At 70.8% G+C, this 51874-nt stretch carries 48 protein-coding genes, 1 other RNA gene and 5 pseudogenes; 20 read left to right on the top strand and 34 right to left on the bottom strand.

Annotated features, from left to right (window positions below; translation table 11 throughout):
* The 9 genes from C1J01_RS09570 to ftsE form a co-directional block, all read right to left on the bottom strand.
* On the bottom strand, positions 1–1393 hold a 1393-nt coding region (locus C1J01_RS09570; protein ID WP_220039814.1), incomplete at its 3' end, for a hypothetical protein.
* Positions 1394–1500: 107 nt separating this feature from the next.
* Positions 1501–2349, bottom strand: coding sequence for a phosphatidylinositol-specific phospholipase C/glycerophosphodiester phosphodiesterase family protein (locus C1J01_RS09575; RefSeq protein ID WP_111178225.1), 849 nt, complete (start codon positions 2347–2349; stop codon positions 1501–1503).
* A gap of 74 nt (positions 2350–2423) precedes the next feature.
* Positions 2424–3053, bottom strand: a complete 630-nt coding sequence (locus C1J01_RS09580; RefSeq protein WP_111178227.1) for a hypothetical protein — start codon at positions 3051–3053, stop codon at positions 2424–2426.
* Positions 3050–3913: a hypothetical protein gene (locus C1J01_RS09585; protein WP_146615527.1), complete on the bottom strand. Its 864-nt coding sequence runs from the start codon at positions 3911–3913 to the stop codon at positions 3050–3052. The genes C1J01_RS09580 and C1J01_RS09585 overlap by 4 nt, the downstream gene beginning before the upstream one ends.
* A gap of 584 nt (positions 3914–4497) precedes the next feature.
* Positions 4498–4881, bottom strand: a transfer-messenger RNA (tmRNA) gene (gene ssrA, locus C1J01_RS09590).
* A gap of 295 nt (positions 4882–5176) precedes the next feature.
* A complete protein-coding gene (locus tag C1J01_RS09595) occupies positions 5177–7033 on the bottom strand; it encodes a penicillin-binding transpeptidase domain-containing protein (protein ID WP_111178231.1) in 1857 nt (618 codons plus the stop codon).
* A gap of 20 nt (positions 7034–7053) precedes the next feature.
* Positions 7054–7521, bottom strand: coding sequence for an SsrA-binding protein SmpB (smpB, locus tag C1J01_RS09600; protein ID WP_111178233.1), 468 nt, complete (start codon positions 7519–7521; stop codon positions 7054–7056).
* 47 nt (positions 7522–7568) lie between these two features.
* Positions 7569–8477 carry a permease-like cell division protein FtsX gene (ftsX, locus tag C1J01_RS09605; RefSeq protein WP_111178235.1) on the bottom strand — a complete coding sequence of 303 codons (909 nt, stop codon included), beginning with the start codon at positions 8475–8477 and terminating at the stop codon, positions 7569–7571.
* Positions 8478–8497: 20 nt separating this feature from the next.
* The gene (gene ftsE / locus C1J01_RS09610) at positions 8498–9187 is read right to left on the bottom strand and encodes a cell division ATP-binding protein FtsE (protein ID WP_049564761.1); all 690 of its coding nucleotides are present in this window, start codon (positions 9185–9187) and stop codon (positions 8498–8500) included.
* Positions 9188–9390: 203 nt separating this feature from the next.
* On the opposite strand from ftsE, the gene C1J01_RS09615 reads away from it, so the two are divergent.
* A complete protein-coding gene (locus C1J01_RS09615; protein ID WP_111178237.1) occupies positions 9391–9582 on the top strand; it encodes a hypothetical protein in 192 nt (63 codons plus the stop codon).
* On the opposite strand, the gene prfB is transcribed toward C1J01_RS09615, so the two are convergent.
* Positions 9568–10683, bottom strand: a complete 1116-nt coding sequence (gene prfB, locus C1J01_RS09620; protein ID WP_111178239.1) for a peptide chain release factor 2 — start codon at positions 10681–10683, stop codon at positions 9568–9570. The genes C1J01_RS09615 and prfB overlap by 15 nt on opposite strands.
* Before the next feature lie 47 nt (positions 10684–10730).
* On the opposite strand from prfB, the gene C1J01_RS09625 reads away from it, so the two are divergent.
* Entirely contained in the window at positions 10731–11747 is a 1017-nt protein-coding gene (locus C1J01_RS09625; protein ID WP_146615528.1) for a DUF8094 domain-containing protein, read from the top strand.
* A gap of 15 nt (positions 11748–11762) precedes the next feature.
* On the opposite strand, the gene C1J01_RS09630 is transcribed toward C1J01_RS09625, so the two are convergent.
* Positions 11763–12704, bottom strand: a complete 942-nt coding sequence (locus C1J01_RS09630; RefSeq protein ID WP_181448665.1) for a serine/threonine-protein kinase — start codon at positions 12702–12704, stop codon at positions 11763–11765.
* Between the two features lie 75 nt (positions 12705–12779).
* Between C1J01_RS09630 and C1J01_RS09635 the strand changes: the two genes are divergently transcribed.
* From C1J01_RS09635 to C1J01_RS09650, 4 genes are read left to right on the top strand one after another with little or no spacing between them, the layout of a single operon-like run.
* Positions 12780–13013 carry a hypothetical protein gene (locus C1J01_RS09635; RefSeq protein ID WP_111178245.1) on the top strand — a complete coding sequence of 78 codons (234 nt, stop codon included), beginning with the start codon at positions 12780–12782 and terminating at the stop codon, positions 13011–13013.
* A complete protein-coding gene (locus C1J01_RS09640; RefSeq protein ID WP_111178247.1) occupies positions 13010–13492 on the top strand; it encodes a Clp protease N-terminal domain-containing protein in 483 nt (160 codons plus the stop codon). The genes C1J01_RS09635 and C1J01_RS09640 overlap by 4 nt, the downstream gene beginning before the upstream one ends.
* Before the next feature lie 5 nt (positions 13493–13497).
* Positions 13498–14367 (top strand): ABC transporter ATP-binding protein, encoded by an 870-nt coding sequence (locus C1J01_RS09645; protein ID WP_438943109.1) that lies wholly within the window; start codon positions 13498–13500, stop codon positions 14365–14367.
* Positions 14364–15191 carry an ABC transporter permease gene (locus tag C1J01_RS09650; protein ID WP_111178249.1) on the top strand — a complete coding sequence of 276 codons (828 nt, stop codon included), beginning with the start codon at positions 14364–14366 and terminating at the stop codon, positions 15189–15191. Before C1J01_RS09645 ends, C1J01_RS09650 begins: the two co-directional genes overlap by 4 nt.
* Before the next feature lie 57 nt (positions 15192–15248).
* Here C1J01_RS09650 and C1J01_RS09655 read toward each other — a convergent pair whose 3' ends face one another.
* From C1J01_RS09655 to C1J01_RS09670, 4 genes are all read right to left on the bottom strand, one after another.
* Positions 15249–20123, bottom strand: coding sequence for an NAD-glutamate dehydrogenase (locus C1J01_RS09655; RefSeq protein WP_111178251.1), 4875 nt, complete (start codon positions 20121–20123; stop codon positions 15249–15251).
* Positions 20124–20161: 38 nt separating this feature from the next.
* Complete coding sequence (locus tag C1J01_RS09660) at positions 20162–20962, bottom strand: tryptophan 2,3-dioxygenase (RefSeq protein ID WP_111178253.1); 801 nt, start codon at positions 20960–20962, stop codon at positions 20162–20164.
* A gap of 85 nt (positions 20963–21047) precedes the next feature.
* Positions 21048–21245, bottom strand: coding sequence for a zf-HC2 domain-containing protein (locus C1J01_RS09665; RefSeq protein WP_111178255.1), 198 nt, complete (start codon positions 21243–21245; stop codon positions 21048–21050).
* On the bottom strand, positions 21245–21790 hold the full coding sequence (locus tag C1J01_RS09670; RefSeq protein ID WP_111178308.1) for a sigma-70 family RNA polymerase sigma factor: 546 nt from the start codon (positions 21788–21790) through the stop codon (positions 21245–21247). The genes C1J01_RS09665 and C1J01_RS09670 overlap by 1 nt, the downstream gene beginning before the upstream one ends.
* Before the next feature lie 117 nt (positions 21791–21907).
* Between C1J01_RS09670 and C1J01_RS09675 the strand changes: the two genes are divergently transcribed.
* From C1J01_RS09675 to C1J01_RS09690, 4 genes are read left to right on the top strand one after another with little or no spacing between them, the layout of a single operon-like run.
* The gene (locus C1J01_RS09675) at positions 21908–22552 is read left to right on the top strand and encodes a DUF4142 domain-containing protein (RefSeq protein ID WP_111178257.1); all 645 of its coding nucleotides are present in this window, start codon (positions 21908–21910) and stop codon (positions 22550–22552) included.
* Positions 22549–24135 carry a DUF1996 domain-containing protein gene (locus C1J01_RS09680; RefSeq protein ID WP_235854347.1) on the top strand — a complete coding sequence of 529 codons (1587 nt, stop codon included), beginning with the start codon at positions 22549–22551 and terminating at the stop codon, positions 24133–24135. The genes C1J01_RS09675 and C1J01_RS09680 overlap by 4 nt, the downstream gene beginning before the upstream one ends.
* A gap of 59 nt (positions 24136–24194) precedes the next feature.
* The gene (locus C1J01_RS09685; protein ID WP_146615529.1) at positions 24195–25004 is read left to right on the top strand and encodes a hypothetical protein; all 810 of its coding nucleotides are present in this window, start codon (positions 24195–24197) and stop codon (positions 25002–25004) included.
* 55 nt (positions 25005–25059) lie between these two features.
* The gene (locus C1J01_RS09690) at positions 25060–26664 is read left to right on the top strand and encodes an NADH-quinone oxidoreductase subunit NuoF family protein (protein WP_235854348.1); all 1605 of its coding nucleotides are present in this window, start codon (positions 25060–25062) and stop codon (positions 26662–26664) included.
* Positions 26665–26680: 16 nt separating this feature from the next.
* Here C1J01_RS09690 and C1J01_RS09695 read toward each other — a convergent pair whose 3' ends face one another.
* Positions 26681–27385: a L,D-transpeptidase family protein gene (locus tag C1J01_RS09695; RefSeq protein ID WP_181448666.1), complete on the bottom strand. Its 705-nt coding sequence runs from the start codon at positions 27383–27385 to the stop codon at positions 26681–26683.
* 525 nt (positions 27386–27910) lie between these two features.
* Between C1J01_RS09695 and C1J01_RS09700 the strand changes: the two genes are divergently transcribed.
* Entirely contained in the window at positions 27911–28564 is a 654-nt protein-coding gene (locus C1J01_RS09700) for a GNAT family N-acetyltransferase (RefSeq protein ID WP_111178265.1), read from the top strand.
* Between the two features lie 471 nt (positions 28565–29035).
* Here the strand turns inward: C1J01_RS09700 and rhaS are convergent, their stop codons facing one another.
* The 5 genes from rhaS to C1J01_RS09735 form a co-directional block, all read right to left on the bottom strand.
* Positions 29036–30118, bottom strand: a complete 1083-nt coding sequence (rhaS, locus tag C1J01_RS09715; protein WP_111178267.1) for a rhamnose ABC transporter substrate-binding protein — start codon at positions 30116–30118, stop codon at positions 29036–29038.
* Entirely contained in the window at positions 30115–31083 is a 969-nt protein-coding gene (locus tag C1J01_RS09720; protein WP_111178269.1) for an ABC transporter permease, read from the bottom strand. Before C1J01_RS09720 ends, rhaS begins: the two co-directional genes overlap by 4 nt.
* Before the next feature lie 226 nt (positions 31084–31309).
* Positions 31310–32383 (bottom strand): ABC transporter permease, encoded by a 1074-nt coding sequence (locus C1J01_RS09725; RefSeq protein ID WP_111178271.1) that lies wholly within the window; start codon positions 32381–32383, stop codon positions 31310–31312.
* Between the two features lie 154 nt (positions 32384–32537).
* Positions 32538–34034: a sugar ABC transporter ATP-binding protein gene (locus tag C1J01_RS09730; protein ID WP_111178273.1), complete on the bottom strand. Its 1497-nt coding sequence runs from the start codon at positions 34032–34034 to the stop codon at positions 32538–32540.
* A gap of 131 nt (positions 34035–34165) precedes the next feature.
* Positions 34166–35128 (bottom strand): AraC family transcriptional regulator, encoded by a 963-nt coding sequence (locus tag C1J01_RS09735; RefSeq protein ID WP_111178275.1) that lies wholly within the window; start codon positions 35126–35128, stop codon positions 34166–34168.
* A 106-nt stretch (positions 35129–35234) separates the two neighbouring features.
* Here C1J01_RS09735 and C1J01_RS51990 point away from each other — a divergent pair, with 106 nt between their 5' ends.
* The gene (locus C1J01_RS51990; protein WP_235854349.1) at positions 35235–36881 is read left to right on the top strand and encodes a zinc-binding dehydrogenase; all 1647 of its coding nucleotides are present in this window, start codon (positions 35235–35237) and stop codon (positions 36879–36881) included.
* On the opposite strand, the gene C1J01_RS09745 is transcribed toward C1J01_RS51990, so the two are convergent.
* Entirely contained in the window at positions 36871–38829 is a 1959-nt protein-coding gene (locus tag C1J01_RS09745; protein WP_111178277.1) for an acetoacetate--CoA ligase, read from the bottom strand. The genes C1J01_RS51990 and C1J01_RS09745 overlap by 11 nt on opposite strands.
* 58 nt (positions 38830–38887) lie before the next feature.
* The gene (locus C1J01_RS09750) at positions 38888–39763 is read right to left on the bottom strand and encodes a serine hydrolase (RefSeq protein ID WP_111178279.1); all 876 of its coding nucleotides are present in this window, start codon (positions 39761–39763) and stop codon (positions 38888–38890) included.
* A 101-nt stretch (positions 39764–39864) separates the two neighbouring features.
* On the opposite strand from C1J01_RS09750, the gene C1J01_RS53685 reads away from it, so the two are divergent.
* The gene (locus C1J01_RS53685) at positions 39865–39945 is read left to right on the top strand and encodes a helix-turn-helix domain-containing protein (RefSeq protein WP_369122752.1); all 81 of its coding nucleotides are present in this window, start codon (positions 39865–39867) and stop codon (positions 39943–39945) included.
* A gap of 9 nt (positions 39946–39954) precedes the next feature.
* Entirely contained in the window at positions 39955–41115 is a 1161-nt protein-coding gene (locus C1J01_RS09755) for an RNA-guided endonuclease InsQ/TnpB family protein (RefSeq protein WP_235854350.1), read from the top strand.
* On the opposite strand, the gene C1J01_RS09760 is transcribed toward C1J01_RS09755, so the two are convergent.
* Together C1J01_RS09760 and C1J01_RS09765 are read right to left on the bottom strand one after the other, a co-directional pair.
* Positions 41102–41812, bottom strand: a complete 711-nt coding sequence (locus C1J01_RS09760) for a class I SAM-dependent methyltransferase (RefSeq protein WP_181448667.1) — start codon at positions 41810–41812, stop codon at positions 41102–41104. The genes C1J01_RS09755 and C1J01_RS09760 overlap by 14 nt on opposite strands.
* A gap of 32 nt (positions 41813–41844) precedes the next feature.
* Positions 41845–43089: a glycosyltransferase family 4 protein gene (locus C1J01_RS09765; protein WP_111178282.1), complete on the bottom strand. Its 1245-nt coding sequence runs from the start codon at positions 43087–43089 to the stop codon at positions 41845–41847.
* A 249-nt stretch (positions 43090–43338) separates the two neighbouring features.
* Here C1J01_RS09765 and C1J01_RS09770 point away from each other — a divergent pair, with 249 nt between their 5' ends.
* A complete protein-coding gene (locus C1J01_RS09770; protein WP_111178285.1) occupies positions 43339–44364 on the top strand; it encodes a GDP-mannose 4,6-dehydratase in 1026 nt (341 codons plus the stop codon).
* 6 nt (positions 44365–44370) lie between these two features.
* Here C1J01_RS09770 and C1J01_RS09775 read toward each other — a convergent pair whose 3' ends face one another.
* Positions 44371–45195 carry an AraC family transcriptional regulator gene (locus C1J01_RS09775; protein WP_235854351.1) on the bottom strand — a complete coding sequence of 275 codons (825 nt, stop codon included), beginning with the start codon at positions 45193–45195 and terminating at the stop codon, positions 44371–44373.
* 61 nt (positions 45196–45256) lie between these two features.
* On the opposite strand from C1J01_RS09775, the gene C1J01_RS09780 reads away from it, so the two are divergent.
* The 3 genes from C1J01_RS09780 to C1J01_RS09790 are packed head-to-tail and all read left to right on the top strand — an operon-like array spanning position 45257 to position 47138.
* A complete protein-coding gene (locus C1J01_RS09780; protein WP_111178290.1) occupies positions 45257–45835 on the top strand; it encodes a winged helix-turn-helix domain-containing protein in 579 nt (192 codons plus the stop codon).
* Complete coding sequence (locus C1J01_RS09785) at positions 45828–46667, top strand: SRPBCC family protein (RefSeq protein WP_111178293.1); 840 nt, start codon at positions 45828–45830, stop codon at positions 46665–46667. Before C1J01_RS09780 ends, C1J01_RS09785 begins: the two co-directional genes overlap by 8 nt.
* Positions 46668–46727: 60 nt before the next feature.
* Positions 46728–47138: a DUF2000 domain-containing protein gene (locus tag C1J01_RS09790; protein ID WP_111178296.1), complete on the top strand. Its 411-nt coding sequence runs from the start codon at positions 46728–46730 to the stop codon at positions 47136–47138.
* Between the two features lie 12 nt (positions 47139–47150).
* Here C1J01_RS09790 and C1J01_RS49700 read toward each other — a convergent pair whose 3' ends face one another.
* The 8 genes and pseudogenes from C1J01_RS49700 to C1J01_RS09810 form a co-directional block, all read right to left on the bottom strand.
* Positions 47151–47303, bottom strand: a complete 153-nt coding sequence (locus C1J01_RS49700) for a hypothetical protein (RefSeq protein WP_181448668.1) — start codon at positions 47301–47303, stop codon at positions 47151–47153.
* Between the two features lie 18 nt (positions 47304–47321).
* On the bottom strand, positions 47322–47558 hold the full coding sequence (locus C1J01_RS09795; protein WP_220039818.1) for a formate dehydrogenase subunit delta: 237 nt from the start codon (positions 47556–47558) through the stop codon (positions 47322–47324).
* Positions 47555–48259: pseudogene (locus tag C1J01_RS54085) on the bottom strand (molybdopterin-dependent oxidoreductase); the annotation flags it as partial. The pseudogene C1J01_RS54085 and the gene C1J01_RS09795, both read right to left, overlap by 4 nt.
* A 103-nt stretch (positions 48260–48362) precedes the next feature.
* A pseudogene (locus C1J01_RS53700) lies at positions 48363–48524 on the bottom strand (hypothetical protein); the annotation flags it as partial.
* 197 nt (positions 48525–48721) lie between these two features.
* Positions 48722–48826 (bottom strand): annotated as a pseudogene (locus C1J01_RS53705) (hypothetical protein); the annotation flags it as partial.
* Positions 48827–49121: 295 nt separating this feature from the next.
* Positions 49122–49529, bottom strand: a pseudogene (locus C1J01_RS53710) (2Fe-2S iron-sulfur cluster-binding protein); the annotation flags it as partial.
* The gene (locus C1J01_RS09805; RefSeq protein ID WP_220039822.1) at positions 49526–50248 is read right to left on the bottom strand and encodes an NADH-ubiquinone oxidoreductase-F iron-sulfur binding region domain-containing protein; all 723 of its coding nucleotides are present in this window, start codon (positions 50246–50248) and stop codon (positions 49526–49528) included. The pseudogene C1J01_RS53710 and the gene C1J01_RS09805, both read right to left, overlap by 4 nt.
* A gap of 70 nt (positions 50249–50318) precedes the next feature.
* Positions 50319–50966: a TetR/AcrR family transcriptional regulator gene (locus C1J01_RS09810; protein ID WP_111178299.1), complete on the bottom strand. Its 648-nt coding sequence runs from the start codon at positions 50964–50966 to the stop codon at positions 50319–50321.
* Between the two features lie 316 nt (positions 50967–51282).
* On the opposite strand from C1J01_RS09810, the gene C1J01_RS09815 reads away from it, so the two are divergent.
* Together C1J01_RS09815 and C1J01_RS09820 are read left to right on the top strand one after the other, a co-directional pair.
* Entirely contained in the window at positions 51283–51660 is a 378-nt protein-coding gene (locus tag C1J01_RS09815) for a VOC family protein (RefSeq protein WP_111178302.1), read from the top strand.
* A pseudogene (locus C1J01_RS09820) lies at positions 51648–51874 on the top strand (hypothetical protein); the annotation flags it as partial. The gene C1J01_RS09815 and the pseudogene C1J01_RS09820, both read left to right, overlap by 13 nt.

The raw sequence follows: 51874 nt of genomic DNA on the forward strand, positions 1-51874 counted from the left end.
CCACCCCCGTCCGCCCCTCCGCGAACCTGGCCAGCTCGACGAGCGCCGGCAGGTCCTCGGCGTCACGGATCCCGGCGGTCGGGACCGTCGGCGACAACCGCCGCACGTCGAACTCGTCGGCGTCGTACACCGGGTTCAGGTGCACGACGCCGACCTCCCGTGCGGGGTCGAGCCGGCGCCGCCACACCCGCAGCACCTCGCCGGCCAGCCCGGGGGGCGCGTTGTCCCACCCGTCGGAGACGATGACGACCAGGCCGGGCCGTGTCTCCATGGTCTCCAGCGCGTCGATGATCCGCCGCCCGAGCGGCGTGGGCCCGGACGGCCGCGCCATGAGCGGGTCGGTCCCGCCCGACACCCACAGCCCCCGGTAGGTCCCGGCCAGCGCCTCCAGCAGGTAGTGGCAGGCCAGGGCGACCGCCAGCGGCCGGCGGCGCTTCACCGCGGAGCCGTAGGAGGAGAAGCTGTCGTCCAGCACCGCCGTGACGCTCCCCCAGGTGCCGGCCCGCGCGCCGGCCGCCCGCGCCGCCGACGCCCGCAGCGCGCCCACCAGCTCGGCCCGCCGTTCCGCCCGCGCCCGGTGGTCCAGCGACAACACGTACGAGGCCACCCTGACCAGCGGCAGCGCGGCCAGGTCGGCGGCGGTGCGCACGCCGTCGCGCTCCGCAGCGCCCGTCAGCCGCAGCCGTTCCAGCCGGGTGAGGCGTGGCGCGATGCGTTCGAGGAAGACCGCCCGGCTGATGCCGTGCCGGGCCGCGAAGCCCTCGGCGACCGTGTACGGCAGGTCGTACAGGGCGGACTTGTCGTAGTGGGCCCGCCGCCACGCCTCCAGGACGGTCGTCTCGTAGCGGGCCCGGCTGAACGGCGCGAACAGGAAGTCGCCCAGCTCGCCGGCCGGCCGCAGGTGCGCGTGGCGCACGGCCGACTTCACCGCCGCACGGTACTTCACCGCGTCGAAGGCCAGGTCGGGGCGGCCGGCGAGCCAGTCGCGGACGATCGCCCTGGTGCGCCGGTTGTTGACGCCCTCGCGGCGCAGCCGCCCGAAGAGCCGGTAGACCCGGGGCGGGCTCATCCGGCTCAGCCGCCACGCGATCAGCCGCGCGTCCCCGGCCCCGCCCTTCCGCCGCAGCAGGTTGGCGATGATCAGGGCGGCGTTGTGCTCGTTGACGTCGAGCGCCAGGGTGAGGGCGTACAGGTCGGGATAATTGCCCTGGATGTAGTCGTGCAGGAAGCCGAGGGAGATCCGCTGGTCGCCGGCCTGGCTGTGGAACTCACGCTGCCCGGTCGAGGTGATCGCCGCGTTGGCGAAGAGCAGCAGGTCTTCGCACTCGATCAGGTCGGCGTACGTCTCCATCGGCTCCCCCCGGGTCGTGGACTGGCCGGGGAATGGGGGCACGAGCTGCGAAGCATCGCTTCAGAGGCGGGTTCCGGAAGTCGTACCGAAGTCCCGCGGCCAGTCCGGTTCCGGACGTTACCGGCGAAGCTGAGCGGAAGCGAGGTGTTTTACGCCGCCGCCTGCCCCGCGTCGACGGCCCGCAGGTACTGCTCCAGCCCCGCGAGGTCGTCGGTGTTGATGTGGTCGACGTCGGCCGCCACGAGCTCCCGCCAGAGCGCCTCCCTGGCCGGGCCGGCCGCGTCGGGGGTGGCCCAGAAGCGTACGCGCTGGCCGTCGCGGTGCGCGGTGGCCACGATCTGGTGCAGCTTCTCGCGCTCGGCGGCCGGCATCTCGCCCTCGCCGGTCCAGGAGAAGTGGTTCGTCCAGTTGTCGCTGATCAACGGGATCAGTCCGGGGTCGCCCTGGCCCAGGTCGGACAGACGGCCGTCGTAGAAGGCGAACCGGCGTTCCTGCGCGGCCATGAGGTCGCGCGGCCGGTCGCCGCTGATGACCACGGTCACCGCGCCGGGCTTCACCTTGCCCTTGTGGTACGTGGTGAGCATCGTGCGGTAGCCGCGCAGCACCTCGCCGAGCGCCGTGTAGGTGGCGGCGCCGTTGTTCTTGATGTCCACCAGCAGCTGGAGCCCCTGCCGGGTGCCCGGGTAGACGCTGCCCGCCCGTACCCGCTCGGCCAGCGGGTCCAGGTAGAGCGCCTGCAGCGTACGGCCCGGGCGCAGGTCCTCGGGGTCGTGGCCGACCAGCAGCTCGCCGTCCACCAGGTAGATGTCCGCCTCGACGCTGGTGAAGCCGTGGTCGAGGGCGTCAAGGAGCGGGCGTTCGTGCTCGTAGTCGTTGTGCGCGTGGGCGCGGGCGAGCGGCTGCACGCCGCCGGCGGCCGACGCGGGCAGGACTGTCAGCGGGGCCGCCAGCAGCATGGCGCCGGCGGCGACCAGCACGCCGAATGCTCGACGTAACATCGCATCTCCTTCGTCGTGAGGGATGCACGCCACGCTAACCGGCAAAAGTGTGACATAAGTGGCTATTGGTGGAACTACGGGAGATCGCGTACCGCCCGCGCCCGGATCTGCCCGAGCGTCTCATGGCTCGCCTTGATCACCGACACCAGCACGTACGCGACCAGCAGCAGCCCCAGGCAGAGCGCGTCGGCCGCCCACCACGGGATCGCGGCGAGCAGCAGCTGCCCGTCGCCCCCGGTCAGCGACCTGATCCCGACCGTGACCAGCACCACCACCAGCCCGACGAGCACCCAGCTCCGAGCCCGCGGCAGCCCGCCCTTCGTCCACAAGCGGATCCGCCACCCCATGAACACGGCCAGCACGCCCAGCAGCGCGCAGGCCCCGATCAGCCACCACGGCAGCGTGAACGCCGGCTGCTGCGGCGGCGGCCCGGCCGCGGGCGGCGCGGCGATCTGCGCCCGCGCCGTACGCAGCTCCGCCTCCGCCTGCTCCTTGGCCTGCACGGCCGCGTCGAGCTGCTTGCGCAGCTGGGCCACGCTCTTCTCGTGCCGCGTCGGCGGCGGCGCGGCCTCGGTCGGCAACATCCGCGCCACCACGGTCAGCATGATCGCGATGAACGCCAGCGCCAGCACGATCGTCATGAACAGGTCGATGAAACGCAGGTCGAGCGGCGGCGCGAACGACCGCGCCGGACGCCGCCTCACGGCTCCCTCACCAGGGTGTACTTCTGCGGCCTGCTCTCCAGGGCGTTCAGCCGCTCGACCGCGGTGCGCAGCGCGTCCAGCCCCTTGACCAGCTCCTCGGTCCGGCCGCGCGACTCGGCGAGCTCCTGCGTCAGCCCGTGCAGGGCGGGCGCCGCCTGCTTGGCGGGCAGCCGCGCGATGTGCACGAGGAACACCTCGTCGGCCGCCGTCACCCCGGCACGCTCGGCCCGCTCGACCAGCGCCATCGCCCCGAACGCGACCACGCTCAGGAACAACGCGATCAGCGTCACGCCGAACGCCGAGGCCAGCTCGGGCAACACGTGCTGCTTGAGCGCCGTGATCAGCGCACCGGGGTCGCCCTGGTTGTCGAGCGCCCCGGAGAACGAGGTCACCATCGCGGCCATCGTCAGCGCCGTGCCGATGAAGCCGAAGACCGGCAGCGCCCAGATGAGCGCGTGGTCGAGGTGGTGGCGGTTGGCCATCTCGTTCTCGTCCAGCGCCGAGCGGGCGCTCAGCACGGACTCGCAGTCGTTCCCGGCCTCGGCCGCCTCCCTGAACAACTTCAGCCGCCGCGCCACCAGCGTGTCCTCGCCCGGCCGCACCGAGGTCACGTTCGCCACCGCGCGCGCCGTCGCCGCGTTCTCACGCCGGATGTCCGGCACCGCCCGCACGATCCTCAGCACGGCGGTCAGGAACACCGCGAAGATCAACGTGACCACGAGCTCGGCGGCCGGCGGCGCGGTGGTCGCCCCGACCGCCCCGAGCATCCCTTCCACCACTCCGGCCGCGTACAGCACGAACGACCCCAAAACGCCCACCAGGGGCGCGAACACCGAATGCCGCCAGACGTCCCTTGACACCCTTCACCCTCACTCCGGCCCAAGAATTGTCAAAGAACACCTAACCACACGTAAAGCACTCATTGCAGGCAGTCAGCACCACCCGCCCCAAAGACTCGGCCCGGCGAGGGCGGCAGGCGGCAACGACCCGCCCCGCCGCCTCCGCCGCAGCTCACCCCAGCACCACTGATATAGGCCAAACGGCGCATTAAACGAGAAACGGAATTAATGGGGCAGACATCGATCTCACGCTGAGCTCGACCGACCACGTGCAGTGCGACCTGGTCATCAATCCGGCCGCGACGATGCCCGCGTTCGTCATCGCGGACACCGATCCGATGTGGCCGTTCGCGACCCATCGACGAGGCGATAGAGCGCGCTGCTGCTCGGCGTCAAGCCGGGCTCCGTGCTGCTGTCCGTCGAGGACCTGCTCCGCGACGGCAACGGGCGCCCCTGGGCGGTCCGTCAGATCCGGTGCCGGGCGACCGGGCGGTGTTGTCCGTCCCCGGCCGGCGCCGCCACGCCGGGCAACAGCGACGGTGGCCGGAAACACGAAACCGCCCCTTACCCGCGCGATTCGCGCAGGTAAGAGGCGGTCTCGATGTCGGTGGAGGTGGCGGGAATCGAACCCGCGTCCTTCAACCCCAAGTCAGGGCTTCTCCGGGCGCAGCCTGCTGTGCTTTTCTCAGCCCCGGCGATCACGCAGGCGAGTCGCCGACGGGCTCAGCCACTGTTTGATTTCCCGATCGCCCCCGTGGCCGGGTTGATCGGTTGAGCCTTCTAGCGATGCCAGACACCGGGCCGAAGGCACTCCCGGGCTGACAGTGGTTTCGCTGCTTAGGCAGCGAGGGCCAGGGAGTCCCTGGCCGCCACAGTGCTCTTGGAATTGGCACTTGTTGTTTGCGGTCACAGGATTAACGAGGTTATGTCCGCAGTCCTCGGCCCGCTTCACCTGGCTTGCAAAGTCGAAGTCGAAGCCAGTCACCCCCTGTGCAGTTGTCAACACACCTCTTACGTGAAGAGATGAGCAACAAGAATGTACATGGGATAACACCCCGAACGCCAACTTGATTCCCGAGCGGCGAAACCCCCGGGAGCACGGCGCACGCGCACACGCTCCCGGGGGCCGACCGGCAGGGTCGAGCCGGTCCGGACGGCAGGGCTTCCCCCGAGATGAAGCCCTGATCTCATCACGGCGACTGGGACCGCAACCCCCCGAGCGGGCCCAGTCACTCAGTAAGACGCAGCCCGGGGTCCGGATGGTTGCTCCCCGTCACGACATTTTCACGGGGTGCTGCCGAGGCCCGCGAAGAAGCTGCCGGCCACGGCCGCCGCGTTGTAGTTCTTCGCCAGCACCGCCACGGCCACGTCGCCCTGCCAGCCGACGAACCAGCTCTGCTGGCCGCCGGCCGCCGCCGTGACGCCGTAGACCTTGCCCTTGCCCGCCTGGGCGGGGCTGCCGGCCGCGCCGGCCCGCATCATGGCGGTCAGCGCCGTACGGACCTTGGGGTCGACGGGCACGGGAGACGGCTGCGTGGCCGGCAGCGGATCGCCGGCCGGATCGAGGGCCTTGGGCTCGGTCACCAGCAACGGCGGCCGCCAGGTGCCGGAGGCGACCGCCCCGGCCACGAGCGCCATGCCGAGCGGGCTCACCTCGACGTTCTGGCCCGCGATGGCCTTGGCCTTGTCGGCGTCGCCGGACAACGACGGCAGCGTGCCGCTGAACGACCTCAGCGGCAGCCGCCACGGCTTCTCCACGCCGTACGCACGGGCGCTGTTGGCCAGGTCGTCGGCCGAGACGCGGCGGGCCAGCGAGGCCAGCGCGGTCACGCAGCCCTTGGCGAAGTGCTGCTGGAACGTGGCCGACGTCGAGGTGCCGGTGGCCTGGCCGACCTGGACGAACTTGGCCCCGCCGACCGTGCGCTCCTGCGGGCAGGCCAGCCGCTGCTTGGGGCTCACCCCGCGCTTGAGCAGCGCGTCGGCCGCCACGATGGAGAACGCCGTGCCGGCCGGGAACTTGCCGGCCAGCGCGTCGCGCTCCTGGTGCATGCCCTTGGCGGCGACGGCGAGGATCTGACCGGTATCGGCCTGCACGGCCACCAGCGCGCTCGTCCCGGTGTCGGCCACGGCCTCCTCGGCCGACGTCTGGGCGGCCCGGTCGATGGTGGTCTTCACCGAGACGTTCCGCCGGCCCGGCCACTCCTCCAGCAGGGCGGCCTGCCTGCCGCTCTTGAGGTCGAGCGTGATCACCTTGGTCTGCGTGGAGCCCGTCAGGTAGTCCTGGTAGGCCTGCTGCAGGCCGTTGCGGCCCACCGAGTCGCCGGCCCGCTGCGGACCGCCGAGCTTCTGCTCGGTCTCGGGCGTGAGCGCGCTGACGCTGCCGACGATCTGCCGGGGCGCGTCGGGGTTGACGGGCTGTTCCTGCGGCTCGACCTCGATGCCGTCGATGGCCTCGAGCTTCGGGCGCATCGACAGATAGCGCGTGCGGCCGAACGTCACCAGCTGCACGAACTTGTCGGGCGGCGAGGAGCGGACGCGGCTCAGCAGCCGGTCCTGGGCGTACCCGGTGATCTCGGACAGCTGCGCGACCACCTCCTCGGCCCGGTCGCCCAGCGCGGCCGGGTGCACGCCCGCGACGTAGAGGACGGTGTCGCTCTGCAGCGGGTCGCCGGCCCTGTCGAGCACCGGCTGGCGCGGCACGGGCTCGGTGTCGACCGCGAACCGCTGCCCCTCCTTGAGCTGCGGATGCAGCACGGACGGCGACCAGCGCACCTTCCACACGCCGTCCACGAGATGCAGCGGGAGCACCCCTTCGTACTGCCACAGGGGGTTGTTCTCGCCCAGGTCGACCTCGGCGTGGAAGTCGGCCTGGGACTGCTCGCCCTCGACGCTGATGCCGGTGATCCGGAAGCGGAACGAGGCCGCGTCGAGCTCCTGCTTGGCGTCGGCCAGCGCCTTGCGGACCTTGGCCGCGTCGCCGTCGGTGCGGCCGGCGGCCAGGTCGTAGTCCTCGGACTGCCAGCCGACGAGGAAGTCGCGCACCGCCTCGTGCGGCGAGGACTCCTCGAAGCAGCCGGTCAGGGTCGTCGCCGCGACCGCCAGGGTGACGGTCGCGGCGAGGGTGCGGCGGGCACGTGTCATGGGTCGCGGTGCCGCCGCTCTCATCGGTTGCGGTGCCGCAAGGCCCGGGCCATCTCCCGCTTGGCCTGCTGCTCGGCCAGGGACTGCCGCTTGTCCCAGTCTTTCTTGCCGCGCGCGACGGCGATCTCGACCTTGGCGCGGCCGTCCTTGAAGTAGAGCGCCAGCGGCACGATCGTGAGCCCGCCCTCCTTGGTCTTGGCGGCCAGCTTGTCGATCTCCTTGCGGTGCAGCAGCAGCTTGCGCTTGCGCCGGGCCGCGTGGTTGGTCCACGTGCCCTGCGAGTATTCGGGGATGTGGACGTTGTGCAGCCACGCTTCGTTGCCGTCGATCATGGCGTAGCCGTCGACGAGCGAGGCGCGGCCCTCGCGGAGCGACTTCACCTCGGTGCCCTGCAGCACGAGACCCGCCTCGATGGTGTCTTCGAGGTGGTAGTCGTGCCGAGCACGTTTGTTCTGGGCGACGATCTTCCGCCCGGTCTCACGTGGCATGCTTCGACTTTACCGGCGGCGGGCCCCGAGGCGGTTCATGAGCACGGTTACACCCGGAGGTAGCGGCGCAGCGTCACGAAGGAGGCCAGCACACAGATGAGCACGCCGATGACCATCGTGATGGAGATGGCCTGGGCGACGTCGTTCCAGGTGAGCTGGGCGGTGACGTCCCCGAAGTAGCCGGCGATCTCCTCGAACAGGAAGACCTTCGTCACGATGAGGATGACCGCCGCGAAGACGCCGCCGATCAGGCCCGCGATCGTGCCCTCCATGACGAACGGGAGCTGGATGTAGAGGTTGGAGGCGCCGACCAGCCGCATGATGCCGGTCTCGCGGCGCCGGTTGAACGCCGACAGCCGCACCGTGTTGCCGATCAGCAGGGCCGCCGCGAGCACCAGGATGATGGCGACCGCGAGGGCGTAGAAGGAGAGCTTGTCGAGCAGGTCGAAGAACTTGGCGATGAGCTGTTTCTGGTCCATCACCTGCGACACGCCGGGCTGACCCTCGATCGCCTGGATGATCGGCTGGTAGTTGTCCGGGTCGACGAGCTTGACCCGGAACGACTGCGGCATGTCCTCGACCTTGGTGGCCTCGACGAGGGCCTTGTTGGCCGAGTACGACTCCTGGAAGTTCTTGTACGCGCTCGCCTGGTCCTCGAAGAACACTTCCTTGACGCCCTGGATGCCCTTGATGTGGCCCTCGAGCGCCTTGGTCTGCGCGGTCGTGATGGCCTTGCCGTTGCACGCCGGCATGGCCGATCCCTTGTTGCAGAGGAATACCGAGATCTCGACCTTGTCGTCCCAGTACCCCTTCATCGCACCGACCTGGGCGTTGATCATCAAGCCGACGCCCAGCATCGCCATGCCGACAGCCACGGTGATGATCACCGCGATGGTCATGGTCAGGTTGCGGCGGAGGCCGATCCAGACCTCGGAGAAGATGAAATTCGCCCGCATGTTGTGTCAGCAGCTCCCTGTCAGTACGCCTGGCCGTAGACGCCACGCGACTGGTCACGGACGATCTTGCCGTCCTCCAGCTCCACGACGCGCTTGCGCATGGAGTCGACGATGGCCGCGTCGTGCGTGGCCATGACGACCGTGGTGCCAGTCCTGTTGATGCGGTCGAGCACCTTCATGATGCCGATGCTCGTCGCGGGGTCGATGTTGCCCGTCGGCTCGTCGGCCAGCAGGATCATGGGCCGGTTGACGAACGCGCGGGCCATGGCGACACGCTGCTGCTCGCCACCGGACAGCTCGTCGGGCATCCGGTGGGCCTTGCCCTCCAGGCCGACCAGCTCGATGACCTCGGGCACCACCTTGCGGATGAAGCGCCGCGGCTTGCCGATGACCTCCAGCGCGAACGCCACGTTCTCGTAGACGTTCTTGTTCGGCAGCAGCCGGAAGTCCTGGAACACGCAGCCGATGCGGCGACGCAGGTGAGGCACCTTGAAGTTGGAGAGGCGGGCCAGGTCCTTGCCGGCGACGTGGATCGCGCCGGAGTTGGGCCGCTCCTCCTTGAGGACCAGACGCAGGAACGTCGACTTGCCTGATCCCGAGGGACCGACGAGGAACACGAACTCACCCTTGTCGACGTCGACGGAGACGTGGTCGAGGGCGGGCCGGTTCTGGTTCGTGTAGACCTTGGTGACATTATCGAAATGGATCACGAGAGCATCACGGCATGCCAGTCTAGGGGTCAGGACGGAAGCGAGGGTGGCATATGCCCACTTCCCGCCGCCGACCAATCGGGTTACGTCTTCTTTACTGATGATCGACGTTCCGATTGGCCAGACGACAGTCTAGGGGGAAGACTGGCATGGAACGTCCATAACGGAAACAAAACGATTGTGCGGCTAGACTTGGGGCTGTCATGAGCTGTGAACACCTCGTATGCGCGCAGTGCGCCCACCCCGTGATCGAGGGCCGCTGCCCCATGTGCCGCGCCAGCAGAGAGCGGATGCACCAGCACGGCTTCGCCGGGCTGTCACCCGCCCTCATCGCCCTTCTCCTGATCGCGCTCTTCCTGCTGACGCTCGCGATCAACCACCTAAGCGGTCTCTGACTCCTGCCGCCGCATCCAGCGGATCTCCGACTCGATGAACTCGTCGAGGTCGCCGTCGAGCACCGCTGACGGGTTGCCCGCCTCCGTGCCCGTGCGCAGGTCCTTCACGATCTGGTACGGGTGCAGCACGTAGTTGCGGATCTGCGTGCCCCACGACGTGGTGGTGGCGCCGCGCAGCTCCGACATCTTCTCCGCCTCCTCCTGCCGCTTGCGCTCCAGCAGCTTGGCCTGCAGCACGTTCATCGCGGTGGCGCGGTTCTGCAGCTGCGAGCGTTCGTTCTGGCAGGAGACGACGATGCCGGTCGGGATGTGGGTGATGCGCACCGCCGAGTCGGTGGTGTTGACGCCCTGGCCGCCGGGACCGCTGGAGCGGTAGACGTCGACGCGGATCTCGTCTTCGTTGATGTCGATGTGGTCGGTCTGCTCGACCACCGGCACGACGTCGACGCCGGCGAACGACGTCTGCCGCCGCCCCTGGTTGTCGAACGGGCTGATGCGGACCAGCCGGTGGGTGCCGTGCTCGCCCCTGAGCGTGCCGTAGGCGTAGGGGGCCTTGATCGTGAACGTGGCCGACTTGATGCCGGCCTCCTCCGCGTAGGAGGTGTCGTAGACCTCGGTCGCGTAGCCCTTGCGCTCGGCCCACCGCAGGTACATCCGCAGCAACATCTCCGCCCAGTCGGCCGCGTCGACGCCGCCGGCCTGGGAGTTGATGGTGACGAGCGCCTCACGGGCGTCGTACTCGCCCGACAGGAGGGTGCGGACCTCCAGGGCGCCGATGTCGGACTTGAGTGCCTGGAGCTCCTTGTCGGCCTCGGCGCGCGTGTCGTCGTCGCCCTCCTCGGCCGCGAGCTCGTAGAGCACGTTGAGGTCGTCGAGGCGGCGCGCGACGCCCTCGACGCGGTTGAGCTCGCCCTGGAGGTGGGAGAGCCTGCTCGTCACCTTCTGGGCCTGGTCGGGGTCATCCCAGAGATCGGGCGCGGCAACCTGCTGCTCCAGCTCCGCGATCTGCTTGCGCATCGCGTCGAGGTCGAGCACGTCCTGGATGCTGCGGAGTGTCCCCGCGAGCTCGTTGATCTCTTCTGCCGGATCGATGCCTGCCACGTCTCCCAAGGGTACGCGACCGGCGCGCGCCCGAATAACATGGCGAGGTGCGCGCATACGGTCGGCGGAAAATGCTGGCGATCGCCGCCGGCCTGCTCGCCGCGGCGACCGCCTGCACCGGCGATGCCCGATCGGACCCCACGAGGTCGGCCACGACGGCCCCGCAGGCCCCGTCGCCCTCGCCCGCCGAGCCGGCCGTCACCAGGGACGAGGCGGCCGAGGTCTTCAGGGAGATCACCCTCACCGACGACGCGTTGCGGGTGGCGAGCGACCTGCAGGGGCGGCTCGCGCTGGCGACCGACATCACCGCGGGCGGGCAGACGCAGCTCACGGTGGCGGCCTACCTGTCCACCGGCTACGCGCCGCCGCGCTACAGGTGGGGCACCCCGACGCTCTACGTGCCGAGGTTCGAGGCGGGCGAGCGTTCGCCGTGGTTCAGCGCGCTGACGACCCGCAACGGGCAGCCGACGCTGCTGACGTTCGCCAGGTCCGACCGCTGGCGGCTCAGCTCGGCCGCCCAGCTGCTGCCGGGCGAGGAGCTGCCCGGCATCCGGCTCGACGCCGACGGCTACGCCGGCGCGGTGCCGGCCGACGACAAGAGCGTCACGATCAGCCCGCAGTTCATGGGGCCCGTGCACGCCAGCGTGGCCGAGACCGGCACCGCCGGCTCGACCGCCGGCCTGCTCGCGCCCGGCCCCTACACGACCGACGTGGCCGAGCAGATCGCCACCTACCGCGAGACGGCCAAGGCCGACGGCTTCAGCTACGACTCCATCTTCAGCGCCGACAACTACCCGGTCTACGGGCTGCGCACCGAGGACGGCGGCGCGCTGATCCAGTACTCCCTGTCGCGCACCACGTCCACGAAGAACGTGACCAACAAGTCGTACATCATCCCGGTGCCGGAGGAGGCGGCCTGGGCGATCTCCTCGCCGTCGGTGCCGCGCACGCTCCGGCTGACGGAGATCCACCAGTACGCCACCACCGTCCCGCCGCTGAGCACCCCCGCGCCCGCCGAGGTCATCGCCCACGACGGCGCCCTCACCCGCGCCACCGGCGCCTGACGCGCGCTCTCGGCCTCAGCGCTCCAGCGCCTGTCGCATGCGCAGGTAGACCTTCTCCTGCTCCCGCAGCAGGGCCGCCGCTTCGTGGTCCTGGCGCTCGATCGCGGCGTCCAGCAACGACCTGAAGGTGGCGTCGCAGAGGTCCAGCAGGGGCCGCGTGGAGCGGTGATCCTTCCCGAGCTCCCGGAGCCATCGGGCGACCTCGTTCGCGTGCTGGGGGCGGCGCGCCGGGTCCTTGGCGAGCAGGGAGAGCACGAGCGCGTCCAGGTCGCGGTCGCCCGTCCTCGGGGAGGGCGGCGGCGCGCTCAGGTGCCCGTACATGGCCTGGGCGATGTTGGCCGCCGGGAAGGGCACCCGGCCCGTGCAGAGCTCGTAGAGCACGCAACCCAGGGAGTAGAGATCCGCGCGCCGGTCCACGGCGGCGCCGCCGAACTGCTCGGGCGCCATGTACGCGGGCGTGCCGACGGTCAGGCCGGTCCTGGTGATGCGGGTGACGTCGAGGGCGCGGGCGATGCCGAAGTCGCAGATCTTCACCGTGCCGTCGTCGAGGATCACGATGTTCCCGGGTTTCAGGTCGCGGTGGACGATGCCGAGCACGTGGGCGGCGGAGAGTGCCTCGGCCAGCCGGCGGCCGATCTCGAAGACCTCGGAGAGCTCCAGCCCGTCCGCGTGGTCGCGGATCACGGCTCCGAGATCCCTGCCGTTCAGCAGCTCCATGACGATGAACAGGCGTCTTCCGTGCCGGTCGACGTCGAAGACGGTGGTGACCCCGGGGTGGTTGATCCGTGCGGCCAGCCTGCCCTCGCGCAGGAAGCGCCTCGCCTCGCTGCCGGAGCTCGGGGCCATCAGCTTGACGGCTACCGGGCGGTCCAGGCGCAGGTCCAGCGCACGCCAGACCTCGCCCATGGCGCCCCGGCCCAGTCGTCTCTCCAAGCGGTAGCGGCCGCCCAAGTCCATGCAACGCATTCTTCCACCAGAGGGCTGAGCAACTTCGGTTGACTATCTCCGAATTAGTCAACTACGGTTGCTTGCATGCCGGCAGAAGAAGTTCCCCATCCGCAGGATCCCGCCGACGCGCTGGCGGCCGTCGTGGCGCTGCGACGGCTGGCCGATCGGCTCGAGGACGCCGCCGTGGAGCAGGCCATGCGCGAGGGCTGGAGCTGGCCGGAGGTCGCCGAGGCGCTCGGCGTCACCCGCCAGGCGGTCCACAAGAAGCACGCCAAGCGGCTCATCGCGGCCGGCGTGACGTTGAGGAGACGAAGTTGAGCACCATCGACCACTACATCCAGGCGATCCTCATAGAGGCGGGGGCCGAGGCGCGGGAGGAGGGGGCCGCCCTGATCGAGGCCCACCACCTGCTGCTGGCGCTCGCCGCCCACGAGGGCACCGCGGCGCAGCGCGTGCTGACGGCGGCCGGCCTCGGGCCGCGGGCCGTCAGGGACGCGCTGGACCGTGAGTTCGAGCACAGCCTGAGCGCGGCCGGGGTGTCACTCGCCGCCTTCGACCTGCCCCGGGCCACCCCCGACCCGAAGGACACTCCGAAGATCGGCGCCTCGGCGCGGCTCGCGCTCGAACGCGGCTTCGGCGCCGCCAAGGGCAAACGCGACCTGCGCCCCGCCCATCTGCTGCTCGGCGTGCTCGACACCGAGATCGGCACCGTGCCCCGCGCCCTCGCCCTGGCCGGCGTCGACCGGGCGGAGCTGATGGCCCGCGTACGCGACACCCTCCCCGGCGAGGCGTGGTGAGCGGCGTGATCGAGGTCGAGGGGCTGCGCATGCGCTACGGCTCGGCCGACGTCCTGCACGGTGTCACGTTCCAGGCGCGCCGCGGCGAGGTCCTCGCGCTGCTGGGACCGAACGGCGCGGGCAAGACCACCACGATCGAGATCCTGGAGGGTTTCCGCGCCCGCTCCGGCGGCCGGGCCGAGGTGCTCGGCGCGGATCCCGCGCGCGGCGACGAACGCTGGCGGGCCAGGATCGGCGTGGTCCTGCAGTCCTGGCGCGACCACGGCAACTGGCGCGTCCGCGAGTTACTGGCCCATCTGGGCGCCTACTACGCCGCGTACGCCACCCCGAGGATCCCGCGGCCGTGGGACGCCGACCGGCTGATCGCGGCGGTGGGCCTGACCGAGCACGCGGGCAAGAAGATCAAGACGCTCTCGGGCGGGCAGCGGCGCCGCCTGGACGTGGCGATCGGCCTGGTGGGCCGCCCCGAGGTGCTCTTCCTCGACGAGCCGACCGCGTCGTTCGACCCGCAGGCCAGGCACGACTTCCACGACCTGGTGCGCGACCTGGCCGACGACGGCGAGACCACCGTCCTGCTCACCACGCACGACCTGGACGAGGCCGAGAAGCTGGCCGACCGCATCCTCGTGCTGAACGGCGGCCGCATCGTCGCCGACGGCACGGCCGCGGAACTGGCGCGGCGGATCGCCGGCGAGGACGAGGTGCGCTGGCTCATGAACGGCCGGCGTTTCGTCCAGAAGACGGCGGACTCGACCGCGTTCGCCCGCGACCTGTTCGCCCGGCACGGCGAGGACGTACGCGAGCTGGAGATCCGAAGGGGCTCGCTGGAACGGACGTACCTGTCGCTGGTGCGCCAGGCGGAGGCCGGGTCATGACGGCGCTGCGCGCGGGCTGGGCACGCGGCCTGGCCGAGCTGCGGCAGTCGTTCACCAACGGCCCCGAGCTGTTCTCGCATCTCCTGTGGCCGGGGTTGATGGTGGCGGTGCTCTTCTTCGTCAGGGACGTCTCGTTCGGCGGGCTGCCGCTGGCCGCGCTGGCGCTGCCCGGCATCCTCGGGATGAACGCGGCGACCGGCATGATCAGCATGAGCCAGCAGCTCACCGCCGACCGGGAGGACGGCACCCTGCTGCGCGCCAAGGCGACCCCGCACGGCATGCCCGCGTACCTCGTGGGCAAGGTGATCTCGGTCTCCGGCGGCGTCCTCGCCGATCTGGTGATCTTCCTGGTGCCCGCGGTGTTCCTCGTCGACGGGCTGCGGATCGGCCCGGGATCGTGGCCCACGCTGGCCTGGGTGCTCGCCCTCGGCCTGGTCGCGACCCTGCCGCTCGGCGCGGTGCTGGGCTCGTTGTTCCCGTCCGCACGCGCGCAGGGGCTGGTGCAGCTGCCGTTCATGGCCGTGATCGGGATCTCCGGCGTGTTCTACCCGCTCACCGCGCTGCCCGCCTGGCTGCAGGTGATCGGCCAGCTCTTCCCGATCTACTGGATGGGGCTCGGCATGCGCTCGGCCCTGCTGCCGGACTCGGCGGTGGCCGTCGAGGTCGGCGAGTCCTGGCGGCACCTGGAGATCGCCGGCGTGCTGGGCGCCTGGGCCGTGCTCGGCCTGCTGCTGGCGCCGGTCGTGCTGCGCCGGATGGCGCGGCGGGAGTCCGGCTCCGGCGTGGCGGCCCGCCGGGAACGCGCCCTGCGGCGCGTCGGCTGACGCGCGTGGCGGCCGCCTGGACTCCGGCGACCGCCACGGCATCGGCTACTGCGTCGGTTATGCCTCCGCGTGGGGCAGGTTGCTGGCGGCGACCAGCGTGCGGATGGCGCGCAGGGCGACCGACAGGGTGGCCAGGTCGAAGTGGTCGCTCTCCCAGATCTCCGACAACGTCTGCCGGGCCCGGGCGACCGCCGCCGAGTTGGCCTCCGTCCAGCGGGCCAGCCGCTCCTCCGGCGGCAGTCCCGGCTTGCTGTGGACCAGCACGTCGCGGGTCAGCGAGGCGTGCGCGGCGTACAGGTCGTCGCGCAGCGCCGAGCGGGCGATGGAGTTCCACCGGTTGTCGCGCGGCAGCGCGATGACCCGCTCGCGCAGCCGGGCCAGCTGCAGCCGGTCGGCCAGGTCGAAGTAGACCTCCGCCACCTCGTTGACCGGCCGCCCGGTCACCGACCCGATCTCCACCAGGTCCAGCGTCGAGTACGCGGGCACCATGCCGGCCACCCGCTCGGCCAGCTCCGGCGGCACCCCGCGGGCCGCGAAGGAGTCACGGCGCTCCTCGTAGGCGGCCAGGTCGGGCCCGGTGAGCAGCTTGGGCGCGTGGGCGGGCAGGCCGTCGACGCCCTTGAGGAAGAAGCTCACCGACCCGGCCAGGTCGAGCGGCGGCCGGCGGTTGACCAGCAGCCAGCGGGTGCCGCGCTCGGCCAGCTTGCGGGCCTCCAGCAGCATGGCGATCTGGGTGGCCGTGTCGACCTGGTTGTCCAGCTCCTCGACGGCCCGGTAGAAGCTCGGCAGGTCGAAGACCTCCCGCGCCACCAGGTACGCCCGCACGATGTCGGGCACCGAGGCTCCGGTCTCCTCGGCGAAGCGGAACAGGAAGGTGGTGCCCGCCATGTTGACCACCTCGTTGACCACGCAGGTGGTGATGATCTCGCGGCGCAGGGGGTGGTTGTCCATGTACGCCCGGAACCGCTCGCGCAGCGCCGACGGGAAGTACGACACCAGCCACGAGGCGAGGTACGGGTCGTCCGGCAGGTCGGAGGCCAGCACCTCGGCGTCGGCCGCCAGCTTGGTGTAGGCCAGCAGCACGGAGAACTCGGGCGCGGTCAGGCCCAGCTTGGCCTGGCGGCGCTCGGCCAGCGTCTTGTCCGACGGCAGGAACTCCAGCTCACGGTTGACCAGCCCGTCGCGTTCGAGCTTGCGCAGGTAGCGGGCGTGGATGTGCAGCATCTCGACGGCCTGCGCGCGGGCGGCGGCGAGCACCACGTTCTGGGCGTAGTTGTCGCGCAGCACCAGGTCGGCGACCTCGTCGGTCATCGAGGTGAAGAGCTGGTTGCGCTGCTTGTCGGTCAGCTCGCCGTCACGGACGACCTGGTCGAGCAGGATCTTGATGTTCACCTCGTGGTCGGAGGTGTCCACGCCGGCCGAGTTGTCGATGAAGTCGGTGTTGACCAGGCCGCCGTTGGCCGCGAACTCGATGCGCGCGAGCTGGGTGAAGCCGAGGTTGCCGCCCTCGCCGACGACCTTGCAGCGCAGCTCGGCGGCGTTGACCCGGAGCCCGTCGTTGGCCTTGTCGCCGACGTCGGCGTGGGACTCGGCGCTCGCCTTGACGTACGTGCCGATGCCGCCGTTCCACAGCAGGTCGACCGGGGCCCGCAGGATGGCGCTGATCAGGTCGTTCGGGGCCATCGAGGTGACGCCGGCCGGGATGCCGAGCGCCTCGCGCATCTGCGGGGTGATCTGGATCGACTTGGCGGTGCGCGGGAACACGCCGCCGCCGGCCGAGATCAGCGCCGGGTCGTAGTCCTCCCAGGAGCTGCGCGGCAGCCGGAACAGCCGCTCGCGCTCGGCGTAGGAGCGGGCGGCGTCGGGGTCGGGGTCGACGAAGACGTGGCGGTGGTCGAAGGCGGCCACCAGCCGGATGTGCCGCGAGAGCAGCATGCCGTTGCCGAACACGTCGCCCGACATGTCGCCGATGCCGGCCACCGTGAAGTCGGTGGTCTGCGTGTCGACGCCCATCGTGCGGAAGTGGTACTTGACCGACTCCCAGGCGCCGCGGGCGGTGATGCCCATGACCTTGTGGTCGTAGCCGATGGAGCCGCCGGAGGCGAAGGCGTCGCCGAGCCAGAAGCCGTACTCCTTGGCCACGCCGTTGGCGATGTCGGAGAAGGTGGCGGTGCCCTTGTCGGCGGCGACGACGAGGTAGGTGTCGTCGCCGTCGTGCCGGACGACGTCGGGCGGCGGCACGACCTTGCCGTCCACGAGGTTGTCGGTGACGTCGAGCAGGCCGGAGATGAACATCCGGTAGCAGGCCACGCCCTCGGCGAGGACGTCCTCGCGGGTGCCGGAGGCGGGCGGCTGTTTGACGACGAATCCACCCTTGGACCCGGTGGGGACAATAACGGTATTTTTCACCATCTGGGCCTTGACCAGGCCGAGGATCTCCGTACGGAAGTCCTCCATCCGGTCCGACCAGCGCAACCCGCCCCGCGCCACCTTCCCGAAGCGCAGGTGCACGCCCTCGACCCGCGGCGAGTACACGAAGATCTCGTACTTCGGCCGCGGCAGCGGCAGCACGCTGATGGCCTGCGGGTCGAACTTCAGCGAGATGTACGACTTGCGCCGGCCGCCGACGGTCTGGAAGTAGTTGGTGCGCAACGTCGCCTGGATCATCTCCAGGTACGCCCGCAGGATGCGGTCCTCGTCCAGCGAGGCCACCTCGTCCAGCGCTCCGAGGATCTCCTCGGTGACCGCCTCCACCAGGTCGGGCCGGGCCTCGTCGCCGCGCCGCGGATCGAGCCTGGCCTCGAACAGCCGCACGAGCAGCCGCGCCAGCCGCACGTTGCCGAGCAGCACCCGCTCCATGTACGGCTGCGAGAACGTGCTGCCGGCCTGGCGCAGGTATTTGGCGTAGACGCGCAGGATCTCGACCTGCTCGGAGGTCAGCCCGGCGGCCAGGATGAGCGCGTTGAAGTCGTCGGCCTGCACGCGCCCGGTCCACAGGGCGGTGAGCCCGTCCTGGAAGAGCTGTTTGAAGGCGTCGCGGTCCACCTCGTCCGAGGGGGTGTAGCGCAGGCCGAAGTCGTAGATCCAGGCGTTCTTGGTGCGCGGGTCGTTGTCGCGGTCGATCTCGTACGGCCGCTCGTCCACGACCTCGACGCCGAGCCGCTGGATCAGCGGGAGCGCGGCGGACAGTGAGATGGGCGAGCCGACCTTGTAGACCTTCAGCCGCCGCTCCCCCTCCACCGCGTCGTACGGCTCGTAGAGGTTGAGCTTGACCGCGTCCTCGTCGCCCTCGGAGACGAGCTGCTCCAGCCGCTGCAGGTCGATCACGGCCACCTTGGGCGGGAAGTCGGCCTTGTAACCCTCGGGGAACGCGGCGGCGTACCGCTTGATGAGGGCGGGGGCCTCCTCCTCGGAGGTCAGCTCGGTGAGGGCGGTGGCCAGGTCGTCCTCCCAGGAGCGGGTGATCGCGGCCAGGCGCGCCTCCAGCTCCTCGACGTCCACGCCCGGCGGCGGGAGCGGCGTGCCGCGCTCGCCGCGCACGACGACGTGCAGCCGGGCCAGCACGGACTCGCCGATCATGGCGCTGTAGTCGAGCGTCCTGCCGCCCAGCGCCTTCATCAGGACCTCCTGCATGCGCAGCCGCACCTTCGTGGTGTAGCGGTCGCGCGGCAGGTAGATCAGGCAGGAGATGTAGCGGCCGTAGTCGTCGCGGCGCAGGAACAGCTTGACCTGCTTGCGCTCGCGCAGCCGCAGCACGCCCATCGCGATCGGCAGCAGCTGGTCGACCGAGGTCTGGAACAGCTCGTCGCGCGGGAACGTCTCGAGGATCTCGATGAGGTCCTTGCCGTCGTGGCTGTCGGGCTCCAGCCCGCCCGCCTGCAGCACCCCGGCCAGCTTGCGCCGGAGCACGGGGATGCGGGAGATCGACTCGTTGTAGGCGACGTGGGTGAACAGGCCGAGGAAGCGCCGCTCCCCGATCACCTCGCCCTCGGGCGAGAACAGCTTGACCCCGATGTAGTCGAGGTAGGCCGGGCGGTGGACGGTCGCCCGCGAGCTGGCCTTGGTGATGATCATCAGGTGCTTCTCGCGCGCCTTGGCCCGCACGTCGGCGGGCAGCGACGCGAAGCTCTCCGAGCCGATCTTGTCGTCGCGCAGGATGCCGAGCGCCGCCCCCGGCAGCGCGCGCAGCGTCTCGCCCTCATCGGTGTGGTCAAGGCGGTACTCGCGGTAGCCGAGGAAGGTGAAGTGCCCGTCGGCGAGCCAGCGCAGCAGGTCGATGCTGTCCTCGACCTCCGCGGGCTCCAGCGGCGGCGGGTTCATGCCCAGGTCTTCGGCGGTCTGGACGGCCAGGGCCCGCATCTTCATGAAGTCCTCGACCGCGTAGCGCACGTCGCTGAGCACGCGCAGCAGGTCGGCCTCCAGCGACTTGAGCACCGTCGGGTCGGACTGCCGGTCGACCTCGACGTGGATCCACGACTCGACGAGCACCTGACCGGTGACGTCGTCCTGGCCGGGGCCGAGCATCCGGCCGGTCATGTCGCGGCGCACCTTCATCTGCGGGTGGACCACCAGGTGGGTGCCGAGGCCGTGCCGCTCGAGCTCCATCGTGACCGAGTCGACCAGGAACGGCATGTCGTCGGTCACCACCTCCACGACCGAGTGGCCCGGGTCCCAGCCGTTCTGGTCGAGGGTCGGGGTGAAGGCGCGCACCACGGCCCTGCCCTGCGGGCGGACCTCGGCGAGCTGTCTCTGGGACATCGCGGGGCCGTACACGTCGACGGGGTCGCGGTCGAGCAGGTCCTCAGGTGCGATATGCCGGTAATAGGTCCGCAGAAAGGACAGCGCCTCCTCGGTGCTCACATGATCACTGCCCACCGCGCAACTCTCGGCTGTTCGCTGAAGCAGCTCGTCCTTGGCCTCGTCAAGCGGCATTTCGCTCTCACTCCTTTGTGAGGGGTTGCCATAGTGGTTCATAGCCAGGCCCTTAGTTCCCACAGCAGCGGGAAGTAGTGCAGGCGTGTCCTGTCGCGCAGGTATGGGGCACCCGTCGAGCCGCCGGTGCCCGATTTGGTGCCGATCTGGCGTTCGACCATCTGGACGTGACGCATCCGCCACAACGCGGCGGTCTCATCGTGCGTCAGCAGGTCTTCGGCCAGTTGCCACAGGTCGTCGTACGACCTGCGGTCTCTCGCCACGGTCAGCAGCGAGCCCATGATCTCCTCGTCGGAGACCGGCAGGCCGCGCCCGGAGAGCGCGGCGAGATAGGCGTCCCACAGCGTCGGCTCGTCGAGCCTGCGGCGCAGCCGGGCGAGCTCGTCCGTGCCGGCGTGCCGGAAGCTGCCGAGGTAGCGCTCGTCCTTGAGCCCCGACAGGAACTCCAGCTCGCGGAACTGCACCGACTGGAAGCCGCTGGCGGGCGAGAGCTTGCTGCGGAAGGCGAGGAAGTCCTGAGGCGTCATCGTCTCCAGGACCTCGACCTGCTCGACCAGCACCCGCTCGGCCGCGTGCACGCGCCGGAACAGGTGACGGGTCCGCCACAGCTCGCCGGCGAACATCGCGTCGCGGGCCGACTCCAGCTCGTGCAGCAGCAGCTTGAACCAGAGCTCGTAGACCTGGTGGACGGTGATGAAGAGCAGCTCGTCGGGCGCCTCGGACTGCGGGCGCTGCTGGTCGAGGAGCTCGGGCAGCCGGAGATACCCGCCGTAGGACAGCCGGCCGCCTTCCTCGCCGAAACTCCGAGGAGGGCGGGGCGCATCACCGGTGACGCCCACCGAACACCTCCCCCTGACCACCCGGTCGCGCGGAACCGGGTGCGACACCTTGACGTTCCGATACCACCCGAAAAGGACAAAGACGTCAATGTGACATTGACATCGGTGGATCGTCGTCGGAAGTGGAGGAGGCGTGCCTCAGCTCGTCGAGCTGATCGGGCAGCTCGGCGAGCTCGACCAGCTCGGCCTGGCATCGCTCGCACGTGTCGAGGTGGCGTTCGAAGGCCTCGTGCTCGTCCTCGTCGAGGACGCCGAGGACATAGGCGGCCACCTCGTCATGCATCAGCCGGCTACCCCCTTGTCCCGCAGCAGCTCACGGAGAGCCCGGATGCCGTAGTAGAGCCGGGACTTCACCGTGCCCGGCGGGATCCCCAGAATCTCCGCCGCCTCGCTTATCGTACGGTCTCGGAGGTAGGTCTGCTCAATCACTTCGCGGTGTTCTTCGGACAGGGAACGGAGAGCGTCCGCGACGACCATCGCCGACAGAGCGCGCTCCGAACCATCGGGTACCGACATCATGTCGGCTTCGGGGGGCTCGACCTCCTGCGGCCGAGCACTCCTGCGCCGACGTCCATCAATCACGATGCGGCGGGCCACGGTGAGCAGCCACGCCCATATGAGGCTTGGTTCCCATTGCAGTCTTGCCGAGTTACGCCAGGCCCTGACGATCGTCTCCTGCACGACGTCTTCAGCCCACTGAAGGTCGTTACCTGTTGATTTGCGTACGTGGCGCAGCAGAGGGCCGCCGAACTCCTGGTAGAGCACCGCGATGCGGTGCTCGGCCTCGGCATCCGCACTCTCGAACCTGCCGTCGAGGTGACCTAGCACGGGGCACATCTTTACACCTTCGTTATCTCGGTGGTAGCCACTCCGATAACTCCAGTCATTTCTAACTATCTCCGGCCATAGCTGAACCTGGCCCGGGGACGCCGCGTACCTCCGATCATGCACAGGCTTTTGCGCGGCGAGTTGTTCATGCTCGGCGGCTTCCTGGCCGCCGCCGCCGTGACGATCGCGCTGGTCATGCCACCGGCGATCGATCCCGCGGCCGCTCAGTGGACACAGACACCGTCGGGGCCGCTCACGGCCGCCGACCGCGATCTGCTCATCAAGGTGCGCCAGGCGGGCCTCTGGGAGATGCCCGTCGGCGAGTACGCCAAGACCCGCGCCGAGTCCCAGCGCGTGAAGGAGGTCGGCGCGCTGATCATGAAAGAGCACATGGAGCTCGACCTGCTGACCCGCCAGGTCGCCAAGAAGCTCGGCGTGGCCCTGCCCGACGAGCCCAACCCCGACCAGCAGCGCTGGATGGCCCAGCTGGCCGCGCAGAGCGGTCCCGCCTTCGACCGGGACTTCGCGAACCTGCTGCGCGCCGCGCACGGCAAGGTCTTCACCACCGTGGCCGCCGTACGGTCCGGGACCCGTAACGCGGAGATCAGGAAGTTCTCCGCGGAAGGCATCAACTACGTGATGCGCCACATGGCCTACCTGGAGTCCACCGGCCTGGTCGACCACACCCAGTTGCCCGAACCCCCGACCCCCTCACCCGCTCCACCCGTCGCGATGGCGGTCGATAAGAGGAGACACTCATGAGGAGATCCAGACGCATGGCCGCGGCCGTGTCCGCACTGGCCATGGCGGCCGGCGGGCTGGTGTCCGCGGCCGTCATCGGCGTAGGCCCGGCTCGTGCCGACATCTGCGATTCCCCCGGGGCCACCCGGTCACCTCAGCCACCTCAGGGACAGCAGCCGGACCAGCAGGACCGGCAGCCGGACGGGCGCGATTCCGGCCGCGGCTCCGACCGGGACTCGAACAACGACTCCGCCCGGAACTTCGACAGGGACTTCGACAGGGACTTCGACAGGGACTTCGATCGGGACTCCGACAGGGACTTCGACAGAGACTCCGACCAGGACTTCGGCGCGCCCCAGGGCGGCGGGGTGGCGGTCGATCCGCGCCGGTCCCCCGACGGGCAGCCGACCGAGTCCCCCGACGGCCGGTTCCCCGAGCGCCAGGCCCCGGACGGCCAGGCGCCCGCCACTCAGGCCCCCGACGGCCAGGCCCCTGACAGCCAGGCCCCTGACGGCCAGAACCCTGACGGCCAAGCTCCGGACGGCCAGAACCCCGACGGGCAGGCCCCCGAGGTCGAGGCCCCCGGCGACGCGCCCGGGGCCGACTCGCGCCGGCGCGGCGGCGGGAACCCGACGCCCGCGCCGAGCCCGTCCCCGACCCAGGACCCCGACGGTGACGGCGACGGCGACGGCACTCCGCAGCCCTCGCCCACCGCGACCGGCGGCGCCGGCGACGAGTGCGCCATCGGCCCGTTCGCCGACGACTTCGTGGACATCCGCCAGGTCGCGCCGCGCCGCCTCGACGCCCGGATCGGCAGGAACGGCTCACGCGGCACGTTCGTCGCCCAGTGCGGCACCAACCAGAACGGTCACCACAACTCCGACAACTTCATCGTCGCCCCCGGCGTGAGCAACGGCGCGCACCACCTGCACGACTACGTGGGCAACCTGTCCACGGACGCGTTCTCCACCGACGAGAGCCTGGAGGCGGCGGACACGACGTGCCGGCAGGGCGACAAGTCCACGTACTTCTGGCCGGTGCTCCGGGACCGCACGTCGGACGCGAACGCCGGCGACCCCGACGGCAACGTCGGCCGGATCCTGCGGCCCCGCGCCGTGCGACTGGAGTTCCGCGGCAACCCGGCCTCCGAGGTCGTCGCCATGCCGAGGTTCCTCAGGCTGATCACGGGAGACGCCAAGGCGGCGACGAACGGCGGCGCCGAGGCCCGCGCGGCCTGGACCTGCTCGGGATTCCAAAACCGTATATCTCCCGATAAATATCCGCTTTGCCCGCGCGGCAGTCAGGTGGTTCGTATTCTGGACTTCCCCAGCTGCTGGGACGGTCAGAACACCGACAGCGCCAACCACCGCACGCACGTGGTCTTCCCCGACCAGGGCGGTGCCTGCCCGCAGGGGACCAGGGCGATCCCGCAACTGCGCATGACCCTCACGTACTCCGTGCCGCAGGGCCGGTCGTACGCCCTGGACGCCTTCCCTGAGCAGAAGCACAACCCTGTGACCGACCACGGGGACTTCGCCAACGTGATGCCCGAACGACTCATGCAGACCGTCGTCTCGTGCATCAACCGGGGCCGCCGTTGCTGACCTGAGATCCGCGCCCAGCCTTCCGAGTCGCACCCTCACCCGACCTTGGAGGGAAATAGATGCTCCACAGACGACGCCCCATGCACGCCCCCACGAAGCTGGACACCAGGAACGTCCGGCTGGGGGCGAGCGCCTCGATCACGGCCGTCCTGCTGTCGGTGTTCGCACTGACCAGGACGGAGCGTGGCATGGCGCTGCTCGGCCGAGGGGTCGGTTTCCTCGAGTACTACGCGGGCGTGTTCGCCCTGATGCTGCTGACCGCGACCGTCGCGCTCGGCCTGCTCACCACCGAGCGCGTCTTCCTCTCTCCGGCCAACCGGATCAGGGCGCAGCTGGCCCACCGGGCCACCGCGTTCATCGGGCTGGCGTACCTGCTCACGCACATCGCCGTCATGATCGCCTTCGGGCACGTGCCGCCTGGCGCGGCGGTCGTGCCCGTCGCCGGGGTCTACGTCGGTCTCGGCGCGCTGGCCTTCGACCTGATGGTCGTGGCCGTGGTGACCGGAGTGCTCAGAGGACGGTTCGCGGTACGGAGCCGGCCGTGGATGTGGCGGATCATGCATTCCGCCGCGTACGTGGCCTGGCCCGTCGGGATCATGCACGGTCTGACCGCCGGGCGGCCGCCGGCGGGCTGGGTGGCCTGGTCGTACGTGGCCTGCATGGCGGCGGTCGGCTCCGCGCTGGTCGTGCGCGTGCTGGCCACGCTGCGCCGGCCGCCGGTCGTACCCGAGAAGGTCGAAGGACCCGCGGTGGCCTCGGCCACCCCCGTAGGGGTGCCGTCCGAGCGGCCCGCGAAGGCGCCCGTCGCGGCGGCGAGCGCGCCCGTGAGCCTCGCGGAGGCGCGGCGCAGGTTCCGGGAGGCCGGGTGACTCCCTCGCCACACCTCACCCGTTCCCCCGAGATCCGCACGCTCAAGGAGAATCCATGATCCCGGCACGAGTGCCACGGGTCTTACGCATGGGTCCGGCCCGGCTGACCGCCGGGCTCGACCACTGCCGCCGACTCGACCTGCCCGCCCACCGCACCCTCCACGGCGTTGTCGAGCCGCGCGATCTGGGCGAGCTCATCTCGTACGCCAACGAGGTGGACATGCGCGGGCGGGGCGGCGCCGCCTTCCCGTTCGCGCGCAAGCTCCGGGCGGTCGCCGACGCGACCGGCTCGGGCGGCGACTGCGTCGTGCTGGTCAACGGCGCCGAGGGCGAGCCGGCCAGCTCCAAGGACGCCATGCTGCTCACCCGCAACCCGCACCTCGTGCTCGACGGCGCGGTGCTGGCGGCCGAGGCGCTGGGCGCCCGCGAGGTGGTCGTGGCCACGGCCGGGGGCGAGGTCGCCGAGGCGTCCGTCGCCGCCGCCGTGGCCGAGCGGCGGGCCGCCAACGTCTCCGGCGGGGCCGAGAGCCGGGTGCCGATCCGGGTGGTCGGCATCAAGGAGCGGTTCATCTCCGGCGAGGGCGGCGCGCTCGTGCGCGCGGTCAACGGCGAGGAGGGCATCCCGCCGGGCAGGAAGAAGCGCGCCGCCGTCAGCGGCGTGGACGGCCTGCCGACCCTGCTGTCCAACACCGAGACGTACGCGCAGTTCGCCCTGCTCGCCGAGTACGGCCCGGAGAAGTACGCCGAGGTCGGCACCAGCAAGGAGCCGGGCACGATCCTGCTCACGGTGAGCGGCGGCGCGGCCCAGGGCGCGGTCATCGAGACGCCCACGGGCACCCTGCTGGCCGACGTGCTCGCGTTGTGCGAGGCGGAGCCCGGCGACGGGGTGCTGGTCGGCGGGTACCACGGCGCCTGGTTGTCGGCCGAGACCGCCGGGACGGCGGTGATCTCCCGCGAGGGCATGAAGCTGGCCGGGGCCACGCTCGGGGCCGGGATCATCGTGCCGCTCGGCGCGTCCACCTGCCCGCTGGGCGAGGCCGCGCGGGTGGCGTCGTACCTGGCGGGCGAGTCGGCGGGCCAGTGCGGCCCGTGCCGGCTCGGCCTGCCCGACGTGGCCAGGGCCGTGTGCGCCCTGGCCGAGGGCACGGGCTCGGTGGACGCCGTCCGCCGGGCCGTGCGCGTGGTCGAGCGGCGCGGGGCCTGCTTCCATCCGGACGGCACCGCCAAGTTCGTGTTGTCGGCGCTGGACGCGTTCGAGAGCGAGATCGCGCTCCACCTGGAGCACGGCTCCTGCGGCCGGCCCGTACGCGGGGTGCTGCCGATGCCCGAGCGCGAGGCCGAGCCCGACTACCGGCTGGAGGTCGACTGGTCCCGCTGCCAGGGGCACGGGCTGTGCGCGCATCTGCTGCCGGAGTTCGTCGAGCTGGACGACTACGGGTTCCCCTCGTTCCAGACGATCCCCGGCTGGATGGCCAAGGAGGCGCGGCGGGCGGTGGACATGTGTCCCGCGCTGGCGCTGCGTCTCGCGCAGACCACCGGCGACGGCCCCAAGCCCGTCGGCTCGCCGCTGCGGCTGGTGAAGGACCTCAGGAAGGCCGGGGAGGGACTCACCCGGATGAGCGGCCTCCCCCGGATATCGCGGGCGGGCGGAACGGCGTAATTCGAATTGCACGGATTCAGCGGATTTTGCCGCGTACGTACACGGGTTCTCCGATTTTCACTATTTGGTACAGGCGCTTGGACGTCGTCATCGGCAGGCGCACACAACCGTGGGAGGCCGGGTGGAGCGGGACCTTTCTCGAACCGTGCAGGGCGATGCCCCCGACGATGTAGAGCGAGTTGTACATCGCCCCCAGCGGCCCGGTCGTCCAGCCCGGCGCGCGGCGGTAGACGCGGAAGTCCCCCGTCGGCGTGACGGCGTTCCCGCAGTGGCCGTTCTGGCAGTACGGGACCTGGGCGCCGGACGAGATGTGCGAGAACAGGACCGGGCGGCGGTCGCGGTAGACGGTGAGCAACTGGGCGCTCAGGTTGACCTCCACCCGGTCGGCGGGGCCGCCCGACACCATCGGGCGCCTGCGCAGCGGGCGTTCGAGCGCCGACCACTCCCTCTGCTCGACGGCGCCCTTGACGGGGATCCGGCGGCTCTTCTGCAGCGCCCAGACGGCGAACTTCGTCTGCTCGTCGTACCGCCCGTTGACGGGGCCGAAGTAGTAACCCCGGGCGTTCAGACGGCGCTGCAGCTTCACCACCTCCGCGCCCCGGTCGCCCGGGCGCAGGACGACCGGCTTGCGCTCGGCCTCTTCCTCCTCCGCCTCGGCGTCGTCCACAAGCTCGTGCTCGGCGGCGTCCGCGTCCTCGGCGGGCACGGGCGCCTCCGCCACGGGGCGTTCATCGTGTCCGGCCAACGGGCCTCGCCGGCCGTCCGCACGGGAGCGGTGCCCATCGATCGTGGGCAACGGACCCCGTCTCCCTTCGGAGACCGGCCACGGGCGGCGGCGTCTGTCGGCATCCGGACCGGGGCCGCGCCGGTCGTCGGCGTTCTTCGCGGTGCCACGCCGGCCGGGGGACCCCGGCCGGTCGTCGGGATGGGCGAGCCATCCCGAGGTCGTCGCAGACTGCGCCTTCATGAGGGACGTACCGGCAAGCGTCCGGGCCTCACCCGGAACGGCGACAAAGGGGAGGCCACAGCCCACGCCGAGACCGATAACGGCAATTCTGCGAAAGTTTATCCTCATAAATCAACGCCTACCCGGATCGCCGGAGAATCGATCTCATACACAGGTTTAGTCAAGCAAAGTCCCGGCTAATGAGCCGATCCTGCTAAATACGGGCATTTCGCTTTTATAGCGATGGTCGGCGAGAAATCAGTCGCGACTTCGCGAACCAGGCTGGCAGCATGAGGTGTCATGCGTAACTGGCCGCTCTCCGAGCTCTCCATCACGACCCCGCGCCTCGAGCTGCGCCACCCGTCGCTCGACGACCTCGACGAGCTGGCCGACCGGGCCGCGGAAGGCGTCCACGACGCCGGGTACATGCCGTTCACGGTCCCGTGGTCGCAGGGCGAGCCGGCGGAGCGGGCCAGAAGCGTGGTGCAGTACCACTTCCGCACGTGGGCGACGTTCGCGCCGGACGACTGGTCGCTGCAGCTCGCCGTCGTCCACGAGGGCCGGCTCGTCGGCGTGCAGGGGATCGCCGGCAAGGACTTCCCGGTCACCCGCGAGGTCGAGAGCGGCTCCTGGCTCGGGCGCCGCTTCCAGGGCCGCGGCATCGGCACCGAGATGCGCCGGGCCGTCCTGCACCTCGCCTTCGCGGGGCTGGGTGCGCGGCACGCGGTGACGACGGCGTTCGAGGACAACCACGCCTCACTGGCGGTGACGAAGAAGCTCGGCTACCGCGAGGACGGCATCGCCCTGCACGCCCGCGACGCCGAGCCGGTCGTCACTCGCCGCTTCCGCATGCGCCGCGAGGACTGGACGGAATCCCCCGACATCAAGATCCACAACCTCGACCGCTGCCTGCCGCTCTTCGGCCTGCCCGCGTCAGGCTTCTCGGAGGCGTAGCAAGAGACCACCGCCGGCGTGCCGCCGCGGCCCAGCACGCGACGCCCAGCCCGGCCCACGGGCCGATGGGCATGCTCGGCAGGTCCGTGGTGGCCTGGACGACGAGCCCGGCGTTCACCGGCGAGCCGCCCGCCCGGTGGTCACGGGAAGACGGTCAAGACCCACGGCAGCCGGATCCTGCACGAACTCGGCCTCCGCGACCGCACCCAGGCCGTCGTCACCGCGTACGAATCCGGCCTGATCGTCCCCGGCACCAGGCCATGATCATCCCGCTTCCGCCCCAGACAGACCCCACGCAGACCCCACCAAGGCGGCCACCCCCTTCACAGCGGCCACCCACTTCTTCATAAGGGACAGAAGCCCAGCGCCCGGCAGGCCCGCACCACCAGCCGAACACCAACCCAGAACCCCAGAGGACAGAAGCCGAGCGCCCGGGACGTTCGATCGCCGGGCGCTCGGGTCGTCCAGCGGCTAGAAGTCGAAGTCGTCGATGTTGTCCTTGTCGAACACGGTCGGCTTGCCCAGCAGCACCTCACCGTTCGCGCCGACGGTGTACTCGCCCAGCTTGCCCGCCTTGAACTTCTCCCCCTCGGCCCCGGTGATCTGCCCCGACGCCAGCGCCGCCGCCGCGTACGAGGCCAGGTATCCCAGGTCGGCCGGGTTCCACAGCTCGAACGCCTCGATGGTGCCGTCCTTGACGAACTTCCGCAGCTGGTTCGGCGTCCCCAGCCCGGTCAGCTTCACCTTCCCCTTGGACGGCGACTCCGACAGGTACCGGGCGGCGGCGGCGATCCCCACGGTCGTGGGCGAGATGATGCCCGCCAGGTCCGGATACGAGCGCAGCAGCCCCTGCGTCTCGGTGAACGACTTCTGGTCGTCGTCGTTGCCGTAGGCGACCTTGACCAGCTCCATGTCCTTGTACTCGGGCTTGCTGAGCTCGTCCTTCATGAACTCGATCCAGGTGTTCTGGTTGGTCGCGTTCGGGGTGGCGGAGAGCACGGCGATCTTGCCCTTGTGACCGATCTGCTCGGCGAGGAGCTGCACCTGCGTACGACCGAGGTCCTCGGCGCCGGCCTGGTTGACGAAGACGTGCCGCCCGTCGGGGGCGGTGTCGGAGTCGAAGCTGACGACCTTGATCCCGGCGGCCATGGCCTGCTTGAGCGCCGGCACGACGGCGTTGGGGTCGTTGGCGGCGATCACGATGGCGTCCTGCTGCTGCTGGATCAGCGTGTTGATGTAGGACACCTGGGAGGAGGCGCTCGCGTCGGACGGCCCGACCTCCTTGCCCTCGCCGCCGAACTCCTTGGCCGCGGTGATGCCGCCCTCGTCGGCGATGGTGAAGTACGGGTTGTTGACCTGCTTCGGCAGAAAAGCGATCTTGAGTCCCTGCTTGAGGGGGGCGTTGGGGTTGGCCGAGGCCGACGCGGCGGTGGCCGGGGCCGAGGACTGCTGGGCGGCGACGTCGCTCCGCGTGGTGCCGCCGCCGCAGGCGGCCGTGAGGAGGACGAGCCCGGCGAGCAGCGCCACAGGGCGCCAGGGGGAACGCGTAGTCATGAAGCGGACTTCCCTTCCACTGATGGTGTTGTGCGCCGTCGCCAGACCGCCCCCAGGTTCGGCGCCAGCACGGATGCGACGAGCAGCAGGCCCGTCACGAAGTTCAGCACTTCGTTCGCCACGTCGGCGAGGATCAGCGCGTTGCGTACGACGCCGAGGAGCAGCACCGCCATCAGCACGCCCGGCAGCGTGCCGCGCCCACCGAAGATCGACACCCCGCCGAGCAGGACGGCGGCCACCACGGCGAGCTCCAGCCCCATCCCGTTGTCCGCCCGCGCGCTGGCGTAACGGAAGGTGTAGACGAGCGAGGCCAGGGAGGCCATCACGCCGGAGGCCACGAACAACCAGAACTTGATCCGCTTGACCCGCACCCCGGCGAAGTACGCGGCCTCCTCGTTGGAGCCGAGCGCGAAGACGGCCCGGCCGACGCCGGTGGCGTGCAGCACCACCGCCGCGACCACGGCCAGCGCCGCGACCAGCACGGTGGCGACCGGCACCGGCCCGATCGAGGCCGTCGCCAGACCCGTGTACGCCGGGGGCAGGTCGGCCACCGCCTGGTCGCCGAGTATCACGTACGCCAGCCCGCGGAAGAGCGCGAACGTGCCGATCGTGACCGCCAGCGAGGGCAGGCCCAGCCGGGTGACGAGCAGGCCGTTCACCGCCCCGCACAGCGCCCCGACGAGCAGGCAGATCGGCATGATCATCTCGATGGGGAGCCCCGCGTTCCACAACCAGCCGAGCACCGCGCACGACAGCCCGAGCGTCGAGGCCACCGACAGGTCGATCTCGGCGGCCACGATGACCAGCGTCATGGTGAGCGCCATCAGGGCGATCTCGGTGGTGTCGAGGAGCAGGAACGAGACGTTGGAGCCGTTGGCGAAGCCGTCCACGCCGAGCGACGCCCACACACAGACGCCGACGAGCAGAACGAAGATCAGCCCTTCCCAGCGCCGTACCGTGTTCATGGGGCCTCGCTCCGCGAGGCCGGCTCAGTCGCCACCAATACCGCCGCCTTCCCCCGCTCTGGTCGCTCCGCTCCCGCCGCTCCTCCAGGCGACGGCAGCTCCTTCGCGAGCTCAAGGGCCTCGCTCCGCGAGGCCGGCTCAGTCGCCACCAATACCGCCGCCTTCCCCCGCTCTGGTCGCTCCGCTCCCGCCGCTCCTCCAGGCGACGGCAGCTCCTTCGCAGTACTCATCTGGCCTCACTGTGGTCACTTGGCGTGATTCGGTTCGGCGGTCGCTCCTTCGCGCGACGCAGGGCGGCGGCCACTCGGAGCGCCAACACCCGGTCGAGGGCGATGGCGGCGATCAGGAGGGCGCCGTTGATGGCCATCTGGGCGAGGGCGTCCACCCGCAGGACGGCGAGCGCGCTGGTGATGCTCGACAGCAGCAGCGCGCCGAGCGCCGCGCCGTAGACGGTGCCGCTGCCGCCGAAGATGGCCACGCCGCCGACCACGACGGCGGCGATCACGTCGAGCTCCTTGCCGGTGGCCACGGTGGCGTCCACGGTGCCGAACCTGGCCGCCCACATGACGCCGGCCAGCCCGGCCAGCGCCCCGTTGGCGACGAACGCGGCCACGATCCGGCGCCGTACGCGGATGCCGGCCAGCACGGCGGCCTCGGGGTTGGAGCCGATGGCGTACAGCTCGCGTCCGGAGCGCAGGTTGCGCAGCATCCAGCCGACGACCAGCAGCACCACCAGGGCGACCAGCGCGAGCAGCGGCACGCCGAGGACCGCGCTGGTGCCGAGGGCGAGGAAGCCCTCCGGCATGTCGGCCGCGTTCACCTGACGGCCGCCGGCCCAGGCGTAGTCGATGCCGCGGAAGGCGTACAGGGTGCCGAGGGTGGCCACCAGCGCGGGCACCTTGGCCGCGCCGACGAGCAGTCCGTTGACCGCTCCGCAGACCGCGCCCAGCAGCACGCACCCGGCGATCACCACGGGGATGGGCACGCCCGGGTTGTCGGCCAGGACCAGCGCGCCGCCGAACGCCGCCAGGCCGACGACCGAGCTGACCGAAAGGTCCACGTTCCTGGTGATGACGACGAGCGTCTGCCCGACGGCCAGCAGGGCGATGATGGCGGAGTTGAGCAGGATGTCGCGCAGGCTGGCGTAGCTGAGGAAGCTCGGGTTGACCGCGCCCGTGACGCCGAACAGCACGGCGAGCGCGACCACGATGCCCAGCTCCCGCACCCGCGCGACCCGGTCGACGAGCCGCCGCCCGCCTCTGCCCCGTACGGTCTCACCCGCCGTCGCCGTGGCCGTCACGACCGCCCAACGCCACCGAGGGACCCGCCACAGACGCCCACACCCAGAAGGGACCCCAGCCCGCCGCAGACGCCCGCGTCACCGCACACAGACCCACCAAAGGACCTCAGCCCGCCGCTCGCCCGCGGTCGGTCGCCAACGGGCGGGAAGGCGGTCATGCGGCTCTCCGGCCGGTCGCGGCGGCCATGACGCTCTCCTCGGTCGCCTCCGCGCGCGACAACTCGGCGACCAGCCGCCCTTCGTGCATGACGAGCACCCGGTCCGCCATGCCCAGCACCTCCGGCAGCTCCGACGAGATCATCAACACCGCCACCCCGCTCGCGGCCAGCTCCGACAGCAGCCGGTGCACCTCCGCCTTGGTCCCGACGTCGATCCCGCGCGTCGGCTCGTCCACGATGAGCACGGACGGCCCCCGCGCGAGCCACTTGGCCAGCACGACCTTCTGCTGGTTCCCGCCGGACAACACGTTCACGGGGTCCGCGAGGCGGGCGTACTTGAGCCGCAGCCGCACCGCCCAGTCCGCCGCCCGCTTCCGCTCGGCGGCCCGCGAGACCAGCGGCCCCCGGCGTACGGCGGCCAGCCCGGCCAGGCCGATGTTGCGCTCGATCGACAGGTCCATGACGAGCCCCTGCTGCCGCCGGTCCTCCGGCACGAGCGCGAGCCCGGCCGCCATGGCCGCCGTGGGGCTGGCGGGCCGCAGGCGTCTGCCGGCGACCTCGACGCTCCCGGCGTCCCAGCGGTCGATGCCGAAGATCGCCCGGGCGACCTCGCTGCGCCCGGCGCCGACCAGCCCGGCCAGCGCGACGATCTCACCGCGCCGCACCTCGAACGACACGTCGGTGAACACGCCTTCGCGGGTGAGCCGGCCGACCTTCAACGCGACCTCGCCCGCGTCCGTCTCCTGCTTGGGGAAGAGCGCGTCCAGCTCCCGGCCGACCATGCGGCGGACGAGATCGTCCGGGGTGATGTCGGCGATCAGGTCGGTGGCCACGTACGCGCCGTCGCGCAGGGTCGTCACGCGCGTGCACAGCTCGAACATCTCCTCCAGCCGGTGCGAGATGAACAGCAGCGCGCACCCCTGCTCGCGCAGGGTCGTGGCGACCCCGAACAGCCGGGCGACCTCGTTCCCCGACAGCGCCGCGGTCGGCTCGTCCATGATCAGCACCCTGGCCTGCCGTGACAGCGCCTTGGCGATCTCGACGAGCTGCTGGTCGGCGATGGACAGCCCGCGGGCCGGCTGGTCGGGGTCGAGCCGGACGCCGAGCCGGGTGAACAGCTCGGCGGCGGCCGCGCGCATGGCCCGGCGGTCGATGCCGAAGCGGGAGCGCGGCTGGCGCCCCATGAAGATGTTCTCCATGACCGACAAATCAGGGAAAAGGGTCGGCTCCTGGTAGATGACCGCGACCCCGGCCTGCTGCGCGTCGGCGGGTCCGGCGAACTCCACCGGCTCACCGTCCAGCAGGATGCGCCCGGAGTCGGGCCGGTGCACCCCCGAAAGAATCTTGACGATGGTGGACTTGCCCGCGCCGTTCTCCCCGGCGAGCGCGTGCACCTCGCCGGGGTGAAGATCCAAAGACACCTCGCGTACGGCCCGTACGGCGCCGAACGCCTTGCTGACCTGTGAGAGGGACAGAACGGGAGTCTGATCCATGTGTGCCGCGCTCCCGGCAAAATCGTTTTAAGCAGTGGCAGGACGGTAGATCAGCCAGCGCCCCCGCGTCAATGGCCGGTTAAGTCAAACTTTCCGGCACCAAATCCGGCGTGTGAGCCGTAGGCAAATTGTTACGTTTTAACGATATTTACTTGGGGAAACGCCACCGGACACCCCTCACGGCGGTAACGGCCCGGCGCCATGCCGTACTCACGCTTGAAGGCGTTCGCGAAGGCGAACTCCGACCCGTACCCCACCCGGGCGGCGATCTCGCTCAGCGGCGCGTCCGTCTCCCGCAGCAGGCGCGCCCCACCGGCCAGGCGCCACCAGGTGAGGTACGTCAGCGGCGGCTGCCCGACGAGCGCGGTGAAGCGCCGCGCGAACGCCGCCCGCGACAACCCCGCCCGCGTGCCCAGCTCGGCCACCGTCCACGGATGCGCGGGATCGCGGTGGACGGCGTCGAGCGCGGCACTGATGCCCGGATCGGCGAGGGCCCGCGCCCATCCGGAGACCGTGCAGTGCTCGCGCGGCGCGTCGAACCAGGCCCGCAGGGTGTACAGCAGCAGCATGTCGAGCAGGGACGACACGACCGTGTCGGCGCCCAGCCGGGGCCTGTGCACCTCGGCGCCCAGCAGTTCGACGGCGGCGCGCAGCTCCGGGTGGAGCCCCAGCCGGGCCGGCAGGTGGATCAGGTCGGGCAGGTCGCGCAGGAGCGGGTGGGCGCGGGCCGGGTCGAGCTCGTAGCCGCCGCACAACGTGACCGTCGGCGCACCGGGACCGCCGACGGACGCCGAGGCGTACAGGTCGCCCGCCTCGGCCGCCGGGTCGCAGCGCGGCTCGTCCACCGGCGTGGACGGATGGTCGGCCATCGCGTAACCGTGCCCGTGGGGGAAGAAGAGCACGTCGCCCACCGCGAGCGCGACCGGCGGACCGTCGGGCGGAAGCAGCCAGCACGACCCCTGCAGGATCACCTGGAACCCGGCCGACCCCGGCACGGACGGGAACCGCTGCCCCCACGGCGCGTGCCACTCGACGCGCGCCGACCGGGGCCGCCCGGTGCGCATGATCGCGATCACGTCGCTCAGCACGTCCATGCTGAGGACTCTAACGAAGACGACGGCGTATGAAAGGGAGACGCCACCGCATTGGTCATCTCGCCTGCCGCTCGTACGGTTGCTTGCGACAGGAAGGGAGCACGTCGTGGGACGAGTTCTGGTGACCGGCGCGACCGGCACGGTGGGCCGGCACGTGATGGCGTCGTTGACGGACGCCGTGCCCTTGACCAGGAAGAGGGGCGGCCTGACCGATCCGGCGTCGCTGCCCCTCGACGGGGTGGAGTCGGTGTTCCTGGTGTGGCCCTTCGCCACGGCCGAGGGCGCGCGGGAGGTGGTCGAGGCCGTCGCCGCGCGGGCCCGCCGCGTGGTCTACCTCTCGTCGGCCGCGCTGCGCGACCACGAGCGCGAGGTCGAGCGGCTGATCGCGGAATCCGTCCCGGAGTGGACGTTCCTGCGCCCGCACGCCTTCGCGGCCAACGCGCTGCGGTGGGCCCGCCAGATGCGGGCGGGGACGGTACGCGGCGCGTACGGCCGGGTCGCCGCCCCCGTGGTGGACGAGCGGGACGTCGCCGCCGTGGCGGTCAGGGCGCTGCTGGACGACGGGCACGCCGGCGCGGCGTACGAGCTGACGGGCCCCGAGGCGATCACCCCGGCCGAGCAGGTCCGGATCATCTCCGCGAGCACCGGGATCCCGGCCCGCTGGGAGGAGGTCCCGCCCGAACACGCCCGAGCCGACCTCGTCGCCATGGGCTGGCCGCCCGGCGTGGCGGCGGAGGCGCTGCGGGCCCAGGCCGCCGGGACGGGACCGGTCACCTCGGCGATCGAAGAGGTCACGAAGGCCCCGGCGCGCACGTTCGAGCAGTGGGCGAAAGAGCACGCGGAGGACTTCCGCGCCGTAGGCGAGCCGGCACCGACGATGCGGGCGGCGCGCATCCACGGGTTCGGCGGGCCGTCGGTGATCCGGCTGGACGAGGTGCCCACGCCCCGGCCCGGCCCCGGAGAGGTGCTGGTCGAGGTGGCCGCCACCTCGTTCAACCCCTCGGAGGTGGGCCTGCGGTCCGGGCTGCTGCCCGAGGTCTTCCGCGCCGTCCTGCCGCACACCCTCGGCTGGGACGTCTCCGGCACGGTCGCCGAGACCGGCGCGGGCGTCACCGCCCTGGCCCCGGGCGACCGCGTCCACGGCCTGGTGGCCCAGGCGGCGGCCGAGTACGTCGTGGCGCCCGCGGACCTGCTGGCCAGGGCGCCGGAGACCATCCCGCTCGCCGACGCCGCCGCGATCCCCGTGGCCGCGCTCACCGCCTGGCAGGCGGTCCACGAACACGCCCGCCTCGGCCCGGGGCAGCGGGTGCTGGTCAACGGCGCGGGCGGCGGGGTCGGCCTGTTCGCCGTGCAGTTCGCCAGGCTCGCGGGCGCGTACGTGGTCGCCACCGCGAGCCCGCGCAGCGCCGCCGCGGTGAGCCGGCTCGGCGCCGACGAGGTGGTCGACTACACGACGACACCGCTGCCCGACGGGATGGACGTCGTGCTGAACCTGGCCGGCGTCACCCCGGAGGCGGCCGGCGCCCTGGCGGGGCTGGGCCGCAGGATCGTCACGATCGCCGCCCCCGTCGAGGGCGGCACGCACTTCGTGGCCCGCAACGACCCCGCTCAGCTGGCCCGCATCGCCGCCCTGATCGACGAGGGGAAGGTCAGGGTCGAGGTCGCCGAGTCACATCCGCTGGCGGAGCTGGCCGAGATCCACCGCAGGGCCGAGGCGGGCGACACCCGCGGCAAGATCATCCTCAGGGTGTGAAGTGGCGCAGGACCTCGGGGTTGGCCATGGCGTCGGGGTTGGCGGCCTGCTCGACGGGGGTGCCGAGCAGGATCTTGCGTACCGGGACCTCGAGTTTCTTGCCCGACAGGGTGCGCGGGATGCCGGGCACCACGCGGATCTCGTTGGGCACGTGGCGCGGTGACAGCTCGGTGCGCAGGGCGGCGCAGAGAGCACGTTCGAGCGACTCGGTCAGCTCGGCGCCCTCGGCCAGGCTGACGTACAGCAGCAGGCGGCCCTCCTGGCCGAGCTGGCCGGTGTCGATCACGAGGCTGTCGGCGATCTCCTCGAACCGCTCCACCACCCGGTAGAACTCGCTGGTGCCCATGCGGACGCCGCCGCGGTTGAGCGTCGAGTCGGAGCGGCCGTAGATCACGCAGCTGCCGTCCTCGTTGATCTTGATCCAGTCGCCGTGCCGCCACACGCCGGGGTAGACGTCGAAGTAGCTCTCGGCGTACCGCTCGCCGGAGGGGTCGTTCCAGAACATGACGGGCATCGACGGCATCGGCTGGGTGACCACCAGCTCGCCCACCTCGCCGACGACCGGCTTGCCCGCCGGGTCGTACGCCTCCACCTTGGCCCCGAGCGACCGGCACGGGATGACGCCCGCCCTGATCGCATGGAGCATGGTCGCCCCGACGAACCCCGTGCACACGTCGGTGCCGCCGGAGAACGACCCGATCGGCACCCCGGGCAGCTCGGCGGCCACCCAGGCGAACCCCTCGGGCGGCAGCGGCGACCCGGTCGAGCCCACCCCGCGCAGCCGGTCGAGCCCGTCCGGATGGATCCCCGCCTTCAGCGAGGCCATGATGTACGGCGCCCCCACCCCGAAGTACGTCACCCCTTCGGAGGCCGCGATCCGCCACAGCGCGGCCGGCGACGGATGGGTGGCCGAGCCGTCGTACAGCACGGGCGTGGCCCCGACCAGCAGGGCGCCGATGAGGTAGTTCCACATCATCCAGCCCGTGGTCGTGTACCAGAAGAACACGTCGCCCTCGCGCAGGTCCTGGTGGAAGGAGAGCGACTTGAGGTGTTCGAGCACGATGCCGCCGTGGCCGTGCACGATCGGCTTGGGCAGCCCGGTCGTGCCGCTGGAGTAGAGGATCCACAGCGGATGATCGAACGGCACGCGTTCGAACTCCAGCGGCCCCTTCTCGGCCCGCAGCCCCTCCCAGCCGATCACCTCGCCGTGGGGCGTCTCGCTGGTGTGCCCCCGCGCCGGCTCGGCCTGCTGCGGCGCGCGGCCCTCGTCGGCCGCCGCGAGGTAGGGGATCCACACGGTCGCCCGCAGCGAGGGCAGCTGGGCGGCGATCTCGTTGACGGCGGCCGAGCGGTCGTAGCTCCTGCCGTTGTAGTGGTAGCCGTCGACCGCGATGAGCACCTTGGGCTCGATCTGCTTGAACCGGTCGACGATGCTCGGCACCCCGAAGTCGGGTGAGCCGGCCGACCAGATCGCGCCCAGCGAGGCCGTGGCCAGGCAGGCGATCACCGCCTGCGGGATGTTGGGCAGGTAGGCGGCCACCCGGTCACCGCGCCCGACCCCAAGCTTGACCAGACCGGCGCGCACGCGGGCGACCTCGTCGCGCAGCTCGGCCCAGGTCAGCTCCTGGCGGGCGCCGTCCTCGGAGACGAAGACCAGGGCGGTGCCGTCCGTACGGCGCAGCGCGTTCTCGGCGTAGTTGAGCGTGCTGCCGGTGAACCACGTGGCGCCGGGCATCTCACCCGAGAGCACCGGCCCGTCGCCCCGGTCGCCGATCACCTCGAAGTAGTCCCAGACGGACGTCCAGAACTCGGCGGGGTGCTCGACCGACCACCGCCACGCCTCCTCGTAATCGCCGGAGCGGCCCAGCCACCGCAGGTAGCGGGTCAGCTCGGCGGACGCGACGACCTCTTCGCTCGGCTCCCAGAGAAGCTCGCCCTCAGCAACCATGTGCCCCATCCTGTCGCCGGTTCGGGGGAAAGTCATACCCTGTCCTCCCCATACCTTGCTACCTCCGAAGGTGGTCCACCGCCATACGCGCCGCCGTGCCGATGACCGCGTCGGCGCGCGGCTGGTTGAGCGCCGTGCTGAACGACCGCGTGAAGACCGCTACCGCGTAACGCCCGCCGTCGGGGTACTCCACGACGCCCGACTCGGCGCGCAGGGTCGGCAGCGTGCCGGTCTTGCCGCTGACCGCCACGTCGTCGTACGGGAAGCCGGAGGCCAGGCGGTGCGGCCAGACCTGGAGGTTGAGCATGCCGCGCATCCAGGCGCACGACTCGGCGGAGGCGACCTCGTCCCGCCAGATCATCGCGAACAGGGTGGCCAGCTCGCGCGGCGTGGCGCAGTTGGAGCGGGCCGGGTCGAGCACGCTGAGCCGGGCGATGTCGTCGGGGTCCACGTACGGCCAGCCGTGGCCGGTGTCGGCCCGCATGCTCGCACTGCCCTCCCGCCAGCTCTGCACGACGCGCGTGCCGGTCAGCCCGAACTCGTCGAGCATGGCGTTGATCGTGTCGCAGCCGACCAGCTCCAGCAGCGTGTCGGCCGAGGTGTTGTCGCTCACCGAGATCATCAGGTACGCCAGGTCGCGCAGCGAGATCGTCACGTCGTCCTGCATCGCCGCGATGCCCGTGCCGCCCGCCAGCCGGTCACTGGCCGGCACGGTCACCCGGTGCGCCGGGTCGAGCAGCCCCGCGTCCACCTGCCTGCGGAAGGCCACCAGCAGCGGCACCTTGTACATCGACGCCGTCGGCAGCGGCTCGTCGGGGCCGAGACCGACCTCGCGGCCGGTGTCGATGTCGGCCGCGTAGAGCCAGCCGGTGACGCCGGCCCGCCGGAACAGGCTCTCGAAGTCGGGCCGCGCGTGAAGGTGGGGTGCGCTCATCTCGACCCCTTGAGTGTGGAGACCCCGGGCTTCAGCCCTGGGGAGTGAACGCTGCCCTGCGCCGGAGGATTCTGTCGGTGCCGATCCCTAGGTTGATCGGCGTGTCCCGCTACCGCCTCACGCCGACACCTGCCCAGGGGCAGGCGTTGCTGGAGCACTGCGGGCATGCGCGTTTTGTCTGAAACCTGGCGGTGGAGCAGCACGCGTACTGGCGGCCAGGGCGTCGTTCGTCGCCGGGATACCTTGAGCAGTGCCGGCAGTTGACCGAAGCCCGGGCGGCGTTCGCGTGGCTGCGTGCAGGCTCGCAGATGGTGCAGCAGCAGGCACTGCGGGACTTCGCCCACGCCATGGCCGGCTTCTTCGCGGGCACCCATGGGCGTCCTTCGTGGCGCAAGCAGGGGCGGCATGAGGGGTTCCGCATCGTCGCGGTCAAAGCTGCTGATGTGCGCCGTCTGTCGCGCAACGTCGGCGAGGTGCGGATCCCAAAGGTCGGCTGGATACGGTTCCGCTGGTCCCGCGCGGTGCCCGAAGGGGTGAAGTCCTACCGCGTCACCCGCGACCGGGCGGGGCGCTGGCACGTGGCCTTCGCCGCGATCCCGGAACCGATCCCCGCGCCTGGCACGGGTCAGGTGGTCGGGGTTGATCGTGGCGTGGCCGTGTCGGCGGCCCTGTCCACGGGAAAGATGCTGTCCGTTCCCACTCTGAGCGAGGCGGAGAAGAGACGCCTGGCGCGGCTGCAGCGCAAGCCGGCCCGCGCCAAGAAGGGCTCCGAGCGCCGGGCACGCCTCAAGTCCGACATCGCCGAGTTGAAGGCCCGGGAAGTGGACCGGCGCCGGGATTGGGCGGCGAAGGCGAGCACGGAGCTGGCCCGGGATTTCGATGTGATCGCCGTCGAGGACCTGAATATCAGGGGCATGACGCGTTCGGCGCGCGGCACTGTCGAGCAGCCGGGCAGGAACGTCCGGGCCAAGGCCGCCCTGAACCGGGGCATTCTGGCCGCGGGGTGGGGCCGGTTGGTGGAACGGCTGGAGCACAAGGTGGCCGGGCGGGTCGTCAGGGTCGATCCGCGTTTCATGAGCCAGCGGTGCTCGGCGTGCGGGGTCGTGGATCGGGAGGCGCGCGAGAGCCAAGCCGTCTTCCGCTGCCGGTCCTGCGGATACGCCTGCAACGCTGATGTGAACGCGGCAAGGAACATCCGGGATGCGGCCGCAGGGCATGCGGTTGCTGCGCGGGGAGGCTCGCCGTTGGGCAGGCCGGTGAACCGCGAACCTCAACCCGTCCTCCTCTCGTGGGTCAATGGGTGGTTGGAATCCTCCGGATTCATCCGTGGGGAGGATGTCAAGGCTTTCTGATGTAGAGGACCACGCTCTTGCCGATGATCGGGTTGAGCAGGGCCTCGGCGACGCGGGTGGCGGCCGGTCGCTTCATGATGTCCCAGACCAGCAGCTCGTGGTACGCCTTCGCCAGCGGGTGGTCGTCGTTGTTCACGCCCACCGCGCACTTGATCCACCAGTACGGCGCGTGCAGCCCGTGGGCGTGGTGGTGCGGGCCGATCCGGAACCCGACGGCCTTCAGCTTGGCCGACAGCTCGGCCAGCGTGTAGATGCGCACGTGCCCGCCCGGCGCGGTGTGGTACGCCTCGTCCAGCGCCCAGCAGATGCGCTCCGGCAGAAAGCTCGGCACGGTCACCGCCGCCGTGCCGCCCGGCTTGAGCACGCGGAAGAGCTCGCGCATGGCCGCCATGTCGTCGGGGATGTGCTCCAGCACCTCCGCCGCGATGACCCGGTCGAAACTGCCGTCCTCGAACGGCATGTCCAGCGCCGTGCCCCGCACGGTCCGGCCCGTGGCTCCCGGCGGCACCTCGCCGGCCTTGTCCATCGCCGCGAACATGGACGCCACGCCGTCCAGCTCCGCCTGGTCCATGTCGAAGGCGACGACGTCGCCTCCCCGGCGCAGCACCTCGAAGGCGTGCCGGCCGCCGCCGCAGCCCAGGTCGAGCACGCGCACGCCGGGCCCGACGGGCAGCCGGGCGAAGTCCACGGTCAGCACTTTGTCGCTCTCTCCTCGTGAGTCAGCCGGATTCAGCGGGATCGGGCCGCGATGGCCTCGTGGTACGCCTCGACGGTCTTCTTGGCCACGACCTGCCACGTGTAGCGCTCCATGACCCGGTCGTAGCCGGCCCGGCCGACCCGTTCGCGCTCCTCGGGGGAGTCGTGCAGCCGGCGCAGCACCGCGGCCAGCTCCTCGGCGTCGCCCGGCGGCACCTGCACGGCCGCGTCGCCCACCACCTCGGGCAGCGCGCCCGTACGGCTGGCGACCAGCGGGGTGGCGCAGGCCATGTGCTCGACTGCGGGCAGCGAGAAGCCCTCGTAGAGGCTGGGCACGACGGAGATCTCGGAGGTGGCGATCAGCTCGCCCAGCTCGTCGTCGGAGATGCCGTGCACGAACCGGACGCGGTCGTGCAGGGACAGCTCCTGGACGAGCTGCTCGGTCGGGCCGCCGGGAGTGGGCTTGCTGACGACGGTGAGGTTCACGTCGCGTTCGGTCGCCAGCTTGGCGACGGCCCGCAGCAGCGTGGCCACGCCCTTCATGGGCGAGTCGGCGCTGGCCACGGCCACGATCGAGCCCTTGCGGCGCGGCTTGTCCGGGCGCGGGTGGAAGTAGCGGGTGTCCACGCCGAGCGGGATCAGGCGCATGTTGGCCTGCGGGACGTTGAAGTCGCGGTGGATGTCGGCCAGCGACGACTCGCTGACGGTGAGGATGGGGTTCAGCCGGGGCGCGACGCGCGACTGCATCTTCACGAAGCCGTACCAGCGGCGCATGGTCAGCTTCTTCACGCCCTGGGCGGCCTCCAGCTCGATGCGGCGGTCGACGCTGATCGGGTGGTGGATGGTGCCGACCACCGGGAAGAGCTTCTGGATGCCGAGCAGGCCGTAGCCGAGGGTCTGGTTGTCCTGCACGACGTCGAAGTCGCCGACGCGCTTCTTCAGCTCGCGGTAGGCGCGCAGGGTGAACGTCAGCGGCTCGGGGAACCCGGCGGTCCACATGGTGCCGACTTCGAGCAGGTCGATCCAGTCGCGGTATTCGTGCAGCTTCGGCGTCCTGAACGGGTCCTCGTCGCGATAGAGGTCGAGGCTGGACACCTCGCGCAGGATGACGCCTTCGTCGAGCTCGGGGTAGGGCGGGCCGGAGAACACCTCGACGTGGTGTCCGAGGGCGACCAGCTCGCGGCTCAGGTGGCGGAGATAGACACCTTGGCCGCCACAGGTGGGCTTGCTGCGGTAGGACAGCAGCGCGATCCGCAGCGTTCGCTCCCGCACGGACACCCCTTTCTCCGCCGGTAAGGCCCTGGGCCGGGCGTGTACCGTGAAAGATGACCTTAGTCCGGCAAGGCTACCATTCGGTAGGTCCGGTGGAATTGTTCCCAATGACCGTCGCAGGTGGTGCGAACTGCGACGTTGCCGTGACCGAGCCTGGTTCGGTGAAACGCGTTCTATGCGGATTGATGCCCATCGAGGTGCTTAGCTGTACATTCCCGTCCCAAAGGGATGCGGAAGGCGATACTTGGAGGACCCTTGGCCAGGCGCGCTCTGATCACCGGCATCACCGGACAGGACGGTTCGTACCTGGCGGAGCACCTGCTGGACCAGGGGTACGAGGTGTGGGGGCTGGCCCGCGGCCAGGCGAACCCGCGGGTCTCCCGGATGCGCAAGCTGCTCTCCGACGTCCAGGTGGTGCGCGGTGATCTGCTGGACCAGGGGTCGCTGATCTCGGCCGTGGAACGTGTTCAGCCCGACGAGGTCTACAACCTGGGGGCGATCTCGTTCGTGCCCATGTCGTGGGAGCAGGCGGAGCTCACGGCCGAGGTGACCGGGATGGGCGTGCTGCGCATGCTGGAGGCGATCCGGGTGTGCTCGGGGGTGTCGCGGGGGGCCGCCGCGTCGTCCGGACAGATCCGCTTTTATCAGGCTTCGTCCTCTGAGATGTTCGGCCAGGTCACCGAGACCCCGCAGAACGAGCGCACCGCCTTCCACCCGCGTTCGCCGTACGGCGTGGCCAAGGCGTACGGGCACTTCCTCACCCAGAACTACCGCGAGTCGTACGGCATGTTCGCCGTCTCCGGGATCCTGTTCAACCACGAGTCGCCGCGGCGCGGCGCCGAGTTCGTGACCAGGAAGGTCTCGCTCGGGGTGGCCCGCATCAAGCTCGGCCTCGCCACCGAGCTGCGCCTCGGCAACCTGGAGGCCCGGCGCGACTGGGGCTACGCCGGCGACTACGTCAAGGCCATGCACCTGATGTTGCAGACCGCCGCCCCCGAGGACTACGTGATCGGCACCGGCCACATGAAGTCGGTCAGGGAGCTGGTCGAGGCCGCCTTCAGCGCCGCCGGGCTCGACTGGGAGCGCTACGTCGTGACCGACCAGGCGCTGCACCGGCCGGCCGAGGTGGACCTGCTCTGCGCCGACCCGAAGAAGGCCCGCACCCAGCTGCGCTGGGAGCCGCGCGTCTCCTTCGACGAGCTGGTGGCGATGATGGTCGAGTCGGACCTCCGCCTCCTCACCGACGGCGGCGACCCCGACCAGGACAGCTCCTGGCCCTGACGCCCGTCAGCGGGTGGCGCGGCGGTAGGCGCCCGGGGTGAGGCCGAAGCAGCGGGTGAACCAGCGGGTCAGGTGGGCCTGGTCGGTGAAGCCTGTCGCGGCGGCGGCCGCGCCGATCGGCGTTCCGGTGGCGATCAGGTCGCGGGCCGTCCTGAGGCGGAGCTGGCGCTGGTAGTCGCTGGGGGAGAGGCCGTACTCGGAGCGGAAGGCGCGGTAGACGGCGTACCGGCTGGCTCCGGCCGCGCGGGCGAGGTCGTCGATGGTGAGGTCGTCCGTCAGGCGGTCGTGGAGGAGCCGGCGTGCCTGGCCCGCCACGCGCCTCGACCGCGTCGGACCGGACGGCGCGTGGGCCGGGGTGGTGGCGGCCCTGCGGACGATCGCCGCCACGGTGGCCTGGAGCAGCTCGTCACGGCGCAGCGCCGTCGCGCCGTCGTCCAGGAGCGCCGCGTGCAGGGCGCGCAGGGCGCCGGCCAGGACGGGGTCGTCCACCACCGGTGAGGCGAACAGCGGCAGGCCCGCGCGGTGCCCCGTCGCGTCGGCGAGCGCGCCGGTGAGGAGCTCCGGGCCGATGTGGACCATGCGGTAGGTGAAGCCGAGCGCGTCGGCGGCGTGACCGTCGTGGGGGTCTTCGGGGTTGAAGGCCATGACCATGCCGGCGGCGCTGGTGTGCGCCTCCCCGCGGCACGTGAACGCCTGCGCGCCGGTCTCGGTGACGCCGAACGAGTACGTCTCGTGGCTGTGGCGGTGGTAGACGTGCCGCTCGAAGTGCGCGTACATCGCCTCCAGCCCGCGATCGGGCGCCCGCCAGTACCGAGCCCAGTCCCGCCTCACCCGTGCATTCTCCCCGGCTCTATTGACAAAGAGTGTTTTTACGTAAAGGATTGTTTTTGCGATGAGAGACGTCCTGTACCTGGAAGAGATCGAGCAGGCCGAGGCCCTGCTCAAGCCGCAGCGCGTGGAAGTGCTGCGGCAGCTGGCCGAGCCGCGCACCTGCTCCGAGGTGGCCGAGCGGCTCGGGCAGACGCCGCAGCGGGTCTACTACCACGTCAAACGGCTGGTGGAGGCCGGGCTGGTCGACCTCGTGTCCGAGCGCAAGGTGCGCGGCATCACCGAGGGCATCTACCAGGCCGGCGCGCGGTCGTACTGGCTGTCGCCGCGCCTGGTGGGCCGGATCGGGCTGCGCAGGGCGCGCGACGAGCTCAGCCTGGGCTACCTGCTCGACCTGATGGAGGAGGTCCAGGCCGACGTGGCGGCGCTCGACCGGAGCGCACCCGAGTTGCCGTCCATCGGAATGTCGGGGGAGATCCACGTGCGCCCCGAGCAACGGCAGGCGTTCCTGAACGACCTGCAGAACGTGCTGCAAGACCTGTTCACCCGTTACGGCGGTGCCGAAGGCGACGCCTTCAAGCTGGCCATCGCCTGCTACCCCAAAGCCGAGCCACAGCCCGAAGGAGAACGAGACGATGACTGAGCCTCTGATCATCCGTGCCCGCGTCCTCGCCCCCGTCAAGGAGGTCCGTCACGCGCTGACCGACCCGGCTTCCCTGCGGGTCTGGCTCGCCGAGCACGCCGAGGTGGAGCTGCCCGACCGGTTCGCCTTCTGGGGGCGTACGACCCCAGAAGGCGACGCGCCGCACCAGCGGCTGCTGCACGCCGACGAGCGCACGGTGCGCTTCGCCTGGCTGCTCGACGGCGAGGAGACGACCTCCGAGCTGAGCGTCGAGGCCGAGGGCGACGACGCGACGATCGTGACGGTGTCGCAGACGCACTTCGACTTCCAGGACGTCATCACGGGCAAGAGCATCCGCGGCGTGCTGCAGACGTACTGGTGCCAGGTGCTGGCGAACCTCGCCGAGCACTTCGAGGGCCGCGAGCTGACGCCCAAGGCCGACTACACCTCCGCCGACCTGCGGGCCACCGTCGTGATCGACGCCTCTCCGTCGGCGGTGTTCGCCTCGCTGACCGACTCGGAGGCCATCTCGAAGTGGTTCGGCTTCCCGATCGAGATCGAGCCGCGGGTGGGCGGCCGGTTCGCGATGGGCGGCTTCGACAACGACCCCAACCCGGCGAAGGTGCTGGAGCTGGTGCCCGACCGGAAGCTCTCGCTCGACTGGGGCCCCGGCACCGGGGTCGGCACGTGGGAGCTGGAGGGGTCCGGCGGGAAGACGCGGCTGACGCTGGTGGAGAGCGGGTTCGACGAGTCGCGGCCGCCGCACGCGGGCTGGGGCGGCATGCTGTCGGGTCTGGCCGAGCTGCGGCGCTATCACGAGGTGCCCGACTGGCAGCCGATGTTCCTGGCGTAGTGCCGGGGGCCGCACGAGCGTACAAGACCGGGCGGCGGCCGGGCGGGCAGGCTCGGGACCATGCGTTTCGACACCAAGATCGGGATCGTGGTCCGTGCGGACCTGGCCGCCTGGCAGCGGCTCAACGTCACCGCCTTCCTCGCCGGCGCCGTGGCCGGCGGGGTGCCCGGCGTGATCGGCGAGCCGTACGCGGACGCTTCCGGCAACGAGTATCTGCCGACGTTCCGTCAGCCGGTGCTCGTCTACGCGGGCGAGGTGGACGAGCTCCGGAGCGTACGGGAGAAGGCCGTGGGGCGGGGGATGGACGTGGCGGTGTACATCGAGGAGATGTTCAAGACGGGCCACGACGCGGACAACCGGGCGGCAGTGCGCGCGGTGGAGGCGCCGGACCTGGCTCTGGTGGGGGTGGCCGTCCACGGCCCCAGGAACGCCGTGGACAAGACTCTCAAGGGCCTGGCGCTCCATCCATGACGGCGACTCCCGTCAAGGGCCGAAGAGAACACCGCCGAGGTCGGCGTCGCCGAGCAGTCCCGCGAGCGCGGACCGCTCGCGGGCTGGTGTGTCGGCCGACGCCGTGGCCGGGGTCAGCGATCTTCCGATCACGGCGATCAAGGAGATCCGTACGAACGATTTCACCGTGCCGCCTGTTCGCAGTCATTTCGCCCGGACGCGTGCCGGGGGCAGCAGCGCGGCGGCCGCCACGATGAGCGGGTCCAGCCGGCCGTCGGCCGCGCCGGCGTCGGCGAGCAGCCTGGCCCGCATCCGGGGGTCCCAGAAGGCGTGGATGTGGGCGGCGATCTGCTCGGCGGCCCAGGCCGGGTCGCGGTTCCTGAACTGCACGGCGATCTCGTTCGCCATGCGGATGTGCGGGAGCGTCCCCGTCGCCGTCACGTGATCACCTCGCCACCGCGGTGGCCGGCTGCCTCAGCGACACCTGCACCGCGGTCACCTTGTACTCCGGGCAGCTGGTCGCCCAGTCGGAGTTCTCCGTGGTCACGACGTTCGCGCCGGTCACCGGGTGGTGGAAGGTCGTGGAGACCACCCCGACCGGCATGCGATCGTCGATCTTCAGGCTGGTCTCCCCGACCCGGCTGGTCAGCGCCACGGTGTCGCCGTCGCGGATGCCGCGCACCTCGGCGTCGTGCGGGTGCATTTCCAACGGACACGTGCCGGTAGCCGGGCAGCTCGTGCGGGAAGGAGCCCATGTCGCACGAGCCCTGCACGTTGTTCTGCTCGCGCAGCGGGTTCACCCCGACGCCGTCGCGGCCGATGTTGCCGGTCGCCATGGCCAGGTTGGCCATGCCCATCACCATGGTCGAGCCCTGGCTGTGCTCGGTGACGCCGAGGCCGTACATGATGGTGGCGTTGCGCGCGCTCGCGTACAGGCGGGTCGCGGCCCGCACCTCGGCGGCGGGGATGCCGGTGATCTCCTCGACCGCCTCGGGGCTGTGCTCGGGCGCGGAGATGAACCGCTCCCACTCGGCGAAGTCCTCGCAGCGCTCCTCCACGAACGCCCGGTCCACCAGGCCCTCGGTCACCACCACGTGGCCCATGGCGTTGATCAGCGCCACGTTGGTGCCGGGCCCGCACCCGCAGGTGGTGCTCGGCCTGGACGTGCGGGGAGCGCACCAGGTCGATCCGGCGCGGGTCGGCGACGATGAGCTTGGCGCCCTGGCGCAGCCGGCGCTTGATCCGCGAGCCGAACACCGGGTGGGCGTCGGTCGGGTTCGCCCCCATGATCAGGATGACGTCGGCCTGGTCCACGGACTTGAAGTCCTGGGTGCCGGCCGACGTGCCGTACGTCTGCTTGAGGCCGTAGCCGGTCGGGGAGTGGCAGACGCGGGCGCAGGTGTTCACGTTGTTGTTGCGTGCCTGGCCTGGATGTCCAGCATGCGGCTGCCGACGTGGCCGATGGCCTGCTCCCACTCCACCTCGCGCCAGGGATCGGTGATCCGCTCAGTCAGCATCGGCTTGAGCCGCCGGTCGGGGTGGGAGGCGTAGCCGAAGGCGAAGCGGCCCTTCACGCAGGAGTGGCCTTCGTTGGCCTTGCCGTCCTTGTGGGGCACCATGCGGACGACCTCGTCGCCGCGCAGCTCGGCCTTGTACGAGCAGCCCACGCCGCAGTAGGCGCAGGTGGTGAGCACGCTGCGGTTGGGCATGCCCAGCTCGACCACCGACCGCTCCTGCAGCGTGGACGTCGGGCATGCCTGCACTTAGGCGCCGCAGGACACGCAGTCGGACTCCATGAACGTGCCGCCGGCGCCGGCGGCGACCTTCGAGGCGAACCCCGAGGCCCTCGATCGTCAGGGCGAAGGTGCCCTGGATCTCACCGCAGGCGCGCACGCAGCGCGAGCAGGCGATGCACTTGCTCGCGTCGAAGTCGAAGCAGGGGTTGCTGCTGTTGGTCGGCAGGTCGAGGTGGTTCTCGCCGTCGAAGCCGTAGCGGACCTCCCGCAGGCCGACCACGCCGGACATGTCCTGCAGCTCGCAGTCGCCGTTGGCCGGACAGGTCAGGCAGTCGAGCGGGTGGTCGGAGATGTACAGCTCCATGACGCCGCGGCGCAGCTCGGCGAGCTTCGGCGTCTGTGTGCGCACCTTCATGCCTTCGGCGACCGGGGTGGTGTACGAGGCCGGGGAGCCCTTGCGGCCGTCGACCTCGACCAGACACAGGCGGCACGAGCCGAACGGCTCCAGGGTGTCGGTGGCGCACAACTTCGGGATGTCGATGCCGCACTCGGCCGCGGCGCGCATCACCGACGTCCCCTCCGGGACCAGCACCGTCCTGCCGTCGATCTCCACGGACACGGTCGCCTCGCCCGAGCGCGCCGGAGTGCCGTGGTCCTTCTCCTTGATGAGGCTCATCGCCGTTCCTCCGTCGTCACCCCGAAGTCGCCGGGGAAGTGGGTCAGGGCGCTCTGCACCGGCAACGGCGTCAGGCCGCCCATCGCGCAGAGCGAGCCCTCGGTCATCAGGCGGCACAGGTCGCCGAGCAGCTTCAGGTCGGCGGCCCTGTTCTGGCCCGCGACGATGCGGTCGATGACCTCGACTCCCAGCACCGCGCCGATCCGGCACGGGGTGCACTTGCCGCACGACTCGGCGGCGCAGAACTCCATGGCGAACCTGGCCTGCCCCGCCATGTCCACGGTGTCGATGAACACCACCACGCCGCCGTGGCCCACCACCGCGTCCGCCGCGGCGAACGCCTCGTAGTCCATCGGCAGGTCGAACCGGGACGTCGGCAGGTAGGCGCCGAGCGGCCCGCCTGCACGGCCCGCACCGGGCCGGCCGGATCGGGTGCCGCCGCCGTACCCCTCCACCAGCTCGCCGAGGGTGATGCCGAACGCGGTCTCCACGATGCCGCCGCGGGCGACGTTCCCACCGAGCTGGAAGACCTGGGTGCCGCGCGAGCGGCCCACCCCGAGCGCGGCGAACGCCTCCGGGCCGTCGGCCAGGATCATCGGCACCGAGCCCAGGGTCAGCACGTTGTTGGCCACGGTGGGCTTGCCGAACAGGCCCTCCAGGGCCGGGATCGGCGGCTTGGCCCGCACCATGCCGCGCTTGCCCTCCAGGCTCTCCAGCATGGAGGTCTCCTCGCCGCAGATGCACGCTCCGCCGCCGACCCGGACGAACGACGGCGCGCGGATACGCCTGTCAGGCGGTGGCGTAGCCGGACAGGGCCGGCTCCAGCAGGTCGAAGGCTTGGGTGGCGTCGGCGGCGATGGCGTGGGCGATTTGATCGTTGGGGTGTCCGGCGAGGGTGAGGGTTTGGATGCGCTGGAACAGCACGCGGTGGACGGCACTCAGCAGGCCGGCGGCGGTCTGGACGGTGATGTCGTCGGGCTGGGCGCCGGTGGCCTCGGCCAGGGCCCGGGCCAGGTGATTTTCACGCTGGTCGTGCAGGCCACGCAGGCAGACGTTCAGGGTCGGACTGTCGGCGATCATGCGGGCGAATTGCCGGCCGGAGAACCCGGCGACGGGGTCCTGGGCGGCCACGGCGTCGGCGAACGCGCGGCGCAGTGCGGCCAGCGCCGACTCTCCTGGGCGCCGGGCGCTGACGGCGACGGCCAGGGAGGCGGCGAACTGTTCCTGGTGGTCCAGGGCGAGATCTTCCTTGCGAGGGAAGTAGTTGGTGACGGTCTTCTTGGCCACGCGGGCGGCGGCGGCGATCTCGGCGATGGTCGTCTGCTCGAAGCCCTGGGCGATGAACAACCGGGTCGCGTGGTCGGAGATCAGCTGCCGGGTCTCCTGCTTCTTGGTCTCGCGCAGCCCCGTGGTCGCGGCGGGTGTCTGAAGGGCCATGGACCCAATCTTACCCTCGTAGCATTTTTATGTTGACACTCTTGAACTCATCAGGCTAAATTTACGACCGTCGCAAGTTTGCGACGGATATAACGACGAGCATGACAGGGACACCCATTGCGCAAGCTCGCTCGCGACCTCTCCCCACCCGTGGTGGAGTCCGCCACTCCGCCCCAGCGGTCCGCGCTGCGTGGCGCCGAACGGTGGCGCCCGCCCGCCGCCCACAGCATCCGAGCGTCGCAGCAGACCCGGGCACCTGCGCTCGCTGAGCCGCCGCCGCAGCTACTGACCCCGCTCAACCGCATCAAGGAGACTCGTGCAGTTCACCGCCTCCACCGTTTCGCTGACCGTTGACGACGTCACCTCGTCCCAGGAGTTCTTCACCGCCCACTTCGGCTACACCCTCCAGCAGGCCGGCGACGGTTTCGCGTCCCTGACCCGCTCCGACGCGTTCGATGTCGTTCTGCTCGCCCGCGGCATCCAGGTGCTGCCGCCCGAGCAACGCGACCAGCACGCCAGCGGTGTGATCCTGGCCTTCACCCTCGCCGGCGGCCTGCAAGAACAGGAAAGGCGGCTGCGCCACGCCGGCGTCGAGATCACCATGCCGCTGCGCCAGGAGCCCTGGGGCGAGCGTCTGTTCCAGGTCACCGACCCCAACGGAGTGATCATCCAGTTCGTCGAGTGGACCGCCTGACATTCCCCGCGATCGCCCAGGACCGGCGCGCCCCGTCCACCGACATCACGAAGGAGAGCCTTCTGTTGCGCAAGCTGGTGTACTACATCGCCACCACCCTCGACGGTTTCATCGCCGGCCCGGACGGCGCCGACCCCACCGGTCCGGACGGCCTCTGGCCCCTGCCCGCCGACTACGTCGAGCACATCGCGACCCACTACCCCGAGACCCTGCC

The sequence above is a fragment of the Nonomuraea aridisoli genome, from assembly GCF_003236395.1.
Lineage (GTDB): Bacteria > Actinomycetota > Actinomycetes > Streptosporangiales > Streptosporangiaceae > Nonomuraea > Nonomuraea aridisoli.

Excerpts from the sequence above, each read along its gene's own strand:
- C1J01_RS09675 (WP_111178257.1), top strand. The coding sequence starts at position 21,908 with ATGCACAGGCTTTTGCGCGGCGAGTTGTTCATGCTCGGCGGCTTCCTG.
- C1J01_RS09650 (WP_111178249.1), top strand. The coding sequence starts at position 14,364 with ATGACGGCGCTGCGCGCGGGCTGGGCACGCGGCCTGGCCGAGCTGCGG.
- ftsX (WP_111178235.1), bottom strand. The coding sequence starts at position 8,477 with ATGCGGGCGAATTTCATCTTCTCCGAGGTCTGGATCGGCCTCCGCCGC.
- C1J01_RS09655 (WP_111178251.1), bottom strand. The coding sequence starts at position 20,123 with ATGCCGCTTGACGAGGCCAAGGACGAGCTGCTTCAGCGAACAGCCGAG.
- C1J01_RS09690 (WP_235854348.1), top strand. The coding sequence starts at position 25,060 with ATGATCCCGGCACGAGTGCCACGGGTCTTACGCATGGGTCCGGCCCGG.
- C1J01_RS09685 (WP_146615529.1), top strand. The coding sequence starts at position 24,195 with ATGCTCCACAGACGACGCCCCATGCACGCCCCCACGAAGCTGGACACC.
- rhaS (WP_111178267.1), bottom strand. The coding sequence starts at position 30,118 with ATGACTACGCGTTCCCCCTGGCGCCCTGTGGCGCTGCTCGCCGGGCTC.
- C1J01_RS09575 (WP_111178225.1), bottom strand. The coding sequence starts at position 2,349 with ATGTTACGTCGAGCATTCGGCGTGCTGGTCGCCGCCGGCGCCATGCTG.
- C1J01_RS09635 (WP_111178245.1), top strand. The coding sequence starts at position 12,780 with ATGCCGGCAGAAGAAGTTCCCCATCCGCAGGATCCCGCCGACGCGCTG.
- C1J01_RS09785 (WP_111178293.1), top strand. The coding sequence starts at position 45,828 with ATGACTGAGCCTCTGATCATCCGTGCCCGCGTCCTCGCCCCCGTCAAG.
- C1J01_RS09665 (WP_111178255.1), bottom strand. The coding sequence starts at position 21,245 with ATGCATGACGAGGTGGCCGCCTATGTCCTCGGCGTCCTCGACGAGGAC.
- C1J01_RS09780 (WP_111178290.1), top strand. The coding sequence starts at position 45,257 with ATGAGAGACGTCCTGTACCTGGAAGAGATCGAGCAGGCCGAGGCCCTG.
- C1J01_RS09630 (WP_181448665.1), bottom strand. The coding sequence starts at position 12,704 with ATGGACTTGGGCGGCCGCTACCGCTTGGAGAGACGACTGGGCCGGGGC.
- C1J01_RS09790 (WP_111178296.1), top strand. The coding sequence starts at position 46,728 with ATGCGTTTCGACACCAAGATCGGGATCGTGGTCCGTGCGGACCTGGCC.
- C1J01_RS09730 (WP_111178273.1), bottom strand. The coding sequence starts at position 34,034 with ATGGATCAGACTCCCGTTCTGTCCCTCTCACAGGTCAGCAAGGCGTTC.
- C1J01_RS09680 (WP_235854347.1), top strand. The coding sequence starts at position 22,549 with ATGAGGAGATCCAGACGCATGGCCGCGGCCGTGTCCGCACTGGCCATG.
- C1J01_RS09720 (WP_111178269.1), bottom strand. The coding sequence starts at position 31,083 with ATGAACACGGTACGGCGCTGGGAAGGGCTGATCTTCGTTCTGCTCGTC.
- C1J01_RS09700 (WP_111178265.1), top strand. The coding sequence starts at position 27,911 with ATGCGTAACTGGCCGCTCTCCGAGCTCTCCATCACGACCCCGCGCCTC.
- C1J01_RS09750 (WP_111178279.1), bottom strand. The coding sequence starts at position 39,763 with ATGAGCGCACCCCACCTTCACGCGCGGCCCGACTTCGAGAGCCTGTTC.
- C1J01_RS09615 (WP_111178237.1), top strand. The coding sequence starts at position 9,391 with ATGAGCTGTGAACACCTCGTATGCGCGCAGTGCGCCCACCCCGTGATC.
- C1J01_RS09735 (WP_111178275.1), bottom strand. The coding sequence starts at position 35,128 with ATGGACGTGCTGAGCGACGTGATCGCGATCATGCGCACCGGGCGGCCC.
- C1J01_RS09745 (WP_111178277.1), bottom strand. The coding sequence starts at position 38,829 with ATGGTTGCTGAGGGCGAGCTTCTCTGGGAGCCGAGCGAAGAGGTCGTC.
- C1J01_RS09810 (WP_111178299.1), bottom strand. The coding sequence starts at position 50,966 with ATGGCCCTTCAGACACCCGCCGCGACCACGGGGCTGCGCGAGACCAAG.
- C1J01_RS09595 (WP_111178231.1), bottom strand. The coding sequence starts at position 7,033 with ATGACACGTGCCCGCCGCACCCTCGCCGCGACCGTCACCCTGGCGGTC.
- C1J01_RS09805 (WP_220039822.1), bottom strand. The coding sequence starts at position 50,248 with ATGCTGGAGAGCCTGGAGGGCAAGCGCGGCATGGTGCGGGCCAAGCCG.
- smpB (WP_111178233.1), bottom strand. The coding sequence starts at position 7,521 with ATGCCACGTGAGACCGGGCGGAAGATCGTCGCCCAGAACAAACGTGCT.